We start from the raw sequence: 57018 nt of genomic DNA on the forward strand, positions 1-57018 counted from the left end.
TTCTAAATTCTAAATTCTAAATTCTAAATTCTAAATTCTAAATTCTAAATTCTAAATTCTAAATTCTAAATTCTAAATTCTAAATTCTAAATTCTAAATTCTAAATTCTAAATTCTAAATTCTAAATTCTAAATTCTAAATTCTAAATTCTAAATTCTAAATTCTAAATTCTAAATTCTAAATTCTAAATTCTAAATTCTAAATTCTAAATTCTACGGATTTACCACTAATTTACTCTTTTTAACCTGACCTTGGCTGATAATCTAGCCCTGATAGAAGCGGCATCCTTTTTTGTGTTACTTGATTTTTATTGATAGCTTTTACCTTTATGAATGCTAAACTTTTGATAAGATGCTTAAACATCGACACAAAAAAGATACAGCGGATAGCAGGAAATAGCTTCAAATAATTTTTATTGCTAACATATTTTTAGTTTTGAGTAAGCGCTGCAAACTGTGACTGCGATTGAAAACTTATTTAAGTGCATTCACAATGGTATTCACATTATACTCGAACATGCCAATATATGTGCCTTCAATAGTTTCTGCATCTCCAAGTGCATCAGAATATAAAGTTCCTCCAATGGTCACTTCATGATTTTTCGATTTTACGGCTGCTTGCAATGCTTCTATGGTACGTTTAGGCACCGAACTTTCCACAAAAATAGCTTTTACATTTTTTTCTATGATGAACGCTGCCAGTTTTTGAACATCTTGAACACCTGCTTCTGTTGCTGTTGAAAGCCCTTGTAAACCAACAACTTCAAAGTCGAAAGCTTTTCCGAAATAGTTGAATGCATCGTGCGCGGTCACTAAAATACGTTGTTCTTTTGGTAGGGTACTGATGGTGGTTTCTAATTTGGTTTTTAATGCGTTTAGTTGGGTGATATATGTTGCGCCGTTTGTTTCGAATTCTGTTTTTTGTTCTGGAATTTCTTCTGAGAGTGTTTTTACAACAAATAGGGTAGCTTGTTTCCAATAGGCCACATCAAACCAAATATGGGGGTCGTAATTGGAGGCGAAATATTCTGAACCAATTAGCGTTTTTTCATCTAAAGCATCTGAAATCGCGATGGTTTTTTTGTTTTTCATCTTTTCGAAAACTTCAACTAATTTCCCTTCGAGGTGTAATCCGTTGTAAAAAATAATATCAGCGTTAGATAGTTTTGCAACGTCGCCTTCACTAGCTTTGTACAAATGTGGATCTACGCCGCTACCCATCAATCCTTGAAGGTTGATATGCTCGCCGCCAATATTTTTAACCAAATCGGTTATCATGGTGGTGGTGGTAACTACGTTTAGTTTACCGTTTGTTGATTTTTGGTTTTTGCAGTTGAAAAATGCTAAAGCGATGGCTATTATAAGTACTGTTTTTTTCATTTTTAAATTATTTTTTTCTGATTCTATAACTTAATCCGAGCCCTAAAAGTAAATCCTGACCTTCAGTAATGCTTGTGCCAACATAGGCATCGAATTGTAAATCGTTTGATGCTAAATAGGTAAATCCTGCATCCCAATAGTGGTTTGCGGAACTGTCTTCTGGTAAATCGCCATATAATTCGGCATAGGCTCCAAATTTATCACAGATACTATAGCCATAAGCTAGTGTGTAAATTGCGGCAGCTTCGGGAGAGTCATCGCCCCATTGTGCGCCAATATTGTATCCTAAACTCGATTTTTCGCTTAATGTATGAGAAAGTGATAATCTAAAATCTACGCCTGTGTATTCTGGTCTATAATCGGCAGATGCACTAAATATTGGAAATACGTGACCAATAAGTGCTATTTCTGGCATGGCGCCATTTTCTTCAGCAATGTCTATTTTTAGACCTAGAAGTAGTGGCGATAGTCCGCTCATTACATTGTCTAGTTTGTTGCCGTTTATTGTGGTTACGCCTTCAACAAAATCCCAACCCAACCGTAATTCCATATTATCTAGAATTCCGTAACGAATCAACATGGTGTTGAATGTGTAATTTTCAGATTTGACGCTGTTCTCTTCAAAAGACTCATATAAGCCCCCTGTTTCAAATTGTAAAACGCCTTTGCCCACTGTTGATGATGCTTCTGTGGCGTCGGGTCTATCGGTTACTAAGGCGCCAATGTCTTTGTTATCTTCTTGCGAAAACAGACTTGTAGATATAGCAAAAAGCAATACCGTTTTTGTAAATTTAATCTTGTTCATTAACATAAATTATTGAGGTGAAATCTTCATTAAGAAGAATGGTGTTATTGTGTATTGAAATTTGAGTCATTTTGTTTTTACTGAACTGTTTGGACACTAAAACAGAGTTGCCATATTTTAATCCGTTTTGCGCACAGAAATCAAAAAATTCCTTGTCATCACTCATTAATCGAGAAATGATATAGGTTTTCCCTTCTTTGGTGTTTGATAAAGCAATAGATGAATCTGTTGTGGTGATTTCTCCATCGGCATTTGGAATAGGGTCGCCGTGGGGATCGAATTTAGGATTGCCCAAATACTCACTGATTTTATTGGCCAATAAATCGGAAGTTTGATGCTCCAATAGTTCTGCTTCCCTGTGAATATCATGTAAAGACAAATCGAAAAGTTTAAACAGTAAAGCTTCCCAAAGGCGATGTTTTCTAACAACATTCAAAGCCATTTTAGTGCCCTTATCCGTTAATTTAAGCTCTTGGTATTTTTGATAATGCAGTAAGTCTTTGGTTGCTAGTTTTTTAGCCATATCGGTTGCCGCAGCATTAGATATGCCTAATTCTTTCGCGATGTTACCAGGTTTGGTATCGTTATTATCACGTTTTCCATTTTTGTAAATGGCTTTTACAAAATTTTCAACAGCTATCGACATTCGTGTTGCTTTAAAATATTTTTAAGTGAGCTTAAATATTTTTCAAATGTAACTAAAAAAAATGTAACAATCGCAGATTTTAAATTTTTTAGATTCTATTTTGTGCAGACCTTAGAGGCGTGTTAGGTTTTAAAGATCTAAAAATTAATGCGTTATCCTTTTATTCAATTAATTTTTGTAATTTTAAGCATCCTATACCAACCAAATCTTTCCTGCCGTGTGTTTATTTAAAAGAAGTGATTAATAGCACCTAATTATTAACTTTTAAATAGATAGCTATGAAAACAAAAATTACACTCGTATTATTATTTTTAATTTGTTACTCAACCAGCTATTCGCAGGTAGCTGCATTTAGGCATTATGCTACTGCAGATAATATTGACGGAGAAATATCTGTGATAAACGATGTGAGACTTAATGGAAATCCAGACTTAGTCGTTTTGGTGGAAAATGGAAGAGTAGAAGACAATGGCACTATCATAAACAATCCTCATTTTGTAGGGGTTAGGTACAATTCCATAACAGGAAGATATTATGTATATAATGAAAACCCTGTTCATGCTATGCCTTTAGGCAGTTGTTATAATATTGCGGCTTATGAAGAAAATGCATTAAATTTTAAGCACGATGTTGATTCTGGTACTATTGTTTCAGGCTCGGATAATGCATCGAAAATACTTCTGGGGAATGATGATCCCAATAAGAGAATTCTTTACGGCAGATCGCAACCAGCCGATGATGGAGGTTCATCTAGCCCAGTAACAGCTGATTTGCCAATCGAGCTTTATTATAATTACGCAAACCCTGGAGCATGGTATATTGCTGTTCCTTTTGGACAAACCATGCCTTTAGGGCTTATTTTTAATTTAGCAACCCCACAAGGTTTTGTGATTTATGAACATCAAAGCACATTTGCTAACACAGGTTCAGAAGTTATAGCTATAGACGATTTTTCGTATTGGACCGTGTTAGACCACCTTATGCTTAACAACAATCCTAATGCTATAATTTTTGTTCAGCACAGAAGAGAACCTGCAACAGGCTTTGTATTTAGGCTACTTTCTGTTTATTATAATTCAGTTACAGGGAGATGGCAAATTCATATCGAATTGGAAAATTTTATTTCTGGATTTAGTTTTCCTGAAGGCAGGTTTTTTGATGTTTTTATTTATGATAGTGCTTTAAGCACAAATGGTTTTGTTAAGAAAAACGTTAAGGTGTTTCCGAACCCAACAGATTCTAAATTTACAATTCAAGCTAATAAACCAATTGGCAGGGTTTCAATATTTAATATGCTTGGACAGAAATTGAATGATTTTTCGGGAAAAGGAAATGATTATTTCCAAATAGACATGTCCAATTTTAAATCTGGACATTATTTTGCTAAAGTTCAGGTAGATAGTAATTTTGAGACTATTAAGTTGATAAAAAATTAGTTGATTTAAAGTTTAGGTATAAGCGCTTATTTTGCTTAAAAAACTTTGAGTATTGATCGAATTCTTCTTGAGGTAGGTTTCCGTAAAATTTCTTTAAATCTGGATCTTCAGATGATGTTGGGTACTTAGGGTTGTAAGCAAAATGGCTGTTATATGTTTCCCATTTCGTAGAATCTCCATCGTGTCTTTGTCTTAATCTCGCATGATGAAAAGAGGTCATGGTTTTCATTCCTTGCTTTTTAATCGCCGTTAAAATTTCGCAAGTAATATCTCGTTTCGGACTCATATCGGTGGTGTTCCATGGGTTTATTTCGCTACCCCACATAGCGAAACCATCATGGTGTTGCGCTACTAGACCTGCGAATTTAGCGCCTGCTGTTTTAAAAGGTTCAGCCCAATCTTCTGGATCAAAGTTTTCAGCTCTAAACATGGGAATAAAATCGTGATAGCCGAATTTATCTAGTGTTCCAAAGTTTTTTCATGGAACGCCGTATAGTCCGGGTATTCGTTTACACGATATAATCTATACGGGTACCATTCAGGACCATAAGCAGGAACACTATAAAGCCCCAATGAAAATAAATTCCTAACTTAGAATCGTGAAACCATTCTGGATTAGTGGTGTGTTTTGCTAGAATTTCCCAGTTGGCTTCATAGCTAGTTGTATTTGTTTCATATTTAGGTTTAGAATCTTGACAAGACCAAAATGGAAGGACAAAAAACAGACATTTAAGTGAGTTATTCATGTTTAAAGAATAATTAGTTAGCGTATAAAAGGCTACAAAATACTATAAAATCTCGATATTATTTGGTGCCAATTGAGTAATAGGGGGTAATATTTGGGTTTTATTATGAATAATGCTTAGAAATAGTATGACTCAGCATTAGTGATTTTATGTTAAAGTTTGTTTTTGCTTCGCTTGCTTTTGGCTATATTTAAGTTTAAATCAAATGTAATATGGGAAGAGCGCATTATTTTATATTAAGTTTTTCATTTTTAGTGGCATGTAATACTACTAGTAAGGAAAAAGGAGATCTGGAATCTTCAAACGAAAAACCCACAGCAACACGGCAAATAGTAGATTTAACCCATGTGTTTTCTGAAGAAACTATTTATTGGGTAACGGCCAAAGAGTTTGAAATGGATGTTGTAGCCGAGGGAGAAACAGACAAGGGCTTTTACTACGCCGCCAATAATTTTGCTACTGCCGAACATGGAGGTACACACATTGACGCCCCAATCCATTTTGCAAAAGGAAAGCAATATGTAGATGAAATTCCTTTGGAAAACTTAATAGGTAATGCCATTAAGGTTGATGTTTCTGAACGGGCTTTAACAAATCCTGATTATTTAGTCAATATTGATGATTTTACCAATTGGGAACAAAAAGAAAACATGAAAATTCCAGAAGGAAGTATTGTGCTGATAGAGACAGGTTTTTCAAAATTTTATCCAGATAAAAAGAAGTACTTGGGCACAGATCAACGTGGAGATGAGGCAGTAAAATTACTTCATTTTCCTGGGTTGTCTCCTGAGGCTGCCCAATGGCTAGTGCATAACAGAACTATAAAATCCATTGGAATTGATACACCTAGTATTGATTACGGGCAATCTCAGTATTTTAAAACCCATGTTATTTTATTATCTAAAAATATCCCTGCATTTGAAAATTTGGCGAATCTGGACAAGCTACCCAGTAAAGGGTTTGAGGTTGTTGCTTTACCTATGAAAATAAAAGGAGGAAGTGGTGCGCCTTTGCGGATTATAGCTTTTTTGAATAACTAGCATTATATTAAAACTATGAATATTGAAGAGTACCGATTGTATTGTTTATCAAAAAAAGGGGCGACAGAGTCCATTCCTTTTTCTAAACTCCCTAATGTATTAGTGTTTAAAGTAATGGGTAAAATGTTTACAGCAACAGAGATTGAAACATTTGATAGTTTTAGTATAAAATGTGTTCCCGAAACTATTGAAGAATTACGTGCAGAATACAGTGCCCTAAAAGAACCATCTTATTTTAGTAAAAATCATTGGAGTAGCGTAGAGATGGATGGGACAATTTCTGATGATATTTTGTATAAATGGCTCGATATTTCTTATGATTTAGTGGTCGCTAAGCTTACAAGAAAAGAGCGGTTAGAATTGGATAACTTTTGAATTTTATAATATTAAGTTGGAATAATAAACACCTTGATGATTCATAAAAGTGCTGTCCTTTTTATTTAAATCTAATATTTCACCTTTAAAGTTTGTTGCGGGTAAACCGAGTTCTTGGAAGACACAAGCCGTAGCGGCAAAATCCCAAATACTACCGCCTCCAAGGTCTTTTTTTGGAAGTTTTAAAAAACATGCTGGTCCATTTTCTAAGGCCAAAATGGCGCACATAACTGCACCAGCTCCCGATATTTCTTTAATGCCGTTTAGCCTTAAATCAGTTTTATGTTTGTTAAGGATGTTTTGTATTTTGGCAGAATTGGGTGTGTCGCCTAACTTTTTATCGGTCACGTAAGTTAAATAGTTATTACCATTTTTAACGTTCCATGTTTTTTTATTTTTATAAGCACCTTTTCCTTTAATAGCATGGTATAGCGTTTCTGTGCTAGGATCAAAAACAACGCCAATTACGGGAGTTCCATCTTTGGCAATTAAAGCAATAGAAACAGAAAACCCTGGTTGTTTGTTAATAAATGCGAGTGTTCCATCCATAGGGTCTATACACCAAAAGAACTCTTTTTCAAATCGGCTGCCATTATCTTCTGTTTCTTCAGACAATAATCCAATACCAAAGGTTTTGCAAGTGGGCATTAACTGTGAAAAAATAATACGTTCGCATTCACGATCTACTTTTGTCACTACTTGAGATGCATAGGAAGAACCCGCTTCTTTGTTTTCTATAATAATATCATCATTCATGTACTTCTGAATGATTTTCCCAGCAGAAAGCGCGGCTTCAATGGCAATATTTGCTAAATGTTGTAAATCCACTATTATAGATTTTTGATGACTTCAGCTGTTATTCGTTCGCTATAACTATTGATTTTCCAATGGCCAGGGCTCCAGCCTTTTAAAAACCGATGAAAATCTGCCCAAGCTACACGATATAAAGGGCGCCATTCGTTTTCAAGCGCTTCATTTTTTTTGCCAAGTGCTTTGTGTAAATAGACAAAATAAGTATTCAAAAGTTTTGATTCCAATCGTTCACAATCGCTTTCATTAAGGCAACTTCCAATGAAATAGGCGACATCTTTCATACCACATCCACCGCCTACATATTGAAAATCTACGCCTGCTACTTGTCCGCTTTTCGAAAAACAAAAGTTCGCCAATTTAGCATCGCCGTGAACAAAGGTTTTAAAGTTGCAGTTATTGAGTTTTTTGTCAATAGCTCCAGCAGCGTTTTTCAATGCCTTGTCCTTTAAAACCTCTAATTCCTGAGGTCTCGTGTCTAAATGCCAATAGGTGCCAATTTCCCAGAGTCCATCAGGAACTTTACCTAAATAACTCACATGAAATTGTGCTAACCATTCTAAGCATGCATCTATATCTTTCCAATTTACGTCTTGTTTTCGTAATGGAAAACCTGCCTTATCTAAATCTTCAAGAACTATTAATGTTTCATGATTGTTACTTTCAATAGCAAAACATTTTGGTAAACGTGCCATACTAGTGTTGCTATACTGTTTATACCAAGTGGTTTCTACCTCGTAAGATTTTAACTTTCTTTGATGGCCAATATCGGTGTTCCAGCCTCTTGGATGATTTTGGCTTTTAGGTAATTGAATATGTTTAACCACAATGCTTTCCAAAGGGGAGTTTTCTAAATCAATACGTATGATTTTACCGTAACCGCTCCATAATTCTTGGATGGTTTCTTTTTCAATTAAAGAAGATGCACCTGTGCTTTGCAAAATGATGGATTTGAAATGGTTGTTCATAGGGTGCTAAAGGTAGGGGATTGTGGTTTTTATTTCTAAAAACTTAACATCATATCTATGCTTATAGCGCTTAATTTAAAGAGTTATATTTTTTTTTACGACAATTCAATATTATCAGTTAGAGATAAAGAGATTGTTTGTAAATTAATAGTTTTAATCTTCTATTGGTTTAAGTTCTTTTAAACCGCTTAAATCTAAAAGAGGGATTGTTATATGGCTTAATTCAGTATTAACTAAGTTTACTGCTAACATTCCCCTAATTCCTCCAATGCAAATATTAAGTAGCTTTTTAGTAAAATCATCTGGAGCTAAAACTTTAACATCTTCATTTATTACTTTATCGAAATCTGGAGTTCTAAAAATTGTTGCGCTTTTTATTCCAAATAGTTCTTGCTTATTAGAATTACTAGAATTAATTAAAAAGGCATCTAATTCTAAATCAATTTTTATTAGTTTATCTTCTTTATTAGTTCCAGTAATTATATTTATCCGATACTCTAAATCTTTGGTAGTAATTTCGTCAGGATTAATTTTATCCAAATCAACAATATAGAAACCATTTGGTTTTGATTCAATAATCTCAACTCTGATAGTTTTCTTTGATTCTTTTTTTTTCTTTTTCTCTTTGCTCATTTTTTTAATCTTTAGCTACATGAACAGAAAAAGTGCTTTCCGTTGCTGGTTTTATTTTAATCAGATCTTCTACGTCATTCTGAATAAAATTTGCTAAATAACCATCATTTACTGAATCTGAATCCTTCAAATTAATCGAAGAAACAGTAAAATTAAGTGATTCATCAAAAGCAAAATTAGGATTAACTTTCCTTTTAAGGTTTTTTATTTCATCTTGTAATGTCTCAATTTTGACTTCATATTCTGTAATTTTTGAAGACTGAGTAACGACTAAATCAACCTCTAAAGCTTTACTTATTTTCCTTACAGTTTTAAAGGTGAAATTATGTAATCCAGTAAGCCATTTACTAACTTCTGATTCTGACTTGTTTAGCATTCTAGCTAGGTCAGCTGCACATAAATGTTTTTGTTCTAAGATTAAATGGATCTCATTAGCAATTTCTAAAGAGCCAATTACATCATTCTGAACATGTTCTGGGATTTCTTTTAATGCGTTTAAATATGCTTTTGATGCCATCTATTTATTATATGTCAAATTAAATGATTTACTTCTTTTAAGCATTCTTTCTTTTATTATCAAGTGTCTTTGGTTCATCATCTTATTTATTTGTGATGCTATATTAGACGTGAATATATATTGTTCCCAACAAGAAGGGCTGTCTCTAGTGGCGTCACTTTCCTTGATTCCTCCATTTACTAAAATAACAATTTCTGGACTTAATAATATACAATACAGTCTCAAATTCAAATTATCTTTTTCAAATTCTAAATCTAAGCATCTAAGTTCTTTGGTTGGAGGGGGAAGGGCTTTTGCATTATCTTCAGGTCTAAAAAATCTATCTTGTACACCATATTTTTCGCCGATTTCGGCAATCCACATTTTTATATAAAAAACACTTTTAGAATATTCTTTTTGATACTTATTATAGAACTTTTCTAATTCTGTTTTATTTTCATCTTTAAACTTAAGAGTGTAATATCTAACTTTAGTAAAATCTAAATCTTTTCTTACTACTATAGATATTTCAGACTTCACTTATAAGTTAAGATTGTAAATGTAGATTAATTTTTAGAATAAACAAATATATGAGAATAGTATTATATATTTTTCACAAAAATATAACATACATCAAAATTATCTACAAAAAAAGATGGATTTTCTTAAAAAAAAAGAAAGATTACGAATATTAAAGCTTGCTCCTAAAAGTAAAAAGTAAGTAAACTATAAAGTTCAACTACTTTTCCGTTTCTAAAAATCTAATACCTATTTCCTTTTATTACGCTTCTCCCTCCTAACCCTCCAAGGCGCATTTTTCTGCCAATCACCAGCCATAATACAACCATAAGGCATCACTTCGTCAATAACTTTTCCTAAACCATATTCGTCCATTTGCTGTCTTACGGCTTGTGCATTTTTGTAGGCACTTGGCAATTCGGTAATATCAATCTCATTAGAGAAAAACCGAACATCTAAACCTCGGGTTTCTTCTTTAAAAATTTGCATGATAGTTCCTGTTTTGCTTTTTCTGTGTTGGGTTCTACTTACGTTTCTACCGGCACCATGTGGCGCAAAACCTAAATTGGTTTTTGTGGTAGATCCTTCAACAATCAACACAGGTTCGCTCATGTTTAACGGAATCAACCTTGGTCCCGTAATATCTGGCATAAACTTAGCGTCTAAGGGTGTTGCGCCTTTAGCATGGTAAAATAAATCCCCATCTTTAAATACGAAGTTATGTTCGTTCCAGTATCTGTTTTCAATGTTAATCTCTAAAGATTCGGCTACCGAATTATGCAATACTTCATGATTCAGTTTTGTCCAATCTCTTATGGTTTGTAATGCATCCCAATAGGCTTGACCTTCTTCAGTTTCAAACGGAATCCATGCATTTTGGGTCTTGGTTTCAGGAGATAATTCTTTTCTAAAACGTTCAGCGATTTTCATGCCTTTAGTATATAATCGAGCACCCGGACCTCTTGAACCGTGATGTGTGACCATCATTGTATTCCCTGTTTTTTTGGAAGTTCCTACGAATAAGAAGTGGTTACCATCGCCTTGAGTTCCCAAATGTGCTCTTGCCATTTTAATCATGTCTTTATCTCCTAGGAAATAGTTGGCTTCAAAAGCGTCTAATAATTCTTTTGGAAAGCGAAATTGTGTATTTCTATCACGTCCACCAGGACCAAAATGCGTGTTGGCATGTGCAGCATCTAAAATGCCTTTTGGGTCTGCTTTACCAAAATCGGTCAACATCACAGAGCAGCAAATATCTGCACTATGCATTCCGGGGTGGATAGCGTTTTTTGCAACTGCCACCCCACCAACAGGAATGGTGCCGTCTGGACCTGCAGGACAAGCATCTGGCATAATAGCGCCAGCAACTAAAGTTGGGGTCTTCATCAAGGTCTGCATGGAGTTAATCACTTTTGCTACATTGTCTTCCTCCATTTCATTTTCAGCTTTAATATTAATTGAAAAATCAATTGGTTTTGCGTGTAATGCTATCGGGTCTGGAGATTTAAACTGCTGTAAATAAGTCATTAAAACATCGCCTTCTAAATTGTTTTCATTGATGTGTGCGATGGCTTCTTTCATCCATTTTCCTTGCTTAAAGCCTAAGGCTTTTAATATATGTCCTGTTATTTTAGTTTGTGTTTTCATCTTTTCTATTTATTTAGATTCGGCATCAAGTGCAGAATGACAGTAAACTGTCAATTACACTACAAATATTATACAGTATTACGCAATAGTTTTACGTAGTTATGATTTTAATTAGACCTTTTGGCTTTTTGTAACCAAAAGGTCTTTTTCTTCTATTTAAAAGGCTTCAAAAAACTATCTTTTTCTAAATTTTCTAATGAAAAATCATAATCAGCTTCTGCCTTATTCTCAATGAGTTCTGCACCCAAAAAAGTTACAAGTTTATCAAATGATAATGGTTTGTTCCATTGTTGGTACAATGCTTTTGTTGCTAAATTTGATACTTCGGAATTACCGGAAACTCTGGTGTGTCCTGCGCCAAAATTTAAGAGTACAAAGCATTGTTTGTCCTTTTTAGGGATTAACATACCTAATATGGTTTGCTTTTGTACAGATTCGCATTTAATATCTGCAAATAAGTTGTTTGGGTTTATCATGTAGTCTTTAGAAATAGCGTCTCCCTGGCCAATGATGATTTTGTAACCGCAATCTGAAGTTCCCGAATACACATTGTTTTGAACCAATGTTGGCGCGTTTAAGCCTTTATTGGCGTACAAATATTCAACAGCTCCTTTTGGTGCTGAGGTAATATCTCCAGAATACATCAAGTTTCCTTTTTGTTGGTTATATCTTGCATTCCAACCTATTTTACCAGCAATATTTAAACCTGATAAATCTAAATCTCGCGCGCCCCAAGCATCTTCCCAATAGATTCCTACTGCTAACTTTTCGCCATAAAAACGTGTGCCAGTAGGAATATTGCCTACGTACATTTTCTCTGATGTTGGCAAAGCATATTTAATGTTCTTTGGAACAAATATGGTTTTACCTGTCAAATCAAATCGTTGTTTCATGTAATTTAAAATGAATTTATAATTCTTTTTGAAAACTTCATTTTCCGAAACTTCTACTATGTTTTCATCTGCACCAAACTTTCTCTTTATGTAGTTCAAAAATTGATTGTTCTTGTTATCAATAGTTGTTGTTTCGCTAGATTTTACCCAAGATTTACCATTTCTAATTCTATATAAAAAAGCGTCTTGACCTTCTTTTCTCGTATAGCAAGCAGACAAAGCCTTAAACAAAGCAAAAGGTGTTGCGTTATCTAGCCAATGTGTTTCCTTGTTTGTTATCAATGCGTTTGTCACATCATTTAACGGATTTGAAACCAATGGTTTGTGATACGTTTTGGATTGCTTACTAATTTTATTAACAGTTTTTGGCGCTTTGTTCTTAAATGCTAAAAACAAAGGTTTGTATCGGTTAAAAATTTCAGCAAGTTTTTCTAAACCAAAACTGTTAAACGCTTGTGTTGGGTTGTATGAACTGTTTTTAATCAATTCAATTAACTCATCATTTTTGATTAACAATGTGGTATCTGTTGTTCGGTAAATAATATATCTAAAAAACTCAACCGCGTTTTCTGGATAGATGTTATAGAGTTCAGCTAATTTTACAATGGCTTCCTTGTTTCTAATGTTTTCTTTGCCAGTAAATGTATAGCCTAATTCATCGACTAAAACCGTTATCAAATCATCTACAGTATCTTCTTTTAATGCCATGCCAGACTGCAATAATGCCAGACATTTTTGGGTCATTTCATCAACAGCGTAGCCCTTAATTACTTTGTAGGTAAGTTTTAATTCTGGAATGTTTAGTGTTTCTTCAGGAATATAAACTTCATCCTGAAAATCACTTCCATATGTGGAAATGTAATGCGTGATTTGATCTATCAACAACTCACATCTTGAGCTAAATTTAATTTTTGACCAAGATTTATGAAACGTCTTGTTTAAGTCATTACCTGTTAATTTTTCGTTTTCGAAATAAGCAATAATTCTATCTTTTGCCAAAAGTGCATTTGGCGCGATGATGAATCCGTCATCTGAGATGTATGGTTTTTCGTTTGATGTTTTCGCTATTACAGCGTTAAATAATTTTAATGTTTTCATTTTTTAATATTTAAATAAGTGAGGAGTATTTATCAAATGTTTATAGGAACTCCTTTTACCTATTTTTAAAGACGAAGAGTAAAACAAACCACATACTCTTTCGAGTACTGGAATCGAACCAGTATATAGGAACTCTTTTTGTCTTTTACTAACGGAAAGTAATTTCTTTAAGGTGAATTGTTATAGGAACTTTCTATGTCAGTAATTTTTTTGTAGTTCGGACGGGATTCGAACCCGCGACCCTCAGATCCGATTTAGAGGAACTCTGTTTGCTAAATGGCGCAAAGTAATTTGTCTGATGCTCTATCCTATTGAGCTACCGAACTGGTTTAATATTTTAAAGAACGTTTTGTCTGAGAAATCGCGCTTTGGCGTGACGACCTCTCGCTTCCAAGGCGAGTAAACAACCTCCGTTATCTTCCCAGTTTTTATGTTAATGAACTTTTTATGAAGCTCCACCAGCTTCCTCGTCTGGTGGAGCGCTACTTTAAAGCCAGATTCCAAAAGGCTTTTAATTAATTACTCTGCAAATATTCTATATTATTGCGCAATGTTTTTGCGTAGTAAAAAATTTATTTTATTTTTTCTTCTTCTTTTTGTTCTTTTTTCTCTTAGACGATGTTTTCTTCTTTGGCTTTATTTTGTTTTTAATTCTTGATGCCTCAGAATCAATAAACCAAGTAAAATCATCGTTACAACTAAATAACTTAGCTTTTTTTAGTGCTTTAATTGCTTTTTTAAGTGCTTGAAGATTCTCAAATAATTGCCCTTGTCTTAACCAAACTTCTGCCTTATTTAACCCTTTTACGGTAAAGGCAAAGTCAATTAATTTTTGAGCTTCCTCGTAATCTTCGTTCCATATCAATACCAAAATGTATTTTGGATACACTTTTTGAAAATCCATTTTGTTAGTGAAACCCAAAACTTAAAAGCGCAACGCATTAAGTTTTGATGGTTGAACTAATCCCGATTTTTAGCGGGATCAAATTGTTCGGCTTGCAAACGTCCCATTAAATACAAAGCATAAACGTTCTTAGCTTCATAAGACAAGGCGTAGTTTAAATTTTCTACGGTTTCTTCTAAATCGTATGGATAAGCATCTATAGCTTTAAGCACATATTTGTTTAACAAATTTGTGTCCATTGTTTTCTCGTCCTGTCCCGATGCTTCGGGGGTTTCAGGGTCTTTTTTAATTAATAATTTGATGTTTGTAAATTGATATGAAATGCTTCAACTCTGCTCAGCATAACAATACAATTAGCTTGTTTTTTCTAAACTGTTTTTGGAAATGGTTTAGCAGAACGCTAACGACTGAAAACAAAAAATCCGAAACAGTTTTTTAACGGCTTCGGATTTCTCATTTATAAATTTGAAAAGTTTATCTAACGATCATCACGAAGCATCACAAAAGGCAATATGCCTTTCGGGAAATTTTGATATGTTATAAATAAACTCATAATTCTAATTTTTAATTCAACTTCAGTTTTGGTTGAAATGCGTTGCAAAGATTTAGATTTATTTTTCAATTTTCAAAATTTATTTTCCCTTTTCAGTCAAATTTGAACCAATAATACGAAGTATTATATTTTTTTGAAAAAAGCAACTAATTTTTGAATTTATCATACTTTTTGACACATTTTCATTTCTACGCATAATTATTGCGTAGTGTTTTTTTTCTTGTAAATTTAGTGTTTCAGACCCTTCAGGTTTCAAAAACCTGAAGGGTCTATTAAAGATTTTAATTAAGAATTATGGCAGTCAACAAAAACGCATTAATCCGCTACAAAACCATCGATAAATGTTTGCAAAATAACTTTAGGCAATGGACACTCGATAATTTAATAGAAGCCGTTTCGGATGCGCTTTACGAATACGAAGGCAAAACTATAGATGTGAGTAAAAGAACGGTGCAGCTCGACATTCAAATGATGCGTAGTGATAAATTGGGATATAATGCTCCAATTGTGGTTTACGAGCGAAAGTTTTATAAATATGAAGACGAAAATTACAGCATTACAAACAGCCCGATTTCCAATCAAGATTTAACTAAATTATCTGAAGCTGTTTCATTCTTAAAGCAGTTTCAAGGTTTTTCTCATTTTGAGGAATTAGGCAGTATGGTGCAGAAATTAGAAGACCATGTGTACACTCAAAAAACACAGGAAAAATCATTGATAGATTTTGAAAAAAACGAGAACTTAAAAGGTTTAAAATTTTTGGATCCGTTATATCAATTCATTCTTAAAAAGGAAGCGATTGATATCACGTACCAATCCTTTAAAGCACGACAAGAAAGTACGTTTACATTTTATCCGTTTTTATTAAAAGAATTCAGAAATAGATGGTTTGTTATTGGTAAGCGACAGAAAAATGAAGGCATTATGAATTTAGCTTTAGACCGGATTATTTCCGTTGAAAAAAGTTCAAAACCCTCCTTGACAGATTCAAATTTTAATTCAGAAAATTTTTATAAAAATGCTATTGGCGTTTCTGTAAGTCCCAATTTAAAACCCGAAAATGTATTGCTTTACATCAACCATAAACAAGCGCCTTATGTGTTAACCAAGCCATTTCATCACACACAAAAAGAAGTAAGTAGAGACCATTATGGCGTAACCATTTCTTTGGAAGTTCAGCATAATTTCGAATTGGAAAAAGAAATATTGGGATTGGGAGAAGGCGTAAAAGTAATTGCTCCAGAACGTTTAAAACGAAATATAAAAGAACGTTTGTATGATGCCGTAGATGTTTATGAAACCGAAATTAACGATAAAAACTTGCGAACTATTTCAAAACGATTAGAATACAAAGGTTTCGGGATTCTAAATCATGTCTATACAAAACGAGACATCAGAAAACTCAAAGCCAAATTTGACACCTACATAAAGCAAAATCAAGAACAAGCTTTCGGGATGCGAGAAGTGCTTCAAAAACTACCCGAACTCAAAGCTATTCTATTCAATAAAAACTTTAAGAAGCTCATAAAATCAATAGATAAAAATGCCTTTTTAGCCAAGGCTATTTATTTTGATAAGTCGCCACAAGACAATTGGTACGTCACATGGCATCAAGATGTGCCCATAAATGTTCAAGAAAAAATAGAAGCAAGAGGCTTTACATCATGGACGAATAAAAAGGGCGTGATAAGTGTTTGTCCGCCAGAAGAAATTTCAAAAAATACCTTTTCCATGCGCATTCATTTAGACGATACCACCGAAAAAAATGGCGCACTAAAAGTTATTCCAGGATCGCACAACAAACGCTTAAATGATGAAGAAATTAAATTGATAACTACCAATTCCATTCCTTTTGTGAGTGAGGTTGCTTCAGGAGGGGTGCAGTTGATGAAGCCTTTACTGTTACATGCGTCATCAGTTTCTAAAGTTCAGAAACGACGACGCGTTTTGCATTTGGAATTTTCGTCTATTGCATTACCAAATGGTCTAGAATACAAGGAAAAAGAAGCATTATTTAATAGAAGCTAATAAAGTTAAACCGTTTGTTTGGTTTCTTTCTCTTGTCGCTTTTTCAAAATATTAGGAAAAATTAGTGGTGCCAAAGTTTTCACAGGTTCATATAAAATAGAATCCTCTAAATCTTGGTCACTTGCAAAAGGAATCGTATTATTCAAACTGCTAAAAACCATCAAAATAACACTTAAAATCAATCCTATTTTCAATGCCCCAAAAACACCACCAAGTAGTTTATTTAAAACGCCTAAAGCCGCAAAATCAGCCAGTTTTGTTAAAGCTTTTCCAGCGAGGGCAATGGCAAGAACAATCACTACAAAGGTAATGGCAAAGGCAACTATGTTAATATATTTTTCGTCCCAAGATACTTTTTCCATCAAAAACTCGGCAGCAAAATTACTGAAATGAATAGCACCATAAACTCCTGCCACTAGAGCCACAAGAGAAGCAACTTCCACAAAAAGCCCTTTCATAAACCCTCTAATGAGTCCAAACAAGAGAAGCGCACCTAAAATAATATCAATAACCGCCATAAATATCTTTTTTGTAAATATAGAATAAAATCTTTCTTTTTATCTTGTAATGATATGAAGTAAAACGTAGGTTCACTAACTTTGAACTTTCAATTTTAAACTTATAACTTAAAAAGTGTCTAGAGACGAAAAATTAAAGGAACGTTGGGAATTGGTAGTCGAAAAACTATCCAATCAATTTGCAGATGGAGATATCTTAGATCTCGATGCGATAATTTATCTCATTGGTTTTCAGGAGCTTGGGCAGTTAGAAAGAAGCTTTAAAAAAGACCAAAAATTAGATTTAATGCACATTGCAATTTGCAAATTGCTTACGCCTTATGGCTATTACGAACTCGATTTTGTGGATGATGAAGGCTGGCCACATTATAAAACCCTAGAAACCTTACCGCATTTAAAAGCTGGGGAGCAGTCCGTTTTAATGAAGGAAGCCATTGTGAATTATTTTTTAGAAACTGAATATATTAATTAGGGCGTTTCTTTTTGCTCATACCTACAAGGTTTTAGATACCAAAACAAGTTTGGTACTGCGCCTTGCAGGATCACAAAAAGTCGGGCTTTACTCATTGGTTTCTATTGCAAATTAATGAATTCGTGAATATAAATATTTCACTTACTCTCCCGATTATCATCGGGATCAAACATGCCGTTCAATCTCTAACGCAGCCCATCCTCAGTGTCATTGCGAATCACACTTTTTTGTGTGATACGGCAATCTTATACTTTTTAGAGATTACTTCGTCGGTTCCTCCTCGTAATGATGATAAATTGATTAAATTTGCCATCATTTTGAATATGCGTCATGATAGATAAAATACAAGAATTAATAGCCGAAGCCGAAGCTTTTAAAGCCCAAACCAAAGAGGAGGTAGAAGCATTCAGAATAAAATATTTGGGTTCTAAGGGGCTTCTAAGGGAGTTCTATGGTGAATTGAAAAATGTTGCAAATGATCAGAAAAAAGAATTTGGACAAGTTATCAATAAGTTAAAGAATACAGCTGAGGACAAAGTAAACGCTTTAAAAGAAGAGCTTGAAAGCAAGGAAGAAGTAAAAGGTGTTTATGGCGATTTATCACGTCCCGGACAGCCTATTGAAATTGGTGCACGACATCCAATTTCAATCGTTAAAAACCAAATTATTGATATTTTTTCGCGTATAGGTTTTAACGTAAGTGAAGGTCCGGAAATTGAGGATGATTGGCACAACTTTACGGCATTAAACTTACCAGAATACCATCCCGCTCGCGATATGCAGGATACGTTTTTTATTCAAACCAATCCAGATATTTTATTGCGTACGCATACCAGTTCGGTGCAAGTGCGTTACATGGAAAATAATAAGCCGCCTATTCGAACTATTTCCCCGGGTCGTGTGTATAGAAACGAAGCTATTTCGGCACGTTCTCATTGTTTTTTCCATCAAGTAGAAGGTTTGTACATTGATAAAGATGTGAGTTTTGCAGATTTAAAACAAACGTTACAACATTTTACAACTGAAATGTTTGGGAAAGCAAAGATTCGTTTACGTCCGTCGTATTTTCCATTTACAGAGCCAAGTGCTGAGGTAGATGTGTACTGGGGTTTAGAAACAGAAACCGATTATAAAATCACAAAGGGCACAGGCTGGTTAGAAATTGGTGGCTGTGGTATGGTAGATCCTAACGTTTTAGAAAATTGCAACATAGACCCTGCTGCATATTCGGGGTTTGCATTTGGTGTTGGTATAGACCGTATTGCGATGTTGTTGCATCAAATAAGTGATATTAGATTGTTGAGTGAAAACGATGTGCGTTTTTTAGAGCAGTTTAAATCTTCGCTTTAAAAACATTTTCATTCATACTTTAAATCAGTAAACAATTTCTCTTTAAAATCTTGTTTTACAATGACGTTTTTTGGTCCAAAAACACTTCTATCAAAAGATAAAAGGATGTTTCCAGATTTTTGGTAATTATCCCAGAGCATAGTAAATTTTGGGTCTTCATCATTAAAACTTTTAAAAAATGACCATTGTTTGATAAGTTTGTCTGTTTGATCTACATAAACATAATATTTGTTTTCTGGAGTTACACCAACAGCGTTAAACGTGAGTTGCAACACATCTGCTGAATTTCCGTTTGGTAATTTTTCGGTTTTCACATAAGTTAAATTTACTCCTGGGTCTTGTAATTTCCAAGGCATTACCAACCAATAGGAATCGTTGATCCACCAATTTTTTCCTTGGTTCAGGAGTTTTTCAGTTTCAGAATCGTCTTCAACTAAAGTGTTGCCTTTAAAAGCTTTACCTGTAAGCGAATTAATGTTTACTAAAATAGTAAGCGAATCTGTTGGACTTTCAATTCTTACATCTCCTGTCCATTTATCCCAAAATAATTTTCGTTTCCCGAAATCCCATTTTATGAATTTTGTGTTGTTATAATTGTCGAGTCCACCCATGGCATTTACAACTTCTTCAGCAATGGCAATGGCTTTTTCATCTGAATTTTGTGAGGTTACTTTTGAAGTATTTAAACTAAAAAAGAAAAATAAGACTAGAATTTTTATGGTTATAATCGTTTTCATAATACCAAATTGTTGTTTGCTGAAAATTACATAAAACTTTATGAAATAGGTTATTTTTGCAATTCAAAATTAAATAGGAAGTGAAAAAAGATATCCAAATCCCGAAAGTTGAAGGTGTTTACATGGCTGTTGTAAACGAGTACAACGACATCTATAAAACGCAGGATTGGAACGTCTATCTAATTAATGACAAGGATACTGATTTGGATATGGTAATTATAGTTTCAGAAGGGTATTCCGAAACTAAAAAGACGGCGACTTTTAGAAAGAAAATAGATAAATTGCCTAAAAAGAGTTTCGCCAAAATTGAATTGATGCAAGAGGATTTATTTGTCTTAAATAATGCTTTTAAAGTGTCTTTTTTTGATGGGAATACTTTGCTTGATAAAACGTATTTGTTTAGAAAGAATACTATTAATTTGAAAGCTTTACAGTCATTGCCTTTGATGGATGCAAAAGGGGTTTTGGTTAGATAGTTTAAGGCTTTGGTTTAAAGTTTTATATGTTTTAAAGTGTCTTCGATAAGTTGTATTAGAAAGAATGAAAATTATCTTCAATAGGTTTTAAATACAGACTAAGCTAGTTCTCCTCCCATGGAGGAGTTAGAGGAGGCTTCTTTCTAATCCAACTTTTCGGTTAATCGTTTAAACACTTTTTTAGGGTTTTTATTCTCATAAAGTACCTCGTAAACTGCATCTATTATTGGGGTGTCTGCCTTTTTTTTATTTTTGTTATTCATTAAAAAAGCGCTTTTTGTGGCATAGTAACCTTCAGCAACCATACTCATTTCCATTTGTGCAGATTTTACGGTGTAGCCTTTACCAATCATGTTTCCAAACATGCGGTTTCTAGAAAAGGTAGAATATCCCGTAACCAATAAATCGCCCAAATATGCCGAATGATTGATGTTACGTTTCATTTTATGCACTTTTTTGATATAGCGTTTCATTTCTCGAATAGCATTGCTCATTAAAATACTTTGGAAATTATCACCATAGCCCAAACCATGAGCAATACCAGCGGCAATAGCATAAATATTTTTAAGCATTACGCCATATTCTACGCCAATAACATCGTCGCTTATTTTGGTTTTTATGTAATCGCTGGATAAACTATCGGCAAGATTCTGTGCCTTTGTTGCATCCCAACAAGAAATAGTAAGGTATGACAAACGCTCTAAAGCCACTTCTTCAGCATGGCAAGGGCCTGCGATAACGGCAATACTTTCAAATGGTACTTTGTAATGTTTGTTAAAGTGTTCGCCAACCAATAATCCGGTTTCAGGAACAATCCCTTTTACTGCTGAAACTATTGTTTTTCCAGAAATAGCAACAGTCAGTTTTTCTAATTCACTATGCATAAAAGCCGATGGAATTACAAAAATGAGGACATCTGCCCAAGTAGCAATTTCGTTGATATCGTTGCTTAGCTTTAATTGCTCTAAATGAAATTCAACCGAACTTAAATAATTAGGATTGTGCTGTTCTTTCAGTAAATGCTCTTTGGTATAAACACTACGCATATACCAACCCACTTCGTCTAAATTTTCGCAAAGCATTTTCACAATTGCCGTTGCCCAACTTCCAGCGCCAAAAACCGCATAATTTAAAGGTTCATTCATATAAAAAGAAAAATCTGTTTGTATTTCAAAAGTACGTAAAATATAGAAGAATTGAGAATTGAATGGCTTTGATTAATTTTTTTGGCACGCGTTTTGAAACTCTATAAACAGAAACCCTAAAACAAATTATTATGAAAACTATAAAAATACTTTTAAGTGCTGTGCTGGCATCAACACTTTTAACATCTTGTTATACCGAAGTTGTTGTGGACGAATTTAATGATGTACCGCCAATTACAGCAAATCAACTATTACATGCTTACGACTTGTGGTATGTTGATATTAATGCTACCCAGGGTTTTGGCGAAACACCATTTTTGCAAAAAGCATTTACCATTTCGTTCATTAACGGTGTGTTGTACGCCAATAATAATTTGGTGGGTATAGGAAACAGCGGAAATGGTTATGGAATTGATGTGGCAGAATATGATGCTTACGATATGATTTTGGACGTAAACCATGATCTTGACGGGTTTCAAACTTTTGATGTTTTTGAAGTAGATTATAATACCATTGAATTATATAATCCAAATAATGATACGTCTTATTTTTTAGAAGGCTATCAACGCAATAATTTCGATTACGATTTCGTGTTCTATGATAACATTCATTATTTCTTACAAGAATATGATGCTTGGGAAAAAACATATACTAGTGAGTTTGGTGTTTTAAATGAATTTGATAACGAAAATTATTTACAGTTTTTAGCTGGTGGTAACGATTCTGAATTTAGATCTTCACAAGATAATAATGGTTTGAATTATAACAATTTACAATGGGACTATACAGGAATTTATGGTGTAGGGAATATTGCTGGAAATGACCTTTTAAAAACTTTAACATTAGATTATGATTCGTTGGACAATGAATATTTTGAATTGAGCGTTATAAATGACGGAAAGATAGAGTTGTATCATCCAACTTCTGAAACGGTTTATGAATTTGAAGGAAGAGGTTATATACAATACTTGAAATCTGGTAACGACAAAGGAAAGTTGCATACTAAAAAAGATAAAAAACGTAAGTTTAAAAAAGATAGAGTAGAGAACCCTAGAGAAAACACAAGGGTTAAATAAAAATTTTGGTTGGTTATTTAGTTTAGAAACCGTTTAAAGCTTTTGGCTTTAGGCGGTTTCTTTTTTGTTTAATAATTAAAGTGACTATTCTATAACTAATGTGTCTAAAAATTGTGTAGTTTTATGGTTGCACATTAAACAAATTATTAACCCTCAAAAAATAAATTAAAAATGGGATTATTTTCGTTCATTAAAAACGCAGGAGCAAAGGTATTTGGTATTGGAAAAACAGATAAAGAAGAAGCTGCCGAAGCTGCGGCAAAAGAGCTTAAACTAGAGCAATTAGCTGGTCAGAAATTAGAAGAAACAATTAACGACTTACAATTACAGGTTGAAGGTCTAAACGTATTTATAGATGATGAAACAGCAACAATTACTGGTGCTGCTTACGATCAAGCTACAAAAGAAAAAGTAGTATTACTAGTTGGAAATTCCAACGGCATTGCAATTGTTGATGATCAGATGACGGTTGAAAACGTTGAACCAGAAGCACAGTTTCATACAGTTGCAAGTGGTGATACTTTAGGTAAAATTGCTAAAACATACTATGGTAACGCCATGAAATATCCAGTAATATTTGAAGCAAACAAGCCAATGCTTACCGATCCTGATAAAATTTATCCAGGACAAGTATTGCGTATCCCTGCCTTAGACTAAACATACCTACAATATTTATGTTTGTAAAAAACCCAACTTGCGAGAGTTGGGTTTTTTGGTAACGTGAAAACAACACCAATTACAGATGCTTTCTTAATTTTACCTCTTTCCTGTTTATCTTTTGCCCATTCTAAAGCTCTATCGTAATTATTTTCCCAAATGTAAAATCCGTGACCTAACCAATCAAATGGTTTTTCGCTGATTTTTACATTATTTGGTTTTGTGAGAAGTTGATCCCTTGCAGATTCATCGCATCCGTGAAATCCGATTAAAATGTTAGACCTAGAACTATACATTTATTTATTCAGCAACAGAAAGTACTCGTTCTAAATTAGGAAAAGACTTGGTTATTTTTCCTTTTTTAGTAATAATACCTGCTGAACTTAAAGATGCAATAGCAGATTCCTTAGAAGTTTCTTCTTTTTTTAATTTTCTAGCTAATGCAAGAAGTAATGCTGTTTGTTCATTTTTCATAAAGAAGGAATTGTAATTCAAATGTATAGTGATTATTCTATTTAAGAATATGGCTTTCTGTGCATATGAACAACTTTACAGGTACAAAGTTATTTCAATATTTTATACTCAAATTAGATGAATGCGTTTAATGTTTCTAAACTTAGAAAAAGTAGAAATATAAAACCTTCAATTAGATATGTAAATTCATTAAAATTTTTAAGTTTTCTTTCCTAGAAAAGTACAAGCTATTTATAAAAATTCATTTCATCTAAATATTCCCAAACATGTTGCGGCAACATGGGCTGCACATTTTTTCCTTCTTTAATAGATTTTCGAATAAAAGTGGAAGAGAGTTCCATGATAGGCGCATCAACAGCATGTATTTTTTTATGTCCGTCAAATTGGGTTTTATCCCGATTACTATCGGGGTCTTTTGAAATTCTAGGATACACATAAATATGATGTCCTTCTAAAATAAGCTCGTAATTTTTCCACTTGTGGAAACTTTTAAGATTGTCTTCGCCCATAATTAAAGCAAACTCATAATCTGGATGTTTTTCCTGTAAATAGGTCAAAGTATTTATGGTATAACTAGGCTGTGGTAAGTTGAACTCAATATCGCTAGGTTTTAGCTTGATGTAATCTTTTGTGGCGCGATATACCATTTCCAAACGCTGGTAGTTATCCAGCAAGCTATTTTTCTTTTTAAAAGGATTGTGTGGTGTTACCACAAACCAAACCTGGTCTAAATCGCTATGTTCTGCCATATGGTTTGCAATTACCAAATGCCCGATGTGGATCGGATTGAAAGAACCAAAATAGAGTCCAACTTTCATTTTATAGCTTAAGAATTTATAAAATTTGCAACTTGTTGTTCTGCTTCTTTGAGTGCTTTTTCTAAATTGTCATTAACAATTATTGTGTCAAAAAGGGGAGCGGTTGCTAATTCTGCCGAAGCTTTGGCAACACGCATATTTATTTTGTCTTCACTTTCGGTTTTACGTTTTTTTAATCGGATTTTTAATTCGTCAATACTTGGTGGTTTTACAAAAACAGCCAATGTTTCATCTGGAAATTTTCGTTTGATACGTAAGCCACCAGAAACATCAATATCAAAAATCACATTTTTACCTTTTGCCCAAATACGTTCTACTTCGGTTTTTAAAGTACCATAGAAATTATCGCGATATACTTCTTCCCATTCTAAAAATTCATCATTTTTAATCTTGGTTTTGAATTCTTTGGCAGATAAAAAATAGTAATCCTTTGCATGTTCTTCATTGCCACGTTTAGCTCTGGAAGTTGCCGATATGGAAAATTCTAAATTTAAATCTTCAATACCTAATAAATGCCTAACTATGGTTGTTTTTCCAGAACCAGATGGTGCTGAAAACACTATTAATTTGCCTTGTTTTTTATCTCGTTCTTTTGCCACGAATTCACGAATATTTTTTACTGAATACTTTTAATTTTGACTGGTTACTGCATACTGAGAACTGCCAACTTTTTTAAAGTACATTCAATAATTGTTCCTTAATTTTTTCAAGTTCATCTTTCATTTGTACCACTAATTGTTGCATAGGGGCATAATTACTTTTAGAGCCAATGGTGTTAATTTCACGTCCCATTTCCTGACTTATAAATCCAAGTTTTTTTCCGTTAGAATCTTTTGAATTGATAGATTCAATAAAGTAGTTTAGGTGGTTTTTTAGGCGCACTTTTTCTTCAGTAATATCAAACTTTTCAATGTAATACACTAGCTCCTGTTCAAATCTGTTTTCATCATATTTTTCACGCAACTCTTGAACGCCTTTCAATAAACGTTCGCGAACACCGTCAACGCGTTCAGGATCCATCGCAATTACTTTTTCAAGAATTTTACTAATTGTAGCAATACGATTATTAAAATCCTTTTCTAGAACTTTACCTTCATTCAATCTATAACTATTTAAATCGTCAACAGCTTTTTTTATTTCTGCTTCAATAATTTTCCATTCGTTTTCATCAATTTCTTCACGAACGGTGTTTAAAGCATCTGGAAAACGGACTGCCATTTTTAAAAGATCTATTTCATTACCATTCACAACCTGACTCAACTGCGCCATATATTGCTTTACAACAGGTGTGTTTATTTGCGTAGAAGTATCTTCTGCAGTTGCTTCTACAAAAATCGAAAAATCTATTTTCCCCCTAACCAATTTATCTGCCAAAAGCTTTCTTATAGTTAACTCTTTCTCTCTATAAATAGAAGGCATCCTCGCATTTAAATCTAAATTTTTGCTATTTAGGGATTTGAGTTCAATTGTAATTTTTTTAGTAGGCAATTGCAAAACAGATTTTCCGTAACCTGTCATCGAATAAATCATAAATCATGTATTAAGTTATGCAAAGGTAATTAAAACTGAACGACAGTAAACTGGCAAAAATGTGTTAAAACCATTCTTTCAAAGTCCGAATAGCGGTTTATAAAATAATTAATAGATACTTTTGTGAAAAAATAGACTAAAATTATAATGAAGTATTTACCTAAGATTGCGATTATTTTGTTTGTTTCTGTAGCTTTTTTTGGGTGCAAGGATAAAGCTGCTGAAAAGCAAGACATAAAGGAGTTAGTAGAAGAAAATGACGGGAACGTTTCGCAAAATAGTGTTGTAAAAAAGCTAGATAAAAAAGTAAAGGACAGTCTTATTTCTAATCCGCCCAGCGGTATGCTTTGGATACCGGCAGGCTCATTTTTACAAGGCGCTGTACCCCAAGATAAAACCGCAATGGCGCATGAAAAACCACAGCATCCTGTTAGCGTAGATGGGTTTTTTATGGATATTACCGAAGTAACAAACGCCCAATTCAAAAAATTTGTAGATGACACAGGGTATGTCACCATTGCAGAACGCGAAATAGATTGGGAGGAAATGAAAAAGCAAATACCGGAAGGCACTCCAAAACCGCACGATACTATTTTACAACCCGGATCTTTAATGTTTAAAAAAAGTAAATCTTCTTTGCCAAATTTATATGACTTTTCACAATGGTGGCGATGGACTATCGGTGTCAATTGGAGACATCCTAGTGGAAAGGATTCTAATATCAAAGGGAAAGACAATTACCCAGTAGTGCATATAAGTTATGAAGATGCAATAGCCTATTGCAAATGGGCTGGAAGACGTTTGCCAACAGAAGCAGAATGGGAATATGCGGCAAGAGGAACACAAAAAAACACCACGTATCTTTGGGGAGATGATACATCGAAACTTTCTAAATATGTGAATAGTTGGGAAGGCGAATTTCCAGTAAATAACACCTTAGAAGATGGTTACGAAAGAACAGCACCTGTAAAAACATACCCTGCAAACACTTTTGGGTTGTACGAAATGGCAGGGAATGTTTGGGAAATAACGGGAGATTGGTACAATTTGGATTATTATAAAGAACTGGCTGCAACAGGAAAACCTGTTATCAATCCAAAAGGGGCCGCCAAGGCTTATAATCCAAATAATCCTTATTTAGAAGAAATCATTATAAAAGGCGGTTCTTTTTTATGTAGTGAATCCTATTGTGCAAGTTATCGCGTGTCTTCTAGGATGGGTACAAGTAAAGATTCCTCATCAGAACATGTTGGTTTTAGAACTGTGGCAACACCAGAAATGTTGGTGGATTAATAAACGCAAGATTCCGGTTTGTTTTTAGCATAATAAGACTTAAAGTTTTTTGCCTTTAGATCTTTGCAACCGCATAAATCCAATAATTTTAGATTTTTAAAATCTATGGGATGGCTTTCAGCTTGAAGTGAAATGTAACCTTCTGTTATTATTTCTCCGGCTTTGACCTTCCATGTATCAGGATTCATACCCCAAGCTTTCCAGTTTTTACCTTTATAATGTTTATTTGGTATGGTCGCACCAATTTGAGGTAATTTAAAGCTAAGAACGGTATCTTTTTCAACAATGAAAGTCATTGATTCTCCTCCCATAACTATCGCTTCGGCATGCACCCATTGGTCACCAAAATAGGTTTTCGAGTTTGAAGAAATGCAATGTTCGTAATTAATGGTATCACCTATTACAACCGCCGTTCCCGGAGTACACACATTGGCTGTGGGACGTTCTCCATTATTTTTTAATCCACCAAGAAGCTGTAATTCTACCGAGACTGGAAAATTTTGATGGTATGCATTGCTTTCAGCTGATTGCGAATGCAGCATCACACCACTATTTCTAACATTCCAATGCGAGCCTCCTTCTGTTTGTTCGCCAGTAAATCGATAATCAAACTTTAATTTATAGTAAGAATAGGGTGTGTTGTAATATATATGTGCAAACTTATTGTTGAAAGTTTCGTAATTATCATATTGTATGCTGATCATGCTGTCTTTAACGACGAAAGTTTCCTTATAGTTGTGGTTTAAATCTTCGCCAGTAAATTTTATAGTCCAGTTTGATAAATCCTTACCGTTGAAAAGTGAAATCCATTCTTCAGCATCTATATTTTTTGAAACTTTCTTTTTTTCGGATTTGCATGAAAGTATTGAGATTAAAGACAAGAGTGATTAAAATTTTGATTTTCATTTTTGAATGAAGTTGAATGTTATTGGACGTTAGAAAATTACAAATAAAAAAACCGTAAAACTTTTCAATAAAGTTTTACGGTTTTAAAAAGTACTCAAGGCGGGAATCGAACCCGCACTCCGAAGAATTGGATTTTGAATCCAACGTGTCTACCAATTCCACCACTTGAGCAATTATTGGACGACAAAAATAATTTTTTTTCTTTAATTACACTCAAAAATACTGCGTAATATACTTTTTAGGTTAAAATAAATGTCTAAATTTGCACCTCGTTTAAAAAAAGTAGTCTTTAAATACTATAAAACAACTAGTTAACTATGCCCGTAGTCAATACCGAAGCTAAAATTTTTGCATGTACACAGAGTAAAGTCTTAGGTGAAAAGATAGCCAAAGCCTATGGTGCTAAGTTAGGAAACGTAATTACTTCAACATATAGTGACGGCGAGTTTCAACCTTCTTATGAAGAATCAATTCGTGGGACTAGAATTTTTATAATTGGCTCAACACATCCAGAACCAAGAAATTTAATGGAAATGCTGTTGATGATAGATGCTGCTAAACGAGCTTCTGCTAGGCATATTACTGCTGTTATGCCATATTTTGGTTGGGCAAGACAGGATAGAAAAGATAAACCGAGAGTGCCGATTGCTGCAAAATTAGTAGCAAAAATGTTGGAAGCTGCTGGTGCGACAAGAATAATTACTATGGATTTGCATGCAGATCAAATTCAAGGTTTTTTTGAAAAACCTGTAGATCATTTATTTGCATCGATAATATTTTTACCATATTTAAAAAGTTTAAACTTGCTTAATTTAACCATTGCTTCTCCAGATATGGGTGGTTCTAAAAGAGCTTATGCCTATTCTAAAGCTCTAGGAAGCGATGTTGTAATTTGTTATAAGCAACGTGCTAAAGCCAATGTGATATCGCATATGGAATTGATAGGCGATGTAACAGGTAAAAACGTGGTTTTGGTAGATGATATGGTCGATACGGCCGGTACATTAACAAAAGCAGCAGATTTAATGATGGAAAGGGGCGCATTGAGCGTTAGAGCTATTTGTACACACCCTATTTTATCGGGAAATGCATATGAAAGAATAGAAAACTCTAAACTTGAAGAGTTAATTGTTACAGACTCTATTCCATTAAAACAAGAAAGTGATAAAATTAAAGTATTGAGTTGTGCCGATTTATTTTCAGAAGTTATGGATAAGGTTCATAATAACAAATCAATCAGCTCAAAATTTGTGATGTAAATCACAATAATTAAAGAATATGAATACTATTAAATATCAATAAATAACAATTATGAAATCAATTACAATCAACGGATCTCAAAGAGAAAGCGTGGGCAAAAAAGCAACAAAAGCCTTACGTAATGCTGGTCAGGTTCCTTGCGTATTATACGGAGGAGACAAGCCATTTCATTTCTCAGCACCGGAATTAGCTTTCTCAAAACTTGTGTACACACCAAATGCGCATACAGTTGTGATTAATTTAGACAATGGAGAAACTTTAAACGCAGTTCTTCAAGACATTCAATTTCACCCCGTAACAGATAGAATCTTACACGTAGATTTCTATCAGTTATTTGAGGACAAAGAAATTGCTTTAAACATCCCAGTCCACCTAGTAGGAAACTCTAAAGGTGTTAAAAACGGTGGTGTTTTAAGAAGAAACAACAGAAAGTTACGTATCAAGGCACTACCAGTAAACTTACCAGATTTTATAGAGATAGATATTACACCTCTTAAAATTGGAGATAAAGTAGCAGTAGAAGACTTGTTAAACGAAAAGTACACATTTTTGCATACAGATAATACTGTTGTTTGTCAAATTAAAACGGCAAGAACAGCAATTGTTGATGAAGAAGAGGAAGAAGAAGAAGGAGCTGAAGGAGAAGAAGGAGCAGCAGCAGAAGGCGCTGAAGCACCGGCAGCAGAGGCATCTCAAGAATAGAAATATCTTTAGGGATAGTATAAAGCATCTCCAGTTTGGAGATGCTTTTTTATTGGAAAAAACCTCAGAAACGACTTTATTTTTAAATTAAAAAATATATCTTTGCACCCGAAAACTTAGAGAGGTTTTCATCAATTAAGTCGCATAACATTAAATACATAAGTAATGTCTAAAGTTACAGGTAAAGTTGCACAAATAGTAGGGCCAGTTATTGACGTTGAGTTCGCAGCGGGTTCAGAACTTCCAAAAATTTACGATTCATTAGAAATAAATAGACCAGATGGTTCTATTTTGGTATTAGAAGTACAATCTCACATTGGTGAAGATACAGTACGTACCATTGCAATGGATTCTTCAGATGGTTTAAGTAGAGGAACTAAAGTTAATGCTACAGGTGCTCCTATTCAAATGCCGATTGGTGATGATGTTTACGGACGTTTATTTAATGTGATTGGAGACGCTATTGATGGTCTTGGAGATTTACCTAAAGCTGGAAAAGCAGGTTTACCAATACACAGACAAGCGCCTAAGTTTGAAGACTTATCAACTTCTACTGAAGTTTTATTTACTGGTATTAAAGTCATCGATTTAATTGAACCTTATGCAAAAGGTGGAAAAATTGGTTTATTTGGTGGTGCTGGTGTTGGTAAAACAGTATTAATTCAAGAGTTGATTAATAATATAGCAAAAGGTCACGGTGGTTTATCAGTATTTGCTGGTGTAGGAGAAAGAACTCGTGAAGGAAATGACCTTTTAAGAGAGATGTTAGAATCTGGAATTATCCGCTACGGTGATGATTTTATGCATTCTATGGAAGATGGCGGATGGGATTTATCTAAAGTTGATAAATCAAAAATGAAAGAATCTAAAGCAACGTTCGTATTCGGACAAATGAATGAGCCTCCTGGAGCACGTGCGCGTGTTGCATTATCTGGTTTAACTATTGCTGAGTATTTCCGTGATGGTGCTGGAGAAGGCCAAGGAAAAGATGTATTGTTTTTCGTAGATAACATTTTCCGTTTTACACAAGCTGGATCAGAGGTATCTGCATTATTGGGTCGTATGCCTTCTGCGGTAGGTTACCAACCAACATTAGCAACAGAGATGGGTGCGATGCAGGAGCGTATTACTTCAACTAAAAGAGGTTCTATCACATCTGTACAAGCGGTTTACGTACCTGCGGATGATTTAACGGATCCTGCGCCTGCTACAACCTTTGCTCACTTAGATGCAACAACTGTACTTTCTAGAAAGATTGCTGAGTTAGGTATCTATCCTGCGGTTGACCCGTTAGATTCTACGTCGAGAATTTTAACTGCTGATATTTTAGGAAAAGAACATTACGATTGTGCGCAACGTGTTAAAGAGTTGTTACAGCGTTATAAAGAATTACAAGATATTATTGCCATCCTTGGTATGGAAGAATTATCTGAAGAAGATAAATTAGCTGTAGGTCGCGCAAGACGTGTACAACGTTTCTTATCTCAACCTTTCCACGTAGCAGAACAATTTACAGGGATACCAGGTGTATTAGTTGATATTAAAGAAACTATCAAAGGATTTAACATGATTATGGATGGTAAATTAGATCGCCTACCAGAAGCAGCCTTCAACCTTAAAGGAACCATTGAAGAAGCTATTGAAGCTGGAGATAAAATGTTAGCTGAGGCGTAGCCGAAGCTAATGCTGAATTTATTTCAGCACCTTTTAAATTGAACCTTGAATAACATTAAACAGCCCCTGAAATAATTTCAGGGTAGTAAAACAAGTTTTACCATGTATTTAGAAATTGTATCACCTGAAGCAACTTTATTTAGTGGGGAAGTAGATTCTGTTGCTGTTCCTGGCGTGAACGGTGAGTTTGAAATGCTTAATAATCACGCAGCTATTGTATCTTTATTGAAAGAAGGTCAGGTAAAGATTGTTGGAAACATTACTTTGGAAGAAGAGGTTGAAGCCAAGTTTACAAAATCTGCAAAAGGTTTTTGGTTGGCAATTGACTCTGGGACCATTGAAATGAAAGACAATAAAGTGATAGTTCTAGCAGATTAAACACTAATTATTATAATATACTAAACCCCGAAACATTAATGTTTCGGGGTTTTTGCATTTTCGTGACTAACTGAAATAAAATAAAATTTAATAAATAATAACTAATAGGTTAATAGCAATTACGGCAATAACTAAAACAGCCAGCCCAATTGCAAAGGATCGATCTAGGATAGATTCTGATGTTTTCATAATGGATTAAGTTAGGGTTTCTTTTAAGGCTGGAATAAAAACCCTGTGCTGATAACACACAGGGTCTTCGGTAATTCTCTCTCAAAAGAATCGATTAATAGCTGATGTAAATGTAGTAGGAAGTATTCAAATAAAAAATACGCACTTCTACGTATTTTTATGGTATTACTGATATTTTATAAAATGCAAAGAGCCCTAGATTTATAAAAAACCTAGAGCTCTTTTTAATTCTCCCTAAGAACTAATTAATAGCATTGTAAATGTAATATATGTTTGGATAAAAAAAAATACGTACTTGTACGTATTTTAAAGAAAGGGCTTATTTAAACCTGCCCAGATGGAGAGTGACGTAGGTTTATTGTCTAAATCTAACTTTGCAACTATATTGCTTCGGTGTTTATCAACTGTTCTCGGAGAAATAGATAGTTCTTGCGCAATTTCTTGAGATGTTTTGTTATCGGCAATAAGCTTCACAATTTTTAATTCAGATTTTGTAAGGAACTCAAGTTTTTTTGGTTTTTTGTTCTGGTTATGATTTAAATATTCTGCAATTTCCTCACTAAAATAAGGTGTATTGTTCTCAACATGTGCTATACAGGTTTCAATTTCCTCGATAGCAAATTCTTTTAAAATATAGCCATAAACCCCATATTCTAAAGCTTTGTCATAAAGGTCTTCCTCTTTGTCAAACGTAATTAAAATAACTTTTGTGGGTAAATTGTTTTTTTGTACTTCTCCTGCAATTTCTAAACCTGTCTTATAAGGCATCCTTATATCAAGTATGGCAATTTTGGGTTTAAGCTTGACTATAAGATTATAAGCTGCTTTTCCGTCTTCAGCACTTCCTAAAATGTTATAGCCTTTTGAAGTCAGGAAGTCGGTTAAACCTCTGAGCATTAGCGGATGATCATCAGCTATTACTATAGATGTATGCATTAGACTTAGGGATATTTAACTATTAATCGATTTTTTTGTAATCTTTTGAGAGCTTACAATTTTAAATATAGATATTTTTTTCCGTAATCAATTACGGCTTTCCCTTTTTTTAAAATATCTGCACCAATAATTCCATCAACAGGTGTGGAGTTATGATTTACCAAAGCAGTATTTACGTGAATCAAATTGAATAAAACCAGAACAACCTTATCATGCTTCCATTTGCCTATTTTCACTTTATTTTTTTTAGACATTTTAGTTGCCATGTCTGTAGCACCTGCGCCAGCAGCTAGAATTTTAGAATCTTTAACCTTAAGATTGAATGTTTCAATAGCTTCAAAGCCTACGCAAGAACTTGATGCGCCTGTATCTAAAATAAAATTACCTTTTACACCATTAATTGTGGCTTTAATTTCAAAATGATTGGTTTTCGTCAACTTCAACTTAATTTTGGTGTACTCTTTTTCAAGAAGGAATTCTTGCAGTGTCTTTTCCATTACGCTTTTTATATTTCAAAAGTAAAAATACTAGAATCAAAATAAATGCGATTCCAATACATGTATAATAAATTGATTTGGATGTATTTGGTGGAGTTAATTTGCCATAATAAACAAACGCACCCCAATAATAGGGCGATTTCTTAGCATTGTTAATAGCGTCATTTTGTAAATAATCCAATTTCGATTTTTGGTTTGAATATGAAGCCGATGTTGAACTGCTAAGGTTTTCATAAAACGATTGCATCATCTGTGAGGTTGATAAATCGTTTATTTGCCATAATGAAAACAGCAGGTTTTTTACTCCAGCATATTGAAACCCTCGCGCAATACTCATAGCACCTTCGCCTTTATAAAGTTTGCCTATGCCGGTTTCGCATGCGCTTAAAACAACTAAACTGGCGTTTAAATCAAGGCTGTTAAGTGCATTCAAATATAAAGTGTCATCATAAAAATCGATATTAGCTGGTGTTATAAAATCCCCGCTACTGGCATGTGTGGATAAGTGTAAAATACTGTAATCAGTGGCGTTTTCTAAAAAATTAATTTTAGTTGCCTTTTCATGCATTAACAGTTGAGCATCTGTTTCGTTTTTTATGGCGGAAGCTTCTTTGACCGAATATGTAAGTTGCTTCTCCGTGGCTTCAAAAACTGGAAATACGCCTAAAAGCTTGTCGTTTTTAATTGGTTGATGTTCCGTGATATAGAATGAAATATTAGAACTGTAAACTATATTTTGTTGTTGAACCACAAATGGCATTTTAGAAAACGCCATCGCGTTGGTTTCAGAAGTTAAAAGGGTTTCAAAAGGGATGAAATTCAATAATCCGTCAGGGATTATAATAGCATTTTTATATGCTGAAATACGATCAAGTTTCAAAAATTTATAAAGTTGAAATGCTTTTGTTGTAAATGCATTGATATCGTTATTTATAATGGAAGCCGTATCAAAAAGATGAATAAAATCTGTGATTTGCTGTTTCGTTTCAGAAGTTATTTCGACGGGATGCATTGAGATATTTTCATTTGAAACAATAAATTGATAGATTGTGTTTTTACCATAGAAATATTCCACTAAAACAGCTTCATTTTGCAACAGTTTCTCCTGTAAACCTTCTAAAGAAAAATTAGTGCTATCTTCAGAATATTTTGATAAAATAGCTCTTTTTAATGCTTTTAACTGAAGACTGATAGTACTTAGGTTTTTGCTTAACTGATTGATCGTTGGAGGATTATTGTCGTTTAATTGCTCTTTAACAAGCAAATTTGTAATGCGTTCCTGTTCTTTTAAAAGATTGAATTCTTTAATTAATAAGCTGTCTTTTGGGAATTTTTGAAGGCGTAACTTTTTTTGAAACATTTCTGTTAAACTCGATGCTTTATTGTTTTCAGAATATTGAAGTGCTTTAAATAGGAGCGACTTTTCGTTAGTCTTTTGGTAAGCTCGATATAAAATATCGATGCATTTTTCACTTCTAATTCTATTATTGGTTTCATTTAGAATTTTAGTTTCTTGTGATGTCCAACTATCCTTCAATAAATCAGAGACATAAAAACTTAGGTTGTAGCTTTCTAAGGCAATTTCAGGATTTTGCTGAATGAAGGCATATACATCGAAAATATCAATAAATGTATTTTCGGCATATAAATCGGTTTTTTTAGGTAATGAAGAGCTGGTAACATTTGGAATTAAAACTTTAATAGCAGCATCTAGGTTTTGAGTTGCTTTTTTTTTGTCGTTTAATAAAACATATAGTTGCGCTTCCTCTACATGTAGTTTTGCCAAATCCCGTTTTTGTAATTTTTCATCTGATAATCTCGTCGTCTTAACGTTCTGAAATTCCAAAAGAGCAGTTTTATAGTCGCCTTTTTTAAGAGCGATTTTATAATTTATCTCATTGTTGGATGCATTAGTAATAGTTGTTATATCGCCTAAAGCAATTTGGCCATCAACATTTAAAGCAATCAGTTTTTGTTTTTGACTTGGATTTATGTCCGGATGATTTATATAATCTGAAGTGAGTTTAATCACCGTTTCATGTTTTCCAATAGTTTGATAAAGTTGCGCTAGATTGATAGCGCCAGTAACTTCTTGTTTATAGTTTTTATTTTTTTCTGCTAAAAACGTATAGTGTTTTATGGTGCTTTCGGCATTGGTGTAATCGCCCGTTTTGGTATATAGATTGCCTAAAGGAATTAAACAATTCTCAATGACGTCAAAATCTGATAATTTTGAAAGTTCATGTGTGTTAAAACGTTTTAAAGCATCTTCATAAGTTTCAATAGCTTGTTTTAGTTGTGAATTTTGGTCTAAATAATGCCCTTTGTGACATTGTAGAAACACCAAAGCTAATTGCTCGTCTTTAGTTTTTGCTAGTTTTTTAAAGCTTACCTCCTGTTGGTTTAAAACTTGAAGTGCTATTGTATTTGGGTTTGCAATAAACGTTTCAGCGGCTACATAAATGGTTTCTTCTAGATTTTGGGAAAAACTTAATGACGAAATAAGAAAAACAAAAAGACACAATTTTTTAACGAATAGTTTCAGACCTGTCAGTCCCGAAACTTCGGGATGAAAACCTGACAGGTCTTTTGCAGATACGAGAGTAATTTGCCCACTAAAGTTTAGCATCAAAATTTCCATATGGCATACAATTGCCAATAATTAAAATCATCTTCAAAATTCATAATGTAGCGCGCGCCTAAACTTGGCCCAATTCTTGCGAAACCAGCCGTGGCTTCAAATAATAAACCGGTTCTTAAATTTGTAAACGACTCTGTTTGGCTATTGGTTTCTTCATTGGTATTAATAACAGGAGCTCCAGGTTGAACGCCTTCAAATTGCTCAATCATCACAGCATTGTTGCTTTTTTGACTCACTGAAATAGTGTTTTGTAAACCAGCTCCAAGACCAATATAATTATTAACGTTATAACGCAATAACACGGGAATATCCCAATCTATATTTTCAAAGGACGTGTTTGTAGTGGTACGTTGCCTAAATCGAAAGCCCTGTGGCCCATCAACTAGTTCTTCAACAACTTGGGTATCGGCATCATAATTATGAAAATTGTTCATCAGTTCTATTTGCCAATACCAGCGATAGGATTTATAAGGCGATAGTGTTGCTCCAATAAAATAGCTTTCAGAATTTTTTAAATCTGAAAACGAATTATAGCCCACTTTTGCACCTATGGATATTCCGGGCAAAAATCGCGTGGTAGAGTAATTGGTGATAATAGGGTCGTTTTTATCAAAAATTATAGCGGTTCTACTTTTGGTCTTTTTCTTATGAAAATCCTTGGCGAATTTGATCTTGTATTTTACGAAACCTTTAGTGGAATCATATTCTTTTACGTTTTTTTGTTCGCTTCCCGGGAGATAAATATTTTTAAATGTGAAAATAGCTTGAGTATCTGTAAATGTGGTGTCCAGACAACTGTAAATTACTTCGCGTTTCGGACAGATGTCGCATTTGGGATACATGTCGGTCACCTCTAAAGTAGATTTATCCAGCATTTCTGGAATATCGGTTTCCAAACGAATGGTGCTTGCTGGTCCTTCGCCATTATTTTGGAATTTAATCTTGTATTTTAAGGTTTTAAAACGCACAAACCTGTAATTCATAAAGGTTCCGTTTGAAGACATTTTGTTGGGATCGTGCGAGGTTACAATTTCCATTTCCATGTCTTTTACTTTGTGGTTGTCATAGTTGGCATCAGGAATATAAATACCTCTCACCGATATTATGGCGCTCGTATCTTTTACCATTTCTGGTGTGGTTTTTAAACTGAAAAAGATATTGCGTTCTTCTTTTGGTTGCAAATCATCAAATTCCAGAACGCTCCAGTTTTTATAAATAGCTTTAGATTCTGCAATGGTTTCAACTAGGTTCATTCTTTCTGTAGAATCTTGTAATGCTTGACTGCTATTAATAATTTCATTATTTATTGATGCCAAGTATGTGTTTTCATCTTCAATATGATGCGTATAAGCAAACCCAGTTTCAGAGTTGTTTTTTTCATTATGATGTGTCCTTATCTCTAAAACCTCAAAATTATTCGCCTTGTATTTTTGTTCATTGTAAAACAAATACAGCTTTCCGTTAGTTTCATAATCCTTGATGTTTTTATAGCTAACTATGGTTACCATTTCTTGATCTGGAACAGGTTCTCTATTGCGTTTCAAAATAAAATCTTCGTCCATTGAAGCAACATCTTGATACTCTGAAGTTACATTAGAAATCGCCACTTTTTTGGGTCTGGTAGTTGGAGGTTTTCCCGTATCATAATTATTTGTTGCCCATAGTTTCACTTCATACTCGCCTTTTTTCTTATAGGTGTGTTTTGGTTTTTCTGCTGTGCTATAATTGCCGTCTCCAAATTCCCAGTAATGGGTATAAAAAGCTTTTGGCGCTCCTGCAATTTGATTTAAGGCAGGTGTTTCTGGAGTGAAAAGAACTTCATTTCCGTTAACAACATCTTTTATCGTTGCCGTTCGTGTAAGTGTATCGTTCGCTATTTGCGCTTGACTAAAACTGCAAATGCTAATAAGGAAAAAGTAGATTAACCATTTATTCATGATGATAAGGGTTTTTAATAGTGGTTTTGTATATCATTAATTGGGGTGATTAAGTAAATAAAAACCAAATGAAAATCCGCGAGTCCTAAAACATCCGAATTCGAAAGGCAGACAAGAACTAGTAATTAATGATACTTTAGTTAGCTTTCGTTGCTTTCTTTCAATTTTAAGAAATTTAGCGGCGTCATAACTGCTATTTTTGAGTTTCTGTAATCTTTTATATTTCGTGTGATTATAGCATCTAAATTTTTAATTGTTAGTGCCGAAGAATACTGAATAGAATCTTCAAAATCTTTAAAATCGTTTTTAAGTGCTTGAATGACTTCTTTCTTTGTTGTTCCTATGATTTCAGTCATTTCGGCTAAGGATTCTATGACTTCAAGAGTTTTCTTATGCCCTAAATATTTTCTGACGATATAATATATATTGTTAATGCTCAATGCTGATATATACAATGCAATATCTCCTTTTTCACTCAATTCAAAAAGTTCACTTGCTGAATTTACATGAGGTTCTCTATCGGTAAAGAAGTCAATAACTACATCAGAATCTACAAACAGTTTAAACACCATATTTTTTTGATAATTCTTCGGTTAACGTTTTTTTATAGTCGAAGTCTTTTTCGATTTTGATGATACCTCTTAGCTTTCTTACTTTCGGGGAAAGTTGTTTTTCCTTAATTTTTCTTCTATTTACAGTTACTAACTTAAAGTAGTTTTCAACCATTTCAGAAAGACTTTGTCCTTTCTCTTTTGCATACTCTTTGGCAATTTCAATAACTTCTTTTTCTATTGTTAATGTCAATTTGGTATTCATTGTTATTTTTTTTCAAATATACGTGTTTGTTTTTATTTTAGCAACACGTGTCTTTAGTGGTGGATAGCTCTAATATATGTAAAAGTGAGAACTTCAATATTTAAAATGAATTCAGTTTAAATAATTAATAACTGGAATTTGATATAATCAATAGGATGTTGGCACTAATAACTAAAACTATCAGCACAACAAGTAATATGATATATAGCCTTTTCTTCATTATGAATGCATCTTATATCTTTATATCAACAGATGTTCTATTTTGTTACCCGTTTGAATGAGTTGAATAAAAAAAACCAGAAACTTTGGGAGGTTTCTGGCTTTAAATAAGTAGGTTAAAAATGGGGCAAAACCATTTTAAGTAGGTACTACATTAGTAGATGTTTAAGGTAATGCGTTAATAATCGCAGTTAATTGTGCTTCTGTAGCAATAGCTGTTTCTTCGTCGGTAAACGTGATAATTCCGTCTTCAACAATAGTTACTGCTTGTATGGCGTATTTCCAGTTGTCATTTTCTTCTGTTGCAAAAATAATATGACATTCCAATCCAACAGGGATCTGTCCGTAATGTTCGCTGAACAAACCAGTTCCCGCATCATATGTATCCAAGTTTGCTAATCCTGTTTCTTCACCATCATATGAAATAAAAACCGAACTATTTGTGTTATCATACCCAGTAGGTACTGCAACAAGAATCGTTGTTTTTGGTCTTGGGTCGTTATAAAAACGATCTACATTAGACCATCCGAAAGATTGAAAAAATCCATAATATTGGTTGCCCTCGGCAAACACACCACCTTGTCCAGTATTATCTTCTTCCTCGTCCCATGTTAAGTTGCCATTGGCATCTATTCTACCTTCCCAAAGTGTCATTTCGGTATCAGGACCTCCAGTTAAATCCGTTGGGATAGACATTTGAAATCCACATGTAGTTTCTAAAATTGCACCATTTTGAGTCGCGTTTACAAAAAACTCGCCACCTGAAATTAAAAGTGCTTTATCGCCATTTGGCAAAGTTCCCATGGTGGGTTTGTTGGTGGTAAGCATGTTTCCTTTTTCAAAAAGTTCCACAAATTCTAAATTAACTTGCCCAGTTACAGGGCTTCCGTTTAGTGTTAAACATGCGCCATTGATGTAAATTTCCACACCTTTATCAGATGTTAAATTGATGTTCCCGTCGTCTGCATTAAACTGAAAAGTTTGTGTTAAACCCTCTAAGGCTGCTTCTTTTAAGTTGTTAAAATCTTCTGCCGAAGCACGTATTATAATGTCGTTGTCATCTGATGTTTCACAGCTTGTAAATAAAATTACGGTCATTAATAATGTTCCAAAAATGTGTTTTAAATTTTTCATGATAATTGGGTTTTAAATTGTTATTCAAGTTTATATCAATAGGGCAATCATTTTGTTACCCTGTTTTTGTAATTTTTTAGTGAAACTAGATTTTGAGAAGTCTGAAAGACACACTCAAAATCTAGAGTTGAACTAATCCCGCTTTTTCAGCGGGATCTCATTCTTATAGTTTTTACTGTTGAGGTTGACTGATAATCATTTTAGATACAATAGCGTCTCCAGAAGCTACTAATTGTATCATTTTATGTGCATAATCTTCAGTTGATGAATAGCCTTTTGCTGTTCCTGTTGCAGTTTCAACTTCCCAGAAATAATTTCTTTTGGTATTAATTTCAGATTTTAAGACGAAGAAGCTTTTAATTTCTGTTCCTGTTACAACTTCATTAGAACTTGATAATGCTATCATTTTTTTCGCCTGTTCTAAAGACAATGATGTACCTGCATAAGTGCCTTTGGTAGTTTCAACTTTCCACTCAAAAACTTGAGCGATGTTGTTTTTTGTAATTTCTACAGCTTCAATTGAAGTGTTAGTGGTCGTGTTTTCACTTGTAGCATTCATATTTAAAATTGATAATACTACGGTTCCGATAATTAAAATTGATTTTCTCATAATTTCTAAATTTTTATAGATTAATTAAATGTTGTTTAGCCTTTAATTTTTGACTGTTACACCCTTATATCAAAACCATTTAAAAATTGTTACCCTTTTTTTTTTGAAAGTTTTTTTACTCGAAAAGAATTTCCTAGGCGTAGTCTAGGGTTTCCGTTGATTTGTCATTCCCGTGAAAACGGGAATCTAAATACAGAATTTCGTTTTTTACCACTTTAAGACTTGGTAAAATCCACCAAAAGCTTAATATAAAAGAGGTAAGATTAACTTGTTTCAAGAAATTCTTTATTTTAGTAGCAAATACAAGGGTTAATGAGCGAAAAAAAAATTCACGAAGACCAGAAATATATAGACGGATTGCTTAAAAACAATGCCTTTATCATACAATCTATATATGATAAGCATGTGCCAAAAGTGATAAACTATATAAAACAGAATAGTGGAAGCGCAGATGAAGCTAAAGATGTTGTCCAAGACACTTTAATAACCATATATAATCAAGCAAGCGAAAAAAAGTTGCAATTAACCTGTCCGTTTGATGCCTATTTCTTTTTACTCTGCAAGCGTAAATGGTTAAACGTTTTAAAAAAATCTTCCCATAAAGAGGTAACAATTAACGAGGAAGTGTTATCTAAAGGTGACGAGGCCCAAGAACTAGCTTTTGAAACCTCAGTATTTGGCGAAAAACAAGCCTTATTTACAGAGATGTTCAATAAATTAGGGACAGCGTGCAAGGATTTGTTAACCGCTACTTTTAAGATAAAATCCATGGAAGAAGTGGCAAAAAGTTTAGGTGTTAGTTATGCCTATGCTAGAAAAAAGAAGTCCTTATGCATTGGGAAATTAACAGAACTGGTTCAAGGCTCGCCTAAATTTAACCACATATCAAATGAATTTTAGAGTTTATTTGGTATTAAAAACACGTAATTGTTATGGACGATCAAAATTACATACTGTTTGAAGCGTATTTATCTGATGAATTATCTAAAGATGAAATAATTGCTTTTGAAACCAGGTTAAAAACGGAATCTGAATTTCATCAGGCATTTGAAACTTATAAAGAACTCTCTTCTTTTCTAGAGCATAAGTTTGAAAATGAAGCAGCCTCACATGCATTTCAAAAGAATTTAAATAAAATTTCTGAAGCTCATTTTAATAAAGTTGAAGAAACGGTTGGCTCTAAAGGCACGACTAAAACCTATACCTTAATGAAGTATCTCGTTGCGGCATGTGTTGTTGTGCTATTCGGGATTTTCAGCTTGAATCAATTTTCAAGTCCAACTTATGGCGATTATGCGGATTACAATCAGATAAGTTTAACCGTTAGAGGAGCTAATAGTAAATTGTTGCAAACCGCCGAAAATGCTTTTAATACGAAAGATTTTGCTAAGGCTGAAGAAGCTTTTAGTCGGTTAATAGCTGAAGATGAAACCAATTCAGAATTGAAATTGTATAGCGCAATTTCCAATATTGAATTAAATAATTTTGAAACTGCTGATGGATTATTAGAAGATTTAAGAAGAGGAAATTCAGCATTCAAACATAAAGCCACGTGGTATTTGGCATTAAGTAAATTAAAACAAGATAATGAAACAGCATGTTTTGAGATTTTGAAAACAATTCCTGAAGATGCAGAAGATTATGAGAAAGCGCAAAAATTGATTAAGAAATTAGATTAAATGAATTGTTTGCGTTGACCTGCGAGGTTTCAAAAACCTTGTAGGTCTTATTAAAGAAACCTACAAGGTCTCCAAGACCTCGCAGGTTAAAAACAAAATACTGAAAAGTCATCATTTAAAAGTAATGGATTTTTATTAGTGAATTGCTTAGACCTTTCAGGTTTTCAAAACCTGAAAGGTCTTTTTCAATCCATGAAAATCCGTGAAATCTGTGTCCGCCTTCAAATACTTCATTATTTTTACAACATGATAATTACCGACACCCACACCCATTTATACAGCGAAGCTTTTGATGACGATAGAAACGAGATGATTAACCGTGCCATTAAAAAAGGTGTCTCCCGGTTTTTTATCCCGGCCATCGATTCTACCTATACGGCATCCATGCTTCAGTTAGAAAAAGACTTTCCTGAAAATATCTTTTTAATGATGGGTTTACATCCCACCCACGTCAAAGAAAATTATAAAGATGAATTAAAACATGTTGAGGAAATGCTCGCCCAACGACAATTTTATGCAGTAGGCGAAATTGGAATTGACTTATACTGGGATACATCAACATTAGAAATTCAGAAAGAAGCATTCAAACATCAAATTCAACTCGCTAAACACTATAAATTACCTATTGTAATTCATTGTCGCCAAGCTTTCGATGCAATTTTTGAAGTTCTGGAAAGTGAAAAAAGTGAGGATTTATTTGGGATTTTTCATTGTTTTACTGGAACTTTAGAGCAAGCACATAAGGCTATCTCCTATAATTTGAAATTGGGAATTGGAGGAGTGGCAACCTTCAAAAACGGAAAAATAGATCAATTTTTAAATGAGATAGATTTAAAACATATCGTTTTAGAGACAGATGCGCCATATTTATCGCCTGTACCATATAGAGGAAAACGTAATGAAAGCGCTTATATAATTAATGTATTAGAAAAATTATCGGATATTTATAATATTCCAAAAGAAGAAATTGCAGCCATAACTACTCAAAACTCAAAAGACGTTTTCAAAATATGAGTCAAACCAAACCAAACATATTATTGATATATACGGGCGGAACCATTGGTATGGTAAAAGATATCAAAACGGGAGCTTTGCATGCTTTCAACTTTAAAAACCTCATAAAACAAATCCCGGAATTACAGCTTTTAGATTGTAACATAGAAACCGTTTCATTTGAAAACCCCATAGATTCTAGTAACATGAATCCAGAAAACTGGGTCCAAATTGCCGAAATTATTGAAGCCAATTATAATAAGTTTGATGGTTTTGTAGTGCTTCATGGAAGCGATACGATGAGTTATACAGCGTCGGCATTAAGTTTTATGTTAGAGAATTTAGCTAAACCAGTTGTTTTTACAGGCTCTCAATTGCCAATAGGTGATTTAAGAACAGATGCCAAGGAAAATTTAATCACTTCAATTCAAATAGCATCATTACAAGAACATAACTCATCTGTAATAAAAGAAGTCTGTTTGTATTTTGAATATAAATTGTATCGAGGTAACCGAACCACTAAAATTAACGCAGAACATTTTCAAGCCTTTAATTCCTTAAACTATCCGTGTTTGGTGGAATCGGGAGTGCATTTAAAGGTAAATCATCAATATGTATTAAAGCCTAAAGCGGATAAACCTTTAAATGTCCACAAAATTCTAGATAATAATATTGCTTTAGTTAAGCTGTTTCCTGGGATTACCGAATCTTTTTTAAGGAGTGCCTTAAACACTAAAAATTTAAAAGCCGTAATTTTAGAAACCTATGGGTCAGGTAATTGCACCACAGGAAATTGGTTTCTAGAGATATTAAAGAAAACTATTTCAAAAGGTATAGCTATTATAAACGTAACGCAATGTGTAGGCGGAAGTGTAAATATGGGGCAGTATGAAACCAGTAACGGACTATTAAAAATAGGAGTCATATCCGGAAAAGATATGACGACAGAATCTGCGATTACAAAATTAATGTACTTATTAGGGAAATCTTATTCTGGTAAATTGCTCAAAATGAAGTTTGAAACCCCTTTAAGAGGGGAAATGTCGTAAAAATACCCGTTAAAGTTTTAGCGTTTCATATTTTTTTTGTTATTTGGACATCCTTAAAAGTACGATTGAATTAAAGAGAGGTGGCCGAGTGGTCGAAGGCGCACGCTTGGAAAGCGTGTATACCTCAAAAGGGTATCGAGGGTTCGAATCCCTTCCTCTCTGCACAATTAATTATTTTTTAATTGTATTTTTTTTATATCTTTAACACTTTAACTAATAAAATTAAGATTTAGAACATGAAAAGATTATTTTCTATCCTAGCCATAACAGGAATGATGGTATTTGGAACAGCAAATGCAACTACGAATGCAACAGTCACTACTGCTGCTACAACTGTTGTAACTACTCAGGAATCTGAAACCACAGCAACTGCTGAAAAAGAACTTGGGTTTCATCAAGGATTAAAAAAGCGTTTTATTGAAGGAGGTCCTGGTTTTATGGGGATTGTACTTTTATGTTTAATTCTTGGACTAGCCATCGCTATCGAGAGAATTATCTTTTTAAACCTTTCTACTACAAATACAAAAAAATTAACCCAAAACGTTGAAGATGCATTGGCATCTGGCGGTGTTGAAGCTGCAAAAGAAGTTTGTAGAAATACAAAGGGCCCTATCGCGTCCATCTTCTATCAAGGTTTAGACAGAACAGACGAAGGTATAGAGGCAGCAGAAAAAGCTGTTGTAGCCTACGGAGGTGTTCAAATGGGACAATTAGAAAAGAATGTATCTTGGATTTCATTATTTATCGCTCTGGCGCCAATGCTTGGTTTCATGGGTACGGTAATTGGTATGATTCAAGCATTCGATAAAATTGAAGCTGCAGGTGATATGAATCCATCATTAGTAGCAGGAGGTATTAAAGTAGCACTTTTAACTACAGTATTTGGTTTGGTTGTTGCAATTATACTTCAAATTTTTTACAATTATATTATTGCTAAAATTGATAGCATTGTTAATGATATGGAAGATTCTTCTATCACATTAATGGATTTGCTAATCAGACACAAGAAGTAATAATTTAAAATTGTAACTATTATGAAAAAAATATTAACCATAGTATTAGCAATAGTTGGGATACTTTCCATAGTGTTTCTGGCTATGATAATATCAGCAGGCGATGAAGCTGTTAAGGCAGGGGAATCTAGCGGTAGCGTAGATACTTTTATGTATATAGCATACTTGATTTTATTACTTACTTTAGCTTTTGTTGTTATTTTCAGCTTAAAGAATATATTTACGAACCCAGATACACTAAAAAGTACTGTTAAAGGTGTCGGAGCATTTGCTATAGTAGCTTTAATATGCTATTTTGGATTGGCTCAAGGTGAGGAAACAATTCTTAAAGATGGAAACGTCTTTTCTGAAGGAGGATCAAAGTTATTGGGAGCAGGACTATATTTATTCTATGCACTTATTCTAATTGCAGGTGGATCAATGTTGTTCTTCGGAATTAAAAAAATGATTAAATAATTATGGCAAAAAGATCAGCACCAGAAGTAAATGCAGGCTCTATGGCCGATATTGCCTTCTTGTTATTGATATTTTTCTTGGTGACTACAACCATTGAGAAAGATTCGGGGATTAACCGAAAGTTACCCCCAATTGAAGACAATACCGAGCCGCCTATTATAAAACAAAAGAATATTTTTACTGTTTTAATTAATAAGCATGACCAACTACTTGTTGAGGACGAATCTATGGACATCAAAGATTTAAGACAAGCAGCTGTTGCTTTTTTGGATAATGGTGGTGATGGTTCTTGTTCTTTTTGTCAAGGAGCTAAGGATCCAAAATCATCCGATAATCCAGATAAGGCAATTATTTCTTTAAAGAATGACCGTGAGACGTCCTATGCAGCCTACATTTCTGTTCAAAATGAGTTGGTTGCAGCATATAATATTTTAAGAAATAGGCGTGCTTTAGAACTTGGACCTTCCAAAGGTTTTCCAAATATGGATTTTATACAAATGGAAAACATGTATAATGACGTTAGGTGGAGCGGTAATAAAACGAAATTGAAAGCACTTATAGAGCAAATCAAAACGGAGATTCCACAAAAGCTCTCTGAAGTAGTTGAGTAAAAAAACAAATTAGAATTAAATAACTTAAAGAGTATGTCTAAGTTTAAAAAGAAAGGGGATGGAGGATTAGCACCTATTAATACGGCGTCTTTACCTGATATTGTTTTTATGTTATTATTCTTTTTTATGGTGGCTACCGTAATGAGAGAAGATACACTTAAAATTAAAAATTCATTACCACTTGCAGATCAAGTTGAAAAACTGGATAAAAAGAACCCTGTAAGTTATATTTACATGGGAAGACCAAGTGAAAACTATAAAAAATACGGTACTGAGGCTAAAATTCAGTTGAATGATAATTTTGCTGATGTGAGTGAAGTAGCTGCTTTTATCGCTGCCGAACGCGCTGCTCTAAGGGAGGAACTTGTAAACTACTTAACTGTGTCGCTTAAAGTAGATAAAGATGCAAATATGGGTATTGTAGGTGATGTAAAGCAGGAATTGAGAAAGGTTAATGCTTTAAAAATCAATTACACTACTGGTACAGGTGATGCAATTTCTAACATGACGAAATAAAATCTTATTAGTATAAATATTCTTAATGAATATTGTAAAAGTCGAGAATATAATTCTCGACTTTTTTATGCGATATAAATTATAAAACTGGTCATATGGAGCTAATATTTATTAACTTTAGGCAGAACCATTTCTTATCATAAAAAAATGCTACTACATAATTCTCAAAATCTTACATTCTTTAATCCTAGAGTTTTAAACAATTCAGGTGCGCCTTTTTTTGATATGGGCATATCGGCTGGATTTCCTTCTCCTGCTGATGATTTTAAAGAGGAGTGTTTATCGTTGGATAAAGAACTTGTAAAGAACAAAGAAGCTACGTTTTTTGCTCGAGTAAGCGGACAATCCATGATTGGTGCGGGACTTGATGATAATGACTTATTGGTGATAGATAGAAGTTTGGAACCAGCACATAATAAGATAGCTGTATGTTTCTTAGATGGGGAGTTTACCGTAAAACGATTAAAAGTTCAAGGAGATGGTGTTTGGTTGCAACCAGAAAATTCCAATTATTCGCCAATAAAAATTACGGATGAAAATAACTTCATTATTTGGGGGCTCGTTACCAGCGTCATAAAGAAAGTATAATAGTACTACAACCATTTTTGTGAGGTCATGAATTTTAAATTTTATTTTTTCCTACTGATTTTATCGCTTTGTTTAGGCTGTAAAGAAAATATCGATAGGTCTTATTATGAGGATGAAACAGATGTAGTTTTTACCAATATACCTGCATCATATTCTCATATTAATTTCAAGAATTCTATTGAAGAAAACCAAGACCTCAACTTTTTAAATTATACGTATGTCTATAACGGAGGAGGTGTGGCAGTTGGCGACATAAACAACGATGGGCTGGAAGATGTATATTTTACATCAAATCAAAATTCAAACAAGTTATATTTAAATAAAGGCGGTTTTGTATTCGAGGATATTACAGAAAGCGCAGGAGTAACAGATAAAAATGGCTGGAGTACCGGTGTTACCATGATAGATATCAATAACGATGGTTGGTTAGATATCTATGTATGTAAATCTGGAAGTTTAAACACTATGGTTTTCCGCAGAAATCAACTTTTTATAAATCAAAAGGATAATACTTTTAAAGAAGAAGCTAAAAAATATGGTGTAACGGGCGGTTACGCATTTTCTACGCAATCCTATTTTTTTGATTACGATAAAGATGGCGATTTGGACATGTATCTTGTAAATCATCGCCCAGATTTTAACAGTCAAATTTCAATCGATTTAAACTTAAATAAGCCATTGACTTTAGAACATTCCGATGCATTATTTAGAAACGATAACGGAAGGTATTATAACATCACAAGGCAAGCAGGTGTAGCAAATAACGCATGGGGATTAAGTGCCTCAATCGGAGATTTCAACAATGATGGATGGCAAGATATTTACGTTGCCAACGATTTTTATGAACCAGATTTCTTATACATCAACAATCAAGATGGCACATTTACAGAATCGTGTAAAGATTATTTTAAGCATATTCCAACCAATAGTATGGGGAGCGATTTTGCCGATATAAATAATGATCTATTGCCAGATTTAGTGGTGTTGGACATGATGGCTGCCGATAGAAAACGAGGCAAGGAAAATATGGCAACCATGAGCACCAATAATTTTAACTTAATGGTTAACAATGGCTATCACTATCAATATATGTCTAATATGTTGCAGCTAAATAACGGAAATGGCGCATATAGCGAAATAGGACAACTAACAGGTATTGCAAAAACAGACTGGAGTTGGACACCCCTTATTGCCGATTTTGATAACGATGGATTTAATGATCTTTTTGTAACAAATGGCATAGAAAGAGACTTGACCAATCAGGATTTTAAGCATCAAATTGCTGAGGATATTATGAGTAATAAAAAGTTTAGTTTAGATGAAGCACTTAACATGGTGCCTTCAACAAAACTGAATAATTATATGTTTCTCAATAATAAGGATCATACATTTGACGATGTGAGTTCAAACTTTGGATTTGATATTAAAGTGAATTCTAACGGAGCAGCATACGCAGATTTTGATAATGATGGCGATTTAGATTTGGTTTTGAATAACCAGTCGGACATGGCATCATTGTATCGAAATAACTCTGATGCAAACAACTATATCAAATTATCATTTAAAGGGTCAAATAATAACACAAAGGGTATTGGAACTCAAGCGGTAATTTATTCTCAAAACTCAAAGCAAATAAAAGAAGTGAACCCCAGTAGAGGTTATCAATCTTCAGTAAGCTATAATTTGAATTTTGGTTTAGGAAAAGCCAAAGTTATAGATAGTATTCGTATTCTTTGGAACGATGGTAAATCGGAATTGATGACCAACGTTAAAGCGAATCAAAATCTAGAAGTATCATATTCAAACGCTAGAAATAAGACCATTTTAGAACCAAATCACACTTCAAGATTTGAAACAATTAGTTCTAGTGACTTAGGAATTCAATATGAACATCATCCAGTCGATTTTAATGATTATGATTTACAATTGTTACTCCCACAAAAACAATCTACAATTGATAATGCACTAGCTGTTGTCGATGTTAATAATGATGGTTTGGATGATGTTTTCATAGGAAACACAAGTGGTTATGCAGCGGAATTATACATTCAAAATAAAGAAGGAACATTTTCTTTGAAAAACAATTCAATATTTGAAAAGGATAAAAAATTCAATGATAATAATGCCTTGTTTTTTGATGTAGATGGCGATGATGATTTAGATCTATACGTTGCTACAGGGAATTATAGTGATAAAGAAAATAGTAGTTTACTTCAAGACCGATTGTATATTAATGATGGAAAAGGAAACTTTTCCAAAGGAAAACTGCCTAAAATGCTTAGTGTTACAAAAGCAATTGCTACCAACGATTTTGATGGTGATGGCGATTTAGATGTGTTTGTTGGTGGTAGAGTTGTTCCAGGGAAATATCCAAATGCTCCAAAATCTTATCTATTGGAAAACAGAAATGGGACTTTAGTTGATGCAACAAAAAATATAGCTCAAGGAATTCAAAATATTGGATTGGTAAATGATGCAATCTTTTCTGATTATGATAAAGATGGTGATGCAGATTTAATGATTGTAGGCGAATGGATGCCAATATCTGTATTCAATAATGAAAATGGAAAATTTTCTAAAGTTGAATTAGAAACAGACAATATTAGGGGTTGGTTTCAAACGATAAAAAATATTGATTTTGATGGAGATGGGGACGATGATTATTTCGTCGGCAATTTAGGGAAGAACAATAAATTTCATCCAAAAGAAGATAAACCATTGCATATTTACGCTAATTATTTTGACGGCAATAACAGTTATGATATCGCATTAAGCAAGGAGTCTGAAGGTAATTTATTTCCAGTTCGCGGCAAAGAATGTTCATCTGAACAAACCCCTTTTTTAAAGGAAAAGTTTAAAACGTATAAAGATTTTGCTGCTTCAAATCTATTTGATGTTTATGGGAAAGAGAAAATAGAGGAAGCATTACATCTTAAAGTAACTAGTTTTTCTTCTTACTATATTGAAAACAAAGATAATGGGGTGTTTGATTTTAAGGAATTACCAAATGTGGCGCAATTTGGGCCTATTCTAGACTTTGAGTTTGTGGATGTAAATAATGATGGGGAACAAGGCATACTTGGAGTTGGCAGTATGTACAATGCCGAGGTAGAGACCATTCGTTATGATGCGTCGAGGGGTTTTGTGTTATCTTCAAATCAAGAAAATACTAATGGTTTTTCAATTACAGATGAAAACTTCACAAATAAAGAAACCAAAGCAATAGAAAAAATAGTTATCAAAGGTGTGCCTTACTTCATATTGTTTAATGCTAATGAGGAACTTACGGCTCTAAAAATCAACTAAACTATGGTAAACCTCTCTGGGTTAGATATTGCTATCATAATCGCTTTTTTTGTAATTACATTATTTATTGGTATTTGGGTTTCCAAACAAGCCGGTAAAAACAGCACGGAGTTCTTTTTATCTGGACGGAATATGCCTTGGTGGTTATTGGGAGTTTCTATGGTGGCAACCACATTTGCTGCTGATACACCAGGTTTAGTAACGGAGTTAGTTAGAAAAGACGGGGTCTCAGGTAACTGGGTGTGGTGGGCTTTTTTACTTACAGGGATGTTGACTGTTTTTTTCTATGCGAAACTTTGGCGCAAATCAGGTATTTCAACCGATCTGGAGTTTTATGAGTTAAGGTATTCAGGCAAATCAGCAAGTTTTTTAAGAGGGTTTAGAGCGATTTATTTAGGCGTGATTTTTAATATTATTACCATGGCAGGTGTTTGTTTGGCTGGGGCTAAAATCGCCAATATTTTATTGGGTTTACCTCAAGAGGAAGCACTATTGTATTCGTCCATAGTAGTTGTGATTTATGCCTCTTTAGGAGGATTGAAAGGCGTGCTTATTACTGATTTTATTCAGTTTATTATTGCTATGGTGGGTTCAATTTGGGCTACTATTTATATTGTAAACCTTCCTGAAATTGGAGGAATGCAAAACCTATTAACGCACGAAAATGTTGCGGGTAAATTAGATATTCTTCCAGATTTTTCTAATTCCGAAGTATTAATTACCTTGTTTATTATTCCGTTTGCCGTACAATGGTGGAGTACTTGGTATCCTGGTGCCGAACCAGGAGGCGGAGGCTATATCGCACAACGTATGCTTGCGGCCAAAGACGAAAAAAACGCCACTTGGGCGACTTTATTCTTCAATTTTGCGCATTACGCCTTAAGACCTTGGCCGTGGATTGTAGTTGGTTTAGCTTCGTTAGTTATTTTTCCAACCTTAGAAAGTATCAATACGGCATTTCCTAATTTAAATGAAGATATGCAAGGTCATGATGTAGCATATGCTGCAATGATGACGTATTTGCCAGCTGGATTAATTGGTATTGTGTTAACATCATTAATCGCAGCGTTTATGAGTACAATTTCAACACAGTTGAACTGGGGAAGCTCATATATAGTAAATGATTTTTATGGACGATTTATAAACAGAGAAGCCTCAGAAAAACAAAAGGTTTTAGTCGGTAGAGTATCTACAGTTTTATTAATGGTTTGTGCAGCTTTATTTTCATTTTATATAAAATCTGCAAAAGATGTCTTTGATTTGTTATTACAAATAGGTGCAGGAACAGGCTTGTTGTTTATTATGCGCTGGTTTTGGAATAGAATTAATCCTTATAGCGAAATAGCTGCAATGGTAATTTCCTTTATCATTGCCATTATATTTTTTAGTAATGGAAAATTAGATACACCATGGTTTGAAATTGCTGGTTATTGGCAATTAATAATAGGAGTTGTAATTACTACGATAGGGTGGGTTTTAGTGACATTAGTTACTTCGGAAACAGACAAAAATACTATTAAGAAATTTGAAGCATTAGTCTATGGTGAGGATAGTAAGTTTAAGAATTTCGGCTATAAAATATTAGCATTTTTCTTTGGTGTTATTGGGACTTACAGTTTTTTATTTGCTACAGGGTATTTTATTTATGGGAAAACGCAATCGGCAATATTACTGTCGGTTTTGTCTATATCTTGTGGTGCGCTTTTAGTTAAGAACTGGAAAAAGATAATATAAAAAATGCGAAACATAAGTTCCGCATTTTTAAGATTGACTTTTTATTTCTATTAAAGCTCTAAAGCTTTTTTAACATCATTGTTCATCAATAATTCAATCGGGTTTTCTAATGCTTCTTTTACAGCAACTAAGAAACCAACACTTTCTTTTCCGTCAATTATTCTATGGTCATAAGATAATGCCACGTACATCATTGGTCTTATTTCTACTTTTCCATCAATAGCAACAGGACGCTCTATAATATTGTGCATTCCTAAAATACCACTTTGAGGTGGGTTGATAATAGGGGTAGAAAGCATACTTCCAAATACACCACCATTAGATATTGTAAAAGTTCCTCCTGTCATTTCATCAACAGTAATCTGTCCGTCACGAGCGCGAATAGCTAAACGTTTCACTTCAGATTCTACACCTCTAAAGCTTAAGTTTTCAACATTTCTCATTACTGGAACCATTAATCCTTTTGGGCCAGAAACCGCAATACTGATATCACAGAAGTCGTAGCTTATCATTTCTTTACCGTCAATCATAGAATTAACCGCAGGATACATTTTTAACGCTCTTACAATTGCTAATGTGAAGAAACTCATAAATCCTAAGCCAACACCATGTTTCGTTTTAAACGTCTCTTTATATTCTTTTCTAAGTTCAAAAATTGGAGACATATCGACCTCGTTAAACGTGGTTAACATGGCTGTAGTATTTTTAGCTTCCACTAAACGTTCTGCTACTTTACGACGCAACATAGACATTTTGCTTCTTGTAGTACCACGATTTCCTCCTGTTGGAGTTCCCATAGAAGGTACAGCGTTAACAGCATCATCCTTAGTTACGCGACCATCTTTACCAGTTCCAGAAATAGAAGCAGCATCAATTCCTTTTTCAGAAAGAATCTTTTTTGCTGCTGGACTTGCTGTTCCTGTAGCATAGGTTTTAGATTCTGATGTCTTTTGAGCAGGAGCAGCTTCAGCTTTTGGAGCTTCCTCTTTTTTATCATCTTTGGACGTATCACTACCCTCTGGTTTTTCTGCACTTGTATCTATAAGACAAACAACAGCACCAACATTTACAGCATCACCTTCTTCAGCTTTTAATGTTATCGTACCACTCGCTTCTGCAGGAAGTTCTAATGTAGCTTTATCGCTATCTACTTCGGCGATCGCTTGGTCTTTTTCAACATAATCTCCATCTTCAACTAACCAAGAAGCAATTTCTACTTCTGTGATAGATTCTCCCGGCGATGGTACTTTCATTTCTAAAATCATGTGTAAATAATTTTAATTGTATTATAATTTATTTTTTTATTGAATATCAAAAACAGCATTTATAACTCTCTGTTGTCTTCTTTTATCTCTGGTGCTAGACCCTGGTGCTGGTACTGAGTTAAATGGCCTAGAATTTACCTCTAATTTCACTAAGTCAAAACGTTGTAGCATATAACTCCAAGCCCCCATGTTTTTAGGTTCTTCTTGAGCCCAAACATATTTTTTAACGTTCGGATAGCGATCTATAGCCTTTTGAATTTTTTCTAAATGCAGCGGGAATAATTGTTCTATTCTAACTAAGGCAACATTTGATGTGCCTAATTCTTCTCTTTTTGCCAACAAATCATAGTAGAACTTACCAGTACAAAACACTAATTTTTCTACGCCTTTCGGATCAATTGTATCATCTATAACTTCTTCAAAAGAGCCATTTGCCAATTCACTAATTGAGGATACAGCTTTTGGATGACGTAATAAACTCTTTGGTGTGAAAACTATAAGGGGTTTTCTAAAACCGCGTTTCATTTGTCGTCTTAACAAATGATACATACTGGCAGGAGTTGTACAATCCGCAACTGTCATATTATCGTTGCCACAGAGTTGTAAAAACCGTTCTATTCTAGCCGATGAATGTTCTGAACCTTGACCTTCGTAACCATGGGGCAATAAAACAACAATGCCGTTTTGAGCTTTCCATTTGTCTTCAGCAGCAGACATATATTGGTCAAAAATAATTTGGGCACCGTTACTAAAATCTCCAAATTGCGCTTCCCAAATGGTGAGTGTATTAGGGTTTGCCATAGCATAACCATAATCGAAACCAAGAACACCATATTCGGATAATAAGGAATTATAAATATCCATATGTCCCTTGTTGTCGGGATTGGTATTTAATAAGTTAATACGCTCTTCAGATACGATATCCCTTAAAATAGCATGACGATGACTAAACGTACCACGTTCTACATCTTGTCCAGAAATACGAACGTTAAAGCCTTCCTCCATTAAACTACCGTAAGCTAAGGTTTCCGCCATACCCCAATCTAGAGTGTCAGTTTCAAAAACCATTTTCGCACGACCTTCTAAAATACGCTCCGCTTTACGCAAAAACTTTTGCCCAGGGGGAACCGTAGAAACTACTTTAGAAATATGTTTCAGTTTATCCTCCGGATATGTTGTGTCTTCAGGCTTTAACATGGCATCTAAACCTTGTCGCTCAAACCCGTTCCATCGCTCTTGCATAAATTCACGGACTTTTGAAGAATCAGCATCTTTAGATTTTTCATATTCTTCTTCAAGTCGGCCTTTAAATTCGGCTACAATACCGTCAGAATAAGATTTGTCAATGGTGCTTTCTGCAATTAATTTATCTGAATATATTTTGAAAGCGTTTGGATGTTTTGCAATGTTCTTGTACAGATTAGGTTGTGTAAAACGGGGTTCATCACCTTCGTTATGACCATATTTCCTATAGCCTAACAAATCAATATAAACATCTTTTTTGTATCGCATTCTGTAATCCAATGCCATTTCTATTGCGTGTACCACAGCTTCAGCATCATCAGCATTTACATGCAATACGGGAGAAAGTGTCACCTTTGCAACATCGGTACAATAGGTACTAGAGCGCGCATCAAGATAATTGGTCGTAAACCCTATTTGGTTATTTACAACAATATGGATGGTGCCACCCGTTTTATAGCCGTTGAGTTGACTCATTTGAGCAACTTCGTATGCTATACCTTGCCCTGCAATAGCTGCATCTCCATGAACCAGTATAGGTAAGATTTTAGAATCGTCTCCACCATAATCAGCGTCAATTTTTGCACGTGTTATACCTTCAGCAACTGGTCCAACAGTTTCTAAATGTGAAGGATTAGGCACCAAATTCATTATGATTGACTTACCGTTTTGGTATGTTTTATCTAGTGTTAAACCTAGATGGTATTTTACATCTCCATCTATATTTTCATCTTCAAAATCTTTACCGTCAAACTCACTAAAAAGTTCTCTTACCGGCTTTCTAAATATATTGATCAATGTGCTTAAACGACCACGATGCGCCATTCCAAGCACACATTCTTTAACGCCGTATTTTTCAACTGCATTATAAAGCGTATTACTAATAGCGGGTATTAACGATTCGCCACCTTCTAATGAAAAACGTTTTTGCCCAACATATTTAGTCTGTAAAAAGTGTTCGAAAGTAACGGCTTGATTTAATTTTGAAAGGATGTATTTTTTAGTTTCAACAGAATAATCAGGATGATTGTCGTTTACGTTTAATTTATCCTGCCACCATTTTATAACGTCAGGATTTCTGAGATACATATATTCCACACCAATAGAATCAGAATAAATGCTATTTAAGTGCTTTATAATTTCAC

At 33.9% G+C, this 57018-nt stretch carries 58 protein-coding genes, 3 tRNA genes and 1 pseudogene (1 of these 62 only partly in view); 26 read left to right on the top strand and 36 right to left on the bottom strand.

Annotated features, from left to right (window positions below; all coding sequences use genetic code 11):
• Positions 1-473 precede the first annotated feature (473 nt).
• Genes ABXQ82_RS06540 through ABXQ82_RS06550 form a run of 3 tightly spaced genes read right to left on the bottom strand, consistent with a single transcriptional unit; the run spans position 474 to position 2830 of the window.
• On the bottom strand, positions 474-1379 hold the full coding sequence (locus tag ABXQ82_RS06540) for a zinc ABC transporter substrate-binding protein (protein ID WP_367056679.1): 906 nt from the start codon (positions 1377-1379) through the stop codon (positions 474-476).
• A 7-nt stretch (positions 1380-1386) separates the two neighbouring features.
• Positions 1387-2184: a transporter gene (locus ABXQ82_RS06545; protein ID WP_367056682.1), complete on the bottom strand. Its 798-nt coding sequence runs from the start codon at positions 2182-2184 to the stop codon at positions 1387-1389.
• Entirely contained in the window at positions 2171-2830 is a 660-nt protein-coding gene (locus tag ABXQ82_RS06550; RefSeq protein WP_367056685.1) for a metal-dependent transcriptional regulator, read from the bottom strand. The genes ABXQ82_RS06545 and ABXQ82_RS06550 overlap by 14 nt, the downstream gene beginning before the upstream one ends.
• A 278-nt stretch (positions 2831-3108) precedes the next feature.
• Between ABXQ82_RS06550 and ABXQ82_RS06555 the strand changes: the two genes are divergently transcribed.
• On the top strand, positions 3109-4266 hold the full coding sequence (locus tag ABXQ82_RS06555) for a T9SS type A sorting domain-containing protein (RefSeq protein WP_367056688.1): 1158 nt from the start codon (positions 3109-3111) through the stop codon (positions 4264-4266).
• Here the strand turns inward: ABXQ82_RS06555 and ABXQ82_RS06560 are convergent.
• A pseudogene (locus ABXQ82_RS06560) lies at positions 4247-4732 on the bottom strand (alpha-L-fucosidase); the annotation flags it as partial. The gene ABXQ82_RS06555 and the pseudogene ABXQ82_RS06560 overlap by 20 nt on opposite strands.
• Positions 4733-4775: 43 nt before the next feature.
• Positions 4776-5012: an alpha-L-fucosidase gene (locus tag ABXQ82_RS06565; protein ID WP_367056691.1), complete on the bottom strand. Its 237-nt coding sequence runs from the start codon at positions 5010-5012 to the stop codon at positions 4776-4778.
• Positions 5013-5224: 212 nt separating this feature from the next.
• On the opposite strand from ABXQ82_RS06565, the gene ABXQ82_RS06570 reads away from it, so the two are divergent.
• Positions 5225-6052: a cyclase family protein gene (locus ABXQ82_RS06570; RefSeq protein WP_367056694.1), complete on the top strand. Its 828-nt coding sequence runs from the start codon at positions 5225-5227 to the stop codon at positions 6050-6052.
• 15 nt (positions 6053-6067) lie between these two features.
• Positions 6068-6427 carry an MmcQ/YjbR family DNA-binding protein gene (locus tag ABXQ82_RS06575; RefSeq protein WP_367056697.1) on the top strand — a complete coding sequence of 120 codons (360 nt, stop codon included), beginning with the start codon at positions 6068-6070 and terminating at the stop codon, positions 6425-6427.
• 3 nt (positions 6428-6430) lie between these two features.
• Here the strand turns inward: ABXQ82_RS06575 and ABXQ82_RS06580 are convergent, their stop codons facing one another.
• The 11 genes from ABXQ82_RS06580 to ABXQ82_RS06630 all read right to left on the bottom strand — a co-directional run bounded on the left by ABXQ82_RS06580 (position 6431) and on the right by ABXQ82_RS06630 (position 15017).
• A complete protein-coding gene (locus ABXQ82_RS06580; RefSeq protein WP_367056700.1) occupies positions 6431-7255 on the bottom strand; it encodes an inositol monophosphatase family protein in 825 nt (274 codons plus the stop codon).
• A gap of 2 nt (positions 7256-7257) precedes the next feature.
• The gene (locus ABXQ82_RS06585) at positions 7258-8205 is read right to left on the bottom strand and encodes an oxidoreductase family protein (RefSeq protein ID WP_367056703.1); all 948 of its coding nucleotides are present in this window, start codon (positions 8203-8205) and stop codon (positions 7258-7260) included.
• 153 nt (positions 8206-8358) lie between these two features.
• Positions 8359-8838 carry a hypothetical protein gene (locus ABXQ82_RS06590; RefSeq protein WP_367056706.1) on the bottom strand — a complete coding sequence of 160 codons (480 nt, stop codon included), beginning with the start codon at positions 8836-8838 and terminating at the stop codon, positions 8359-8361.
• A gap of 4 nt (positions 8839-8842) precedes the next feature.
• Complete coding sequence (locus ABXQ82_RS06595) at positions 8843-9355, bottom strand: helix-turn-helix transcriptional regulator (RefSeq protein WP_367056709.1); 513 nt, start codon at positions 9353-9355, stop codon at positions 8843-8845.
• Positions 9356-9874 (bottom strand): hypothetical protein, encoded by a 519-nt coding sequence (locus tag ABXQ82_RS06600; RefSeq protein WP_367056712.1) that lies wholly within the window; start codon positions 9872-9874, stop codon positions 9356-9358. It lies immediately after the preceding gene.
• Between the two features lie 228 nt (positions 9875-10102).
• Positions 10103-11500, bottom strand: a complete 1398-nt coding sequence (locus ABXQ82_RS06605) for an RtcB family protein (protein WP_367056715.1) — start codon at positions 11498-11500, stop codon at positions 10103-10105.
• A gap of 152 nt (positions 11501-11652) precedes the next feature.
• The gene (locus ABXQ82_RS06610; RefSeq protein WP_367056718.1) at positions 11653-13491 is read right to left on the bottom strand and encodes a hypothetical protein; all 1839 of its coding nucleotides are present in this window, start codon (positions 13489-13491) and stop codon (positions 11653-11655) included.
• Between the two features lie 213 nt (positions 13492-13704).
• Positions 13705-13817: transfer RNA gene (locus ABXQ82_RS06615), tRNA-OTHER, on the bottom strand.
• Between the two features lie 251 nt (positions 13818-14068).
• Entirely contained in the window at positions 14069-14395 is a 327-nt protein-coding gene (locus tag ABXQ82_RS06620; protein WP_367056721.1) for a hypothetical protein, read from the bottom strand.
• Between the two features lie 56 nt (positions 14396-14451).
• Positions 14452-14634, bottom strand: coding sequence for a hypothetical protein (locus tag ABXQ82_RS06625; RefSeq protein WP_367056724.1), 183 nt, complete (start codon positions 14632-14634; stop codon positions 14452-14454).
• A gap of 239 nt (positions 14635-14873) precedes the next feature.
• Positions 14874-15017 carry a hypothetical protein gene (locus ABXQ82_RS06630; RefSeq protein ID WP_367056727.1) on the bottom strand — a complete coding sequence of 48 codons (144 nt, stop codon included), beginning with the start codon at positions 15015-15017 and terminating at the stop codon, positions 14874-14876.
• Positions 15018-15242: 225 nt separating this feature from the next.
• Between ABXQ82_RS06630 and ABXQ82_RS06635 the strand changes: the two genes are divergently transcribed.
• Positions 15243-16976 (top strand): WYL domain-containing protein, encoded by a 1734-nt coding sequence (locus ABXQ82_RS06635; RefSeq protein ID WP_367056730.1) that lies wholly within the window; start codon positions 15243-15245, stop codon positions 16974-16976.
• A 5-nt stretch (positions 16977-16981) separates the two neighbouring features.
• Here ABXQ82_RS06635 and ABXQ82_RS06640 read toward each other — a convergent pair whose 3' ends face one another.
• Positions 16982-17494 (bottom strand): CvpA family protein, encoded by a 513-nt coding sequence (locus ABXQ82_RS06640; protein WP_367056733.1) that lies wholly within the window; start codon positions 17492-17494, stop codon positions 16982-16984.
• Positions 17495-17609: 115 nt separating this feature from the next.
• Between ABXQ82_RS06640 and ABXQ82_RS06645 the strand changes: the two genes are divergently transcribed.
• Together ABXQ82_RS06645 and pheS are read left to right on the top strand one after the other, a co-directional pair.
• Positions 17610-17966 (top strand): hypothetical protein, encoded by a 357-nt coding sequence (locus ABXQ82_RS06645; RefSeq protein WP_367056736.1) that lies wholly within the window; start codon positions 17610-17612, stop codon positions 17964-17966.
• Between the two features lie 330 nt (positions 17967-18296).
• Positions 18297-19316, top strand: coding sequence for a phenylalanine--tRNA ligase subunit alpha (pheS, locus tag ABXQ82_RS06650; RefSeq protein WP_367056739.1), 1020 nt, complete (start codon positions 18297-18299; stop codon positions 19314-19316).
• A gap of 8 nt (positions 19317-19324) precedes the next feature.
• Here pheS and ABXQ82_RS06655 read toward each other — a convergent pair whose 3' ends face one another.
• Positions 19325-20053: a hypothetical protein gene (locus ABXQ82_RS06655; protein ID WP_367056742.1), complete on the bottom strand. Its 729-nt coding sequence runs from the start codon at positions 20051-20053 to the stop codon at positions 19325-19327.
• Positions 20054-20133: 80 nt separating this feature from the next.
• Here ABXQ82_RS06655 and ABXQ82_RS06660 point away from each other — a divergent pair, with 80 nt between their 5' ends.
• Positions 20134-20529: a hypothetical protein gene (locus tag ABXQ82_RS06660; protein WP_367056745.1), complete on the top strand. Its 396-nt coding sequence runs from the start codon at positions 20134-20136 to the stop codon at positions 20527-20529.
• Between the two features lie 143 nt (positions 20530-20672).
• Here the strand turns inward: ABXQ82_RS06660 and ABXQ82_RS06665 are convergent, their stop codons facing one another.
• Positions 20673-21674 carry an NAD(P)H-dependent glycerol-3-phosphate dehydrogenase gene (locus tag ABXQ82_RS06665; RefSeq protein ID WP_367056748.1) on the bottom strand — a complete coding sequence of 334 codons (1002 nt, stop codon included), beginning with the start codon at positions 21672-21674 and terminating at the stop codon, positions 20673-20675.
• Between the two features lie 131 nt (positions 21675-21805).
• On the opposite strand from ABXQ82_RS06665, the gene ABXQ82_RS06670 reads away from it, so the two are divergent.
• Together ABXQ82_RS06670 and lysM are read left to right on the top strand one after the other, a co-directional pair.
• The gene (locus ABXQ82_RS06670; RefSeq protein WP_367056751.1) at positions 21806-22750 is read left to right on the top strand and encodes a nicotinic acid mononucleotide adenyltransferase; all 945 of its coding nucleotides are present in this window, start codon (positions 21806-21808) and stop codon (positions 22748-22750) included.
• Between the two features lie 171 nt (positions 22751-22921).
• Positions 22922-23407, top strand: a complete 486-nt coding sequence (lysM, locus tag ABXQ82_RS06675) for a peptidoglycan-binding protein LysM (protein ID WP_367056754.1) — start codon at positions 22922-22924, stop codon at positions 23405-23407.
• Here lysM and ABXQ82_RS06680 read toward each other — a convergent pair.
• The 5 genes from ABXQ82_RS06680 to ABXQ82_RS06700 form a co-directional block, all read right to left on the bottom strand.
• A complete protein-coding gene (locus ABXQ82_RS06680; protein WP_367056757.1) occupies positions 23404-23703 on the bottom strand; it encodes a hypothetical protein in 300 nt (99 codons plus the stop codon). The two genes, lysM and ABXQ82_RS06680, sit on opposite strands and share 4 nt — an antisense overlap.
• Positions 23704-23707: 4 nt before the next feature.
• On the bottom strand, positions 23708-23881 hold the full coding sequence (locus tag ABXQ82_RS06685; protein WP_367056760.1) for a hypothetical protein: 174 nt from the start codon (positions 23879-23881) through the stop codon (positions 23708-23710).
• Between the two features lie 227 nt (positions 23882-24108).
• Positions 24109-24699, bottom strand: a complete 591-nt coding sequence (gene nadD, locus ABXQ82_RS06690) for a nicotinate (nicotinamide) nucleotide adenylyltransferase (RefSeq protein ID WP_367056763.1) — start codon at positions 24697-24699, stop codon at positions 24109-24111.
• 8 nt (positions 24700-24707) lie between these two features.
• The gene (gmk, locus tag ABXQ82_RS06695) at positions 24708-25298 is read right to left on the bottom strand and encodes a guanylate kinase (protein WP_367056766.1); all 591 of its coding nucleotides are present in this window, start codon (positions 25296-25298) and stop codon (positions 24708-24710) included.
• A gap of 73 nt (positions 25299-25371) precedes the next feature.
• Positions 25372-26229 carry a YicC/YloC family endoribonuclease gene (locus ABXQ82_RS06700; RefSeq protein WP_367056769.1) on the bottom strand — a complete coding sequence of 286 codons (858 nt, stop codon included), beginning with the start codon at positions 26227-26229 and terminating at the stop codon, positions 25372-25374.
• A gap of 147 nt (positions 26230-26376) precedes the next feature.
• Here ABXQ82_RS06700 and ABXQ82_RS06705 point away from each other — a divergent pair, with 147 nt between their 5' ends.
• The gene (locus ABXQ82_RS06705; RefSeq protein ID WP_367056772.1) at positions 26377-27522 is read left to right on the top strand and encodes a formylglycine-generating enzyme family protein; all 1146 of its coding nucleotides are present in this window, start codon (positions 26377-26379) and stop codon (positions 27520-27522) included.
• On the opposite strand, the gene ABXQ82_RS06710 is transcribed toward ABXQ82_RS06705, so the two are convergent.
• Complete coding sequence (locus ABXQ82_RS06710; protein ID WP_367056775.1) at positions 27519-28403, bottom strand: DUF1080 domain-containing protein; 885 nt, start codon at positions 28401-28403, stop codon at positions 27519-27521. The genes ABXQ82_RS06705 and ABXQ82_RS06710 overlap by 4 nt on opposite strands.
• A 116-nt stretch (positions 28404-28519) precedes the next feature.
• A tRNA-Leu gene (locus ABXQ82_RS06715) sits at positions 28520-28599 on the bottom strand.
• Between the two features lie 146 nt (positions 28600-28745).
• On the opposite strand from ABXQ82_RS06715, the gene ABXQ82_RS06720 reads away from it, so the two are divergent.
• The 4 genes from ABXQ82_RS06720 (at position 28746) to ABXQ82_RS06735 (ending at position 32442) form a co-directional block, all read left to right on the top strand.
• Positions 28746-29687, top strand: coding sequence for a ribose-phosphate pyrophosphokinase (locus tag ABXQ82_RS06720; protein WP_367056778.1), 942 nt, complete (start codon positions 28746-28748; stop codon positions 29685-29687).
• Between the two features lie 52 nt (positions 29688-29739).
• The gene (locus ABXQ82_RS06725) at positions 29740-30390 is read left to right on the top strand and encodes a 50S ribosomal protein L25/general stress protein Ctc (protein WP_367056781.1); all 651 of its coding nucleotides are present in this window, start codon (positions 29740-29742) and stop codon (positions 30388-30390) included.
• A gap of 165 nt (positions 30391-30555) precedes the next feature.
• Positions 30556-32064, top strand: a complete 1509-nt coding sequence (atpD, locus tag ABXQ82_RS06730; RefSeq protein WP_367056784.1) for a F0F1 ATP synthase subunit beta — start codon at positions 30556-30558, stop codon at positions 32062-32064.
• Positions 32065-32166: 102 nt separating this feature from the next.
• The gene (locus ABXQ82_RS06735; RefSeq protein ID WP_367056787.1) at positions 32167-32442 is read left to right on the top strand and encodes a hypothetical protein; all 276 of its coding nucleotides are present in this window, start codon (positions 32167-32169) and stop codon (positions 32440-32442) included.
• Positions 32443-32937: 495 nt separating this feature from the next.
• Here ABXQ82_RS06735 and ABXQ82_RS06740 read toward each other — a convergent pair whose 3' ends face one another.
• The 8 genes from ABXQ82_RS06740 to ABXQ82_RS06775 form a co-directional block, all read right to left on the bottom strand.
• On the bottom strand, positions 32938-33567 hold the full coding sequence (locus tag ABXQ82_RS06740) for a response regulator transcription factor (RefSeq protein ID WP_367056790.1): 630 nt from the start codon (positions 33565-33567) through the stop codon (positions 32938-32940).
• A 53-nt stretch (positions 33568-33620) separates the two neighbouring features.
• Positions 33621-34064 carry a retropepsin-like aspartic protease gene (locus ABXQ82_RS06745; protein ID WP_367056793.1) on the bottom strand — a complete coding sequence of 148 codons (444 nt, stop codon included), beginning with the start codon at positions 34062-34064 and terminating at the stop codon, positions 33621-33623.
• Positions 34033-36693: a CHAT domain-containing protein gene (locus ABXQ82_RS06750; RefSeq protein ID WP_367056796.1), complete on the bottom strand. Its 2661-nt coding sequence runs from the start codon at positions 36691-36693 to the stop codon at positions 34033-34035. Before ABXQ82_RS06750 ends, ABXQ82_RS06745 begins: the two co-directional genes overlap by 32 nt.
• Complete coding sequence (locus ABXQ82_RS06755) at positions 36693-38642, bottom strand: PKD domain-containing protein (protein ID WP_367056799.1); 1950 nt, start codon at positions 38640-38642, stop codon at positions 36693-36695. Before ABXQ82_RS06755 ends, ABXQ82_RS06750 begins: the two co-directional genes overlap by 1 nt.
• Before the next feature lie 140 nt (positions 38643-38782).
• Entirely contained in the window at positions 38783-39214 is a 432-nt protein-coding gene (locus ABXQ82_RS06760) for a PIN domain-containing protein (RefSeq protein ID WP_367056802.1), read from the bottom strand.
• Complete coding sequence (locus tag ABXQ82_RS06765; RefSeq protein ID WP_367056805.1) at positions 39204-39458, bottom strand: DUF6364 family protein; 255 nt, start codon at positions 39456-39458, stop codon at positions 39204-39206. The genes ABXQ82_RS06760 and ABXQ82_RS06765 overlap by 11 nt, the downstream gene beginning before the upstream one ends.
• 384 nt (positions 39459-39842) lie before the next feature.
• Positions 39843-40811 (bottom strand): hypothetical protein, encoded by a 969-nt coding sequence (locus tag ABXQ82_RS06770; RefSeq protein ID WP_367056808.1) that lies wholly within the window; start codon positions 40809-40811, stop codon positions 39843-39845.
• 172 nt (positions 40812-40983) lie between these two features.
• On the bottom strand, positions 40984-41421 hold the full coding sequence (locus ABXQ82_RS06775; protein WP_367056811.1) for a hypothetical protein: 438 nt from the start codon (positions 41419-41421) through the stop codon (positions 40984-40986).
• A gap of 312 nt (positions 41422-41733) precedes the next feature.
• Here ABXQ82_RS06775 and ABXQ82_RS06780 point away from each other — a divergent pair, with 312 nt between their 5' ends.
• The 12 genes from ABXQ82_RS06780 to ABXQ82_RS06835 all read left to right on the top strand — a co-directional run bounded on the left by ABXQ82_RS06780 (position 41734) and on the right by ABXQ82_RS06835 (position 53366).
• Positions 41734-42321: a sigma-70 family RNA polymerase sigma factor gene (locus tag ABXQ82_RS06780; RefSeq protein WP_367056814.1), complete on the top strand. Its 588-nt coding sequence runs from the start codon at positions 41734-41736 to the stop codon at positions 42319-42321.
• A 32-nt stretch (positions 42322-42353) separates the two neighbouring features.
• Positions 42354-43100, top strand: coding sequence for a hypothetical protein (locus ABXQ82_RS06785; RefSeq protein WP_367056817.1), 747 nt, complete (start codon positions 42354-42356; stop codon positions 43098-43100).
• A gap of 246 nt (positions 43101-43346) precedes the next feature.
• Positions 43347-44114: a TatD family hydrolase gene (locus ABXQ82_RS06790; RefSeq protein WP_367056820.1), complete on the top strand. Its 768-nt coding sequence runs from the start codon at positions 43347-43349 to the stop codon at positions 44112-44114.
• Complete coding sequence (locus ABXQ82_RS06795) at positions 44111-45142, top strand: asparaginase (RefSeq protein WP_367056823.1); 1032 nt, start codon at positions 44111-44113, stop codon at positions 45140-45142. The genes ABXQ82_RS06790 and ABXQ82_RS06795 overlap by 4 nt, the downstream gene beginning before the upstream one ends.
• A 74-nt stretch (positions 45143-45216) precedes the next feature.
• A tRNA-Ser gene (locus tag ABXQ82_RS06800) sits at positions 45217-45304 on the top strand.
• Positions 45305-45378: 74 nt separating this feature from the next.
• Positions 45379-46155, top strand: a complete 777-nt coding sequence (locus ABXQ82_RS06805; RefSeq protein ID WP_367056826.1) for a MotA/TolQ/ExbB proton channel family protein — start codon at positions 45379-45381, stop codon at positions 46153-46155.
• A 21-nt stretch (positions 46156-46176) separates the two neighbouring features.
• A complete protein-coding gene (locus ABXQ82_RS06810) occupies positions 46177-46611 on the top strand; it encodes a hypothetical protein (protein WP_367056829.1) in 435 nt (144 codons plus the stop codon).
• A gap of 2 nt (positions 46612-46613) precedes the next feature.
• Positions 46614-47222, top strand: coding sequence for a biopolymer transporter ExbD (locus tag ABXQ82_RS06815; RefSeq protein WP_367056832.1), 609 nt, complete (start codon positions 46614-46616; stop codon positions 47220-47222).
• Positions 47223-47255: 33 nt separating this feature from the next.
• On the top strand, positions 47256-47738 hold the full coding sequence (locus ABXQ82_RS06820) for a biopolymer transporter ExbD (RefSeq protein WP_367056835.1): 483 nt from the start codon (positions 47256-47258) through the stop codon (positions 47736-47738).
• A 147-nt stretch (positions 47739-47885) separates the two neighbouring features.
• A complete protein-coding gene (gene umuD, locus ABXQ82_RS06825; protein ID WP_367056838.1) occupies positions 47886-48326 on the top strand; it encodes a translesion error-prone DNA polymerase V autoproteolytic subunit in 441 nt (146 codons plus the stop codon).
• A gap of 27 nt (positions 48327-48353) precedes the next feature.
• Positions 48354-51632, top strand: coding sequence for a VCBS repeat-containing protein (locus ABXQ82_RS06830; protein ID WP_367056841.1), 3279 nt, complete (start codon positions 48354-48356; stop codon positions 51630-51632).
• 3 nt (positions 51633-51635) lie between these two features.
• Complete coding sequence (locus tag ABXQ82_RS06835; RefSeq protein WP_367056844.1) at positions 51636-53366, top strand: sodium:solute symporter family protein; 1731 nt, start codon at positions 51636-51638, stop codon at positions 53364-53366.
• Positions 53367-53416: 50 nt separating this feature from the next.
• On the opposite strand, the gene odhB is transcribed toward ABXQ82_RS06835, so the two are convergent.
• Both odhB and ABXQ82_RS06845 read right to left on the bottom strand, forming a co-directional pair.
• Positions 53417-54631: a 2-oxoglutarate dehydrogenase complex dihydrolipoyllysine-residue succinyltransferase gene (odhB, locus tag ABXQ82_RS06840; RefSeq protein ID WP_367056847.1), complete on the bottom strand. Its 1215-nt coding sequence runs from the start codon at positions 54629-54631 to the stop codon at positions 53417-53419.
• Between the two features lie 36 nt (positions 54632-54667).
• On the bottom strand, positions 54668-57018 hold the 3' portion of the coding sequence (locus ABXQ82_RS06845) for a 2-oxoglutarate dehydrogenase E1 component (RefSeq protein ID WP_367056850.1). It continues 394 nt past the right edge of the window; only the last 2351 of its 2745 coding nucleotides appear in the window; its start codon lies off the right edge, out of view; the stop codon is at positions 54668-54670.

The sequence above is a fragment of the Algibacter sp. 2305UL17-15 genome, from assembly GCF_040720935.1.
Lineage (GTDB): Bacteria > Bacteroidota > Bacteroidia > Flavobacteriales > Flavobacteriaceae > Jejuia.

Excerpts from the sequence above, each read along its gene's own strand:
- ABXQ82_RS06540 (WP_367056679.1), bottom strand. The coding sequence starts at position 1,379 with ATGAAAAAAACAGTACTTATAATAGCCATCGCTTTAGCATTTTTCAAC.
- ABXQ82_RS06545 (WP_367056682.1), bottom strand. The coding sequence starts at position 2,184 with ATGAACAAGATTAAATTTACAAAAACGGTATTGCTTTTTGCTATATCT.
- ABXQ82_RS06550 (WP_367056685.1), bottom strand. The coding sequence starts at position 2,830 with ATGTCGATAGCTGTTGAAAATTTTGTAAAAGCCATTTACAAAAATGGA.
- ABXQ82_RS06555 (WP_367056688.1), top strand. The coding sequence starts at position 3,109 with ATGAAAACAAAAATTACACTCGTATTATTATTTTTAATTTGTTACTCA.
- ABXQ82_RS06565 (WP_367056691.1), bottom strand. The coding sequence starts at position 5,012 with ATGAATAACTCACTTAAATGTCTGTTTTTTGTCCTTCCATTTTGGTCT.
- ABXQ82_RS06570 (WP_367056694.1), top strand. The coding sequence starts at position 5,225 with ATGGGAAGAGCGCATTATTTTATATTAAGTTTTTCATTTTTAGTGGCA.
- ABXQ82_RS06575 (WP_367056697.1), top strand. The coding sequence starts at position 6,068 with ATGAATATTGAAGAGTACCGATTGTATTGTTTATCAAAAAAAGGGGCG.
- ABXQ82_RS06585 (WP_367056703.1), bottom strand. The coding sequence starts at position 8,205 with ATGAACAACCATTTCAAATCCATCATTTTGCAAAGCACAGGTGCATCT.
- ABXQ82_RS06590 (WP_367056706.1), bottom strand. The coding sequence starts at position 8,838 with ATGAGCAAAGAGAAAAAGAAAAAAAAAGAATCAAAGAAAACTATCAGA.
- ABXQ82_RS06595 (WP_367056709.1), bottom strand. The coding sequence starts at position 9,355 with ATGGCATCAAAAGCATATTTAAACGCATTAAAAGAAATCCCAGAACAT.
- ABXQ82_RS06605 (WP_367056715.1), bottom strand. The coding sequence starts at position 11,500 with ATGAAAACACAAACTAAAATAACAGGACATATATTAAAAGCCTTAGGC.
- ABXQ82_RS06610 (WP_367056718.1), bottom strand. The coding sequence starts at position 13,491 with ATGAAAACATTAAAATTATTTAACGCTGTAATAGCGAAAACATCAAAC.
- ABXQ82_RS06620 (WP_367056721.1), bottom strand. The coding sequence starts at position 14,395 with ATGGATTTTCAAAAAGTGTATCCAAAATACATTTTGGTATTGATATGG.
- ABXQ82_RS06625 (WP_367056724.1), bottom strand. The coding sequence starts at position 14,634 with ATGGACACAAATTTGTTAAACAAATATGTGCTTAAAGCTATAGATGCT.
- ABXQ82_RS06635 (WP_367056730.1), top strand. The coding sequence starts at position 15,243 with ATGGCAGTCAACAAAAACGCATTAATCCGCTACAAAACCATCGATAAA.
- ABXQ82_RS06640 (WP_367056733.1), bottom strand. The coding sequence starts at position 17,494 with ATGGCGGTTATTGATATTATTTTAGGTGCGCTTCTCTTGTTTGGACTC.
- pheS (WP_367056739.1), top strand. The coding sequence starts at position 18,297 with ATGATAGATAAAATACAAGAATTAATAGCCGAAGCCGAAGCTTTTAAA.
- ABXQ82_RS06655 (WP_367056742.1), bottom strand. The coding sequence starts at position 20,053 with ATGAAAACGATTATAACCATAAAAATTCTAGTCTTATTTTTCTTTTTT.
- ABXQ82_RS06665 (WP_367056748.1), bottom strand. The coding sequence starts at position 21,674 with ATGAATGAACCTTTAAATTATGCGGTTTTTGGCGCTGGAAGTTGGGCA.
- ABXQ82_RS06670 (WP_367056751.1), top strand. The coding sequence starts at position 21,806 with ATGAAAACTATAAAAATACTTTTAAGTGCTGTGCTGGCATCAACACTT.
- lysM (WP_367056754.1), top strand. The coding sequence starts at position 22,922 with ATGGGATTATTTTCGTTCATTAAAAACGCAGGAGCAAAGGTATTTGGT.
- ABXQ82_RS06680 (WP_367056757.1), bottom strand. The coding sequence starts at position 23,703 with ATGTATAGTTCTAGGTCTAACATTTTAATCGGATTTCACGGATGCGAT.
- ABXQ82_RS06685 (WP_367056760.1), bottom strand. The coding sequence starts at position 23,881 with ATGAAAAATGAACAAACAGCATTACTTCTTGCATTAGCTAGAAAATTA.
- nadD (WP_367056763.1), bottom strand. The coding sequence starts at position 24,699 with ATGAAAGTTGGACTCTATTTTGGTTCTTTCAATCCGATCCACATCGGG.
- ABXQ82_RS06700 (WP_367056769.1), bottom strand. The coding sequence starts at position 26,229 with ATGATTTATTCGATGACAGGTTACGGAAAATCTGTTTTGCAATTGCCT.
- ABXQ82_RS06705 (WP_367056772.1), top strand. The coding sequence starts at position 26,377 with ATGAAGTATTTACCTAAGATTGCGATTATTTTGTTTGTTTCTGTAGCT.
- ABXQ82_RS06720 (WP_367056778.1), top strand. The coding sequence starts at position 28,746 with ATGCCCGTAGTCAATACCGAAGCTAAAATTTTTGCATGTACACAGAGT.
- ABXQ82_RS06725 (WP_367056781.1), top strand. The coding sequence starts at position 29,740 with ATGAAATCAATTACAATCAACGGATCTCAAAGAGAAAGCGTGGGCAAA.
- atpD (WP_367056784.1), top strand. The coding sequence starts at position 30,556 with ATGTCTAAAGTTACAGGTAAAGTTGCACAAATAGTAGGGCCAGTTATT.
- ABXQ82_RS06735 (WP_367056787.1), top strand. The coding sequence starts at position 32,167 with ATGTATTTAGAAATTGTATCACCTGAAGCAACTTTATTTAGTGGGGAA.
- ABXQ82_RS06740 (WP_367056790.1), bottom strand. The coding sequence starts at position 33,567 with ATGCATACATCTATAGTAATAGCTGATGATCATCCGCTAATGCTCAGA.
- ABXQ82_RS06745 (WP_367056793.1), bottom strand. The coding sequence starts at position 34,064 with ATGGAAAAGACACTGCAAGAATTCCTTCTTGAAAAAGAGTACACCAAA.
- ABXQ82_RS06750 (WP_367056796.1), bottom strand. The coding sequence starts at position 36,693 with ATGCTAAACTTTAGTGGGCAAATTACTCTCGTATCTGCAAAAGACCTG.
- ABXQ82_RS06755 (WP_367056799.1), bottom strand. The coding sequence starts at position 38,642 with ATGAATAAATGGTTAATCTACTTTTTCCTTATTAGCATTTGCAGTTTT.
- ABXQ82_RS06760 (WP_367056802.1), bottom strand. The coding sequence starts at position 39,214 with ATGGTGTTTAAACTGTTTGTAGATTCTGATGTAGTTATTGACTTCTTT.
- ABXQ82_RS06765 (WP_367056805.1), bottom strand. The coding sequence starts at position 39,458 with ATGAATACCAAATTGACATTAACAATAGAAAAAGAAGTTATTGAAATT.
- ABXQ82_RS06770 (WP_367056808.1), bottom strand. The coding sequence starts at position 40,811 with ATGAAAAATTTAAAACACATTTTTGGAACATTATTAATGACCGTAATT.
- ABXQ82_RS06775 (WP_367056811.1), bottom strand. The coding sequence starts at position 41,421 with ATGAGAAAATCAATTTTAATTATCGGAACCGTAGTATTATCAATTTTA.
- ABXQ82_RS06780 (WP_367056814.1), top strand. The coding sequence starts at position 41,734 with ATGAGCGAAAAAAAAATTCACGAAGACCAGAAATATATAGACGGATTG.
- ABXQ82_RS06785 (WP_367056817.1), top strand. The coding sequence starts at position 42,354 with ATGGACGATCAAAATTACATACTGTTTGAAGCGTATTTATCTGATGAA.
- ABXQ82_RS06790 (WP_367056820.1), top strand. The coding sequence starts at position 43,347 with ATGATAATTACCGACACCCACACCCATTTATACAGCGAAGCTTTTGAT.
- ABXQ82_RS06795 (WP_367056823.1), top strand. The coding sequence starts at position 44,111 with ATGAGTCAAACCAAACCAAACATATTATTGATATATACGGGCGGAACC.
- ABXQ82_RS06805 (WP_367056826.1), top strand. The coding sequence starts at position 45,379 with ATGAAAAGATTATTTTCTATCCTAGCCATAACAGGAATGATGGTATTT.
- ABXQ82_RS06810 (WP_367056829.1), top strand. The coding sequence starts at position 46,177 with ATGAAAAAAATATTAACCATAGTATTAGCAATAGTTGGGATACTTTCC.
- ABXQ82_RS06815 (WP_367056832.1), top strand. The coding sequence starts at position 46,614 with ATGGCAAAAAGATCAGCACCAGAAGTAAATGCAGGCTCTATGGCCGAT.
- ABXQ82_RS06820 (WP_367056835.1), top strand. The coding sequence starts at position 47,256 with ATGTCTAAGTTTAAAAAGAAAGGGGATGGAGGATTAGCACCTATTAAT.
- umuD (WP_367056838.1), top strand. The coding sequence starts at position 47,886 with ATGCTACTACATAATTCTCAAAATCTTACATTCTTTAATCCTAGAGTT.
- ABXQ82_RS06830 (WP_367056841.1), top strand. The coding sequence starts at position 48,354 with ATGAATTTTAAATTTTATTTTTTCCTACTGATTTTATCGCTTTGTTTA.
- ABXQ82_RS06835 (WP_367056844.1), top strand. The coding sequence starts at position 51,636 with ATGGTAAACCTCTCTGGGTTAGATATTGCTATCATAATCGCTTTTTTT.
- odhB (WP_367056847.1), bottom strand. The coding sequence starts at position 54,631 with ATGATTTTAGAAATGAAAGTACCATCGCCGGGAGAATCTATCACAGAA.